The sequence below is a fragment of the Flexivirga caeni genome, from assembly GCF_003724155.1.
GTDB lineage: Bacteria > Actinomycetota > Actinomycetes > Actinomycetales > Dermatophilaceae > Flexivirga > Flexivirga caeni.
The window spans coordinates 227,272-283,405 of the sequence record NZ_RJJQ01000001.1; the positions used below are offsets into that span (position 1 = coordinate 227,272).

General features: G+C 68.6%; 58 protein-coding genes (2 of these 58 running past the window's edge). 21 read left to right on the forward strand and 37 right to left on the reverse strand.

What is annotated here, in order from left to right; translation table 11 throughout:
• From ptsP to EFY87_RS01135, 4 genes are all read right to left on the reverse strand, one after another.
• Positions 1-1,307: the 5' portion of a phosphoenolpyruvate--protein phosphotransferase gene (gene ptsP / locus EFY87_RS01120; protein WP_123269459.1), read on the reverse strand. It extends 1,150 nt beyond the left edge of the window; only the first 1,307 of its 2,457 coding nucleotides appear in the window; it begins with the start codon at positions 1,305-1,307; the stop codon falls past the left edge of the window.
• Between the two features lie 15 nt (positions 1,308-1,322).
• Positions 1,323-1,949 (reverse strand): dihydroxyacetone kinase subunit DhaL, encoded by a 627-nt coding sequence (gene dhaL, locus EFY87_RS01125; protein WP_123269460.1) that lies wholly within the window; start codon positions 1,947-1,949, stop codon positions 1,323-1,325.
• A gap of 2 nt (positions 1,950-1,951) precedes the next feature.
• Positions 1,952-2,956 carry a dihydroxyacetone kinase subunit DhaK gene (gene dhaK / locus EFY87_RS01130; protein WP_123269461.1) on the reverse strand — a complete coding sequence of 335 codons (1,005 nt, stop codon included), beginning with the start codon at positions 2,954-2,956 and terminating at the stop codon, positions 1,952-1,954.
• 66 nt (positions 2,957-3,022) lie between these two features.
• Positions 3,023-3,976 carry a helix-turn-helix domain-containing protein gene (locus EFY87_RS01135; protein WP_148043199.1) on the reverse strand — a complete coding sequence of 318 codons (954 nt, stop codon included), beginning with the start codon at positions 3,974-3,976 and terminating at the stop codon, positions 3,023-3,025.
• A 127-nt stretch (positions 3,977-4,103) separates the two neighbouring features.
• Here EFY87_RS01135 and EFY87_RS01140 point away from each other — a divergent pair, with 127 nt between their 5' ends.
• The 4 genes from EFY87_RS01140 to EFY87_RS01155 all read left to right on the forward strand — a co-directional run bounded on the left by EFY87_RS01140 (position 4,104) and on the right by EFY87_RS01155 (position 8,770).
• Complete coding sequence (locus EFY87_RS01140; RefSeq protein ID WP_123269463.1) at positions 4,104-5,540, forward strand: extracellular solute-binding protein; 1,437 nt, start codon at positions 4,104-4,106, stop codon at positions 5,538-5,540.
• Positions 5,537-6,490, forward strand: coding sequence for a carbohydrate ABC transporter permease (locus tag EFY87_RS01145; protein WP_123269464.1), 954 nt, complete (start codon positions 5,537-5,539; stop codon positions 6,488-6,490). Before EFY87_RS01140 ends, EFY87_RS01145 begins: the two co-directional genes overlap by 4 nt.
• Positions 6,491-6,499: 9 nt before the next feature.
• Complete coding sequence (locus EFY87_RS01150; RefSeq protein WP_123269465.1) at positions 6,500-7,363, forward strand: carbohydrate ABC transporter permease; 864 nt, start codon at positions 6,500-6,502, stop codon at positions 7,361-7,363.
• Positions 7,364-7,483: 120 nt separating this feature from the next.
• On the forward strand, positions 7,484-8,770 hold the full coding sequence (locus tag EFY87_RS01155; protein ID WP_158607452.1) for a glycoside hydrolase family 32 protein: 1,287 nt from the start codon (positions 7,484-7,486) through the stop codon (positions 8,768-8,770).
• 23 nt (positions 8,771-8,793) lie between these two features.
• On the opposite strand, the gene EFY87_RS01160 is transcribed toward EFY87_RS01155, so the two are convergent.
• From EFY87_RS01160 to EFY87_RS01190, 7 genes are all read right to left on the reverse strand, one after another.
• Positions 8,794-9,849, reverse strand: a complete 1,056-nt coding sequence (locus tag EFY87_RS01160) for a LacI family DNA-binding transcriptional regulator (protein ID WP_123269467.1) — start codon at positions 9,847-9,849, stop codon at positions 8,794-8,796.
• A gap of 9 nt (positions 9,850-9,858) precedes the next feature.
• Positions 9,859-10,263: a DUF3151 domain-containing protein gene (locus EFY87_RS01165; RefSeq protein ID WP_123269468.1), complete on the reverse strand. Its 405-nt coding sequence runs from the start codon at positions 10,261-10,263 to the stop codon at positions 9,859-9,861.
• Positions 10,260-11,285, reverse strand: a complete 1,026-nt coding sequence (gene fbaA / locus EFY87_RS01170; protein ID WP_123269469.1) for a class II fructose-bisphosphate aldolase — start codon at positions 11,283-11,285, stop codon at positions 10,260-10,262. The genes EFY87_RS01165 and fbaA overlap by 4 nt, the downstream gene beginning before the upstream one ends.
• 120 nt (positions 11,286-11,405) lie before the next feature.
• Entirely contained in the window at positions 11,406-12,641 is a 1,236-nt protein-coding gene (locus EFY87_RS01175; RefSeq protein WP_123269470.1) for an RNA polymerase sigma factor, read from the reverse strand.
• Positions 12,638-12,991, reverse strand: coding sequence for a YciI family protein (locus tag EFY87_RS01180; protein WP_123269471.1), 354 nt, complete (start codon positions 12,989-12,991; stop codon positions 12,638-12,640). Before EFY87_RS01180 ends, EFY87_RS01175 begins: the two co-directional genes overlap by 4 nt.
• On the reverse strand, positions 12,988-13,350 hold the full coding sequence (locus EFY87_RS01185) for a YciI family protein (RefSeq protein ID WP_123269472.1): 363 nt from the start codon (positions 13,348-13,350) through the stop codon (positions 12,988-12,990). The genes EFY87_RS01180 and EFY87_RS01185 overlap by 4 nt, the downstream gene beginning before the upstream one ends.
• On the reverse strand, positions 13,350-13,700 hold the full coding sequence (locus EFY87_RS01190) for a YciI family protein (RefSeq protein ID WP_158607453.1): 351 nt from the start codon (positions 13,698-13,700) through the stop codon (positions 13,350-13,352). Before EFY87_RS01190 ends, EFY87_RS01185 begins: the two co-directional genes overlap by 1 nt.
• A gap of 119 nt (positions 13,701-13,819) precedes the next feature.
• Here EFY87_RS01190 and EFY87_RS01195 point away from each other — a divergent pair, with 119 nt between their 5' ends.
• On the forward strand, positions 13,820-14,374 hold the full coding sequence (locus tag EFY87_RS01195) for a GNAT family N-acetyltransferase (protein WP_123269474.1): 555 nt from the start codon (positions 13,820-13,822) through the stop codon (positions 14,372-14,374).
• 273 nt (positions 14,375-14,647) lie between these two features.
• Positions 14,648-16,096 carry an HNH endonuclease signature motif containing protein gene (locus EFY87_RS01200; RefSeq protein ID WP_123269475.1) on the forward strand — a complete coding sequence of 483 codons (1,449 nt, stop codon included), beginning with the start codon at positions 14,648-14,650 and terminating at the stop codon, positions 16,094-16,096.
• 32 nt (positions 16,097-16,128) lie between these two features.
• Here EFY87_RS01200 and EFY87_RS01205 read toward each other — a convergent pair whose 3' ends face one another.
• On the reverse strand, positions 16,129-17,193 hold the full coding sequence (locus EFY87_RS01205; RefSeq protein WP_245988287.1) for a DUF4037 domain-containing protein: 1,065 nt from the start codon (positions 17,191-17,193) through the stop codon (positions 16,129-16,131).
• A 93-nt stretch (positions 17,194-17,286) separates the two neighbouring features.
• Between EFY87_RS01205 and EFY87_RS01210 the strand changes: the two genes are divergently transcribed.
• Entirely contained in the window at positions 17,287-17,772 is a 486-nt protein-coding gene (locus EFY87_RS01210) for an NUDIX hydrolase (RefSeq protein WP_158607454.1), read from the forward strand.
• 2 nt (positions 17,773-17,774) lie between these two features.
• Here EFY87_RS01210 and EFY87_RS01215 read toward each other — a convergent pair whose 3' ends face one another.
• From EFY87_RS01215 to EFY87_RS01230, 4 genes are read right to left on the reverse strand one after another with little or no spacing between them, the layout of a single operon-like run.
• Positions 17,775-18,680 carry an SDR family oxidoreductase gene (locus EFY87_RS01215; protein WP_123269477.1) on the reverse strand — a complete coding sequence of 302 codons (906 nt, stop codon included), beginning with the start codon at positions 18,678-18,680 and terminating at the stop codon, positions 17,775-17,777.
• Positions 18,681-18,731: 51 nt separating this feature from the next.
• Positions 18,732-19,358 carry a TrmH family RNA methyltransferase gene (locus EFY87_RS01220; protein ID WP_123269478.1) on the reverse strand — a complete coding sequence of 209 codons (627 nt, stop codon included), beginning with the start codon at positions 19,356-19,358 and terminating at the stop codon, positions 18,732-18,734.
• A 13-nt stretch (positions 19,359-19,371) separates the two neighbouring features.
• A complete protein-coding gene (locus EFY87_RS01225; RefSeq protein ID WP_123269479.1) occupies positions 19,372-19,722 on the reverse strand; it encodes a VOC family protein in 351 nt (116 codons plus the stop codon).
• A complete protein-coding gene (locus tag EFY87_RS01230; RefSeq protein WP_123269480.1) occupies positions 19,712-20,677 on the reverse strand; it encodes a helix-turn-helix transcriptional regulator in 966 nt (321 codons plus the stop codon). Before EFY87_RS01230 ends, EFY87_RS01225 begins: the two co-directional genes overlap by 11 nt.
• Before the next feature lie 94 nt (positions 20,678-20,771).
• Between EFY87_RS01230 and EFY87_RS01235 the strand changes: the two genes are divergently transcribed.
• Positions 20,772-21,395, forward strand: a complete 624-nt coding sequence (locus EFY87_RS01235; RefSeq protein WP_123269839.1) for a mycothiol transferase — start codon at positions 20,772-20,774, stop codon at positions 21,393-21,395.
• 46 nt (positions 21,396-21,441) lie between these two features.
• On the opposite strand, the gene EFY87_RS01240 is transcribed toward EFY87_RS01235, so the two are convergent.
• The 3 genes from EFY87_RS01240 to EFY87_RS01250 are packed head-to-tail and all read right to left on the reverse strand — an operon-like array spanning position 21,442 to position 23,938.
• On the reverse strand, positions 21,442-22,173 hold the full coding sequence (locus EFY87_RS01240) for an amino acid ABC transporter ATP-binding protein (RefSeq protein ID WP_123269481.1): 732 nt from the start codon (positions 22,171-22,173) through the stop codon (positions 21,442-21,444).
• Positions 22,170-23,036: an amino acid ABC transporter permease gene (locus EFY87_RS01245; RefSeq protein ID WP_181445418.1), complete on the reverse strand. Its 867-nt coding sequence runs from the start codon at positions 23,034-23,036 to the stop codon at positions 22,170-22,172. The genes EFY87_RS01240 and EFY87_RS01245 overlap by 4 nt, the downstream gene beginning before the upstream one ends.
• Positions 23,033-23,938, reverse strand: coding sequence for an ABC transporter substrate-binding protein (locus EFY87_RS01250; protein ID WP_123269483.1), 906 nt, complete (start codon positions 23,936-23,938; stop codon positions 23,033-23,035). Before EFY87_RS01250 ends, EFY87_RS01245 begins: the two co-directional genes overlap by 4 nt.
• A 135-nt stretch (positions 23,939-24,073) precedes the next feature.
• Between EFY87_RS01250 and EFY87_RS01255 the strand changes: the two genes are divergently transcribed.
• Positions 24,074-24,718: a DedA family protein gene (locus tag EFY87_RS01255; protein WP_123269484.1), complete on the forward strand. Its 645-nt coding sequence runs from the start codon at positions 24,074-24,076 to the stop codon at positions 24,716-24,718.
• Here the strand turns inward: EFY87_RS01255 and EFY87_RS01260 are convergent.
• From EFY87_RS01260 to macS, 4 genes are all read right to left on the reverse strand, one after another.
• Entirely contained in the window at positions 24,691-25,248 is a 558-nt protein-coding gene (locus tag EFY87_RS01260; RefSeq protein WP_158607456.1) for an MFS transporter, read from the reverse strand. The two genes, EFY87_RS01255 and EFY87_RS01260, sit on opposite strands and share 28 nt — an antisense overlap.
• 366 nt (positions 25,249-25,614) lie before the next feature.
• A complete protein-coding gene (locus tag EFY87_RS01265; protein ID WP_148043201.1) occupies positions 25,615-27,315 on the reverse strand; it encodes a DUF2339 domain-containing protein in 1,701 nt (566 codons plus the stop codon).
• 101 nt (positions 27,316-27,416) lie between these two features.
• Positions 27,417-28,076 carry a response regulator gene (locus EFY87_RS01270; RefSeq protein ID WP_123269842.1) on the reverse strand — a complete coding sequence of 220 codons (660 nt, stop codon included), beginning with the start codon at positions 28,074-28,076 and terminating at the stop codon, positions 27,417-27,419.
• Positions 28,077-28,081: 5 nt separating this feature from the next.
• Positions 28,082-29,260: a MacS family sensor histidine kinase gene (gene macS, locus EFY87_RS01275; protein ID WP_158607457.1), complete on the reverse strand. Its 1,179-nt coding sequence runs from the start codon at positions 29,258-29,260 to the stop codon at positions 28,082-28,084.
• Between the two features lie 48 nt (positions 29,261-29,308).
• Here macS and EFY87_RS01280 point away from each other — a divergent pair, with 48 nt between their 5' ends.
• Positions 29,309-29,845 (forward strand): helix-turn-helix domain-containing protein, encoded by a 537-nt coding sequence (locus EFY87_RS01280; protein WP_158607458.1) that lies wholly within the window; start codon positions 29,309-29,311, stop codon positions 29,843-29,845.
• 25 nt (positions 29,846-29,870) lie between these two features.
• Here EFY87_RS01280 and EFY87_RS01285 read toward each other — a convergent pair whose 3' ends face one another.
• From EFY87_RS01285 to EFY87_RS01305, 5 genes are all read right to left on the reverse strand, one after another.
• On the reverse strand, positions 29,871-30,584 hold the full coding sequence (locus EFY87_RS01285) for a sirohydrochlorin chelatase (RefSeq protein ID WP_123269487.1): 714 nt from the start codon (positions 30,582-30,584) through the stop codon (positions 29,871-29,873).
• Positions 30,581-31,312, reverse strand: a complete 732-nt coding sequence (gene cobA / locus EFY87_RS01290) for a uroporphyrinogen-III C-methyltransferase (protein WP_245988291.1) — start codon at positions 31,310-31,312, stop codon at positions 30,581-30,583. The genes EFY87_RS01285 and cobA overlap by 4 nt, the downstream gene beginning before the upstream one ends.
• 105 nt (positions 31,313-31,417) lie before the next feature.
• On the reverse strand, positions 31,418-31,957 hold the full coding sequence (gene pyrE, locus EFY87_RS01295) for an orotate phosphoribosyltransferase (RefSeq protein ID WP_123269488.1): 540 nt from the start codon (positions 31,955-31,957) through the stop codon (positions 31,418-31,420).
• Between the two features lie 33 nt (positions 31,958-31,990).
• Complete coding sequence (locus EFY87_RS01300; protein WP_123269489.1) at positions 31,991-32,758, reverse strand: SDR family NAD(P)-dependent oxidoreductase; 768 nt, start codon at positions 32,756-32,758, stop codon at positions 31,991-31,993.
• Between the two features lie 23 nt (positions 32,759-32,781).
• Complete coding sequence (locus EFY87_RS01305; protein ID WP_123269490.1) at positions 32,782-33,177, reverse strand: winged helix-turn-helix transcriptional regulator; 396 nt, start codon at positions 33,175-33,177, stop codon at positions 32,782-32,784.
• 92 nt (positions 33,178-33,269) lie between these two features.
• Between EFY87_RS01305 and EFY87_RS01310 the strand changes: the two genes are divergently transcribed.
• From EFY87_RS01310 to EFY87_RS01325, 4 genes are all read left to right on the forward strand, one after another.
• A complete protein-coding gene (locus EFY87_RS01310; protein WP_123269491.1) occupies positions 33,270-33,878 on the forward strand; it encodes an NAD(P)-dependent oxidoreductase in 609 nt (202 codons plus the stop codon).
• 69 nt (positions 33,879-33,947) lie between these two features.
• On the forward strand, positions 33,948-34,739 hold the full coding sequence (locus tag EFY87_RS01315) for an exodeoxyribonuclease III (RefSeq protein WP_123269492.1): 792 nt from the start codon (positions 33,948-33,950) through the stop codon (positions 34,737-34,739).
• Positions 34,740-34,897: 158 nt separating this feature from the next.
• Positions 34,898-35,323: a superinfection immunity protein gene (locus tag EFY87_RS01320; protein WP_245988293.1), complete on the forward strand. Its 426-nt coding sequence runs from the start codon at positions 34,898-34,900 to the stop codon at positions 35,321-35,323.
• Positions 35,324-35,422: 99 nt separating this feature from the next.
• A complete protein-coding gene (locus tag EFY87_RS01325) occupies positions 35,423-36,910 on the forward strand; it encodes a flavin-containing monooxygenase (RefSeq protein WP_123269493.1) in 1,488 nt (495 codons plus the stop codon).
• Here EFY87_RS01325 and EFY87_RS01330 read toward each other — a convergent pair.
• On the reverse strand, positions 36,880-38,595 hold the full coding sequence (locus EFY87_RS01330) for an MFS transporter (RefSeq protein WP_342769089.1): 1,716 nt from the start codon (positions 38,593-38,595) through the stop codon (positions 36,880-36,882). The two genes, EFY87_RS01325 and EFY87_RS01330, sit on opposite strands and share 31 nt — an antisense overlap.
• A 4-nt stretch (positions 38,596-38,599) precedes the next feature.
• Positions 38,600-39,316 (reverse strand): LppX_LprAFG lipoprotein, encoded by a 717-nt coding sequence (locus EFY87_RS01335; protein WP_158607459.1) that lies wholly within the window; start codon positions 39,314-39,316, stop codon positions 38,600-38,602.
• 112 nt (positions 39,317-39,428) lie between these two features.
• Between EFY87_RS01335 and EFY87_RS01340 the strand changes: the two genes are divergently transcribed.
• From EFY87_RS01340 to EFY87_RS01350, 3 genes are all read left to right on the forward strand, one after another.
• Positions 39,429-40,274, forward strand: a complete 846-nt coding sequence (locus EFY87_RS01340; RefSeq protein ID WP_123269496.1) for an alpha/beta fold hydrolase — start codon at positions 39,429-39,431, stop codon at positions 40,272-40,274.
• Entirely contained in the window at positions 40,274-41,539 is a 1,266-nt protein-coding gene (locus EFY87_RS01345) for an AGE family epimerase/isomerase (RefSeq protein ID WP_123269497.1), read from the forward strand. The genes EFY87_RS01340 and EFY87_RS01345 overlap by 1 nt, the downstream gene beginning before the upstream one ends.
• 149 nt (positions 41,540-41,688) lie before the next feature.
• Entirely contained in the window at positions 41,689-42,756 is a 1,068-nt protein-coding gene (locus EFY87_RS01350) for a hypothetical protein (RefSeq protein WP_123269498.1), read from the forward strand.
• A gap of 64 nt (positions 42,757-42,820) precedes the next feature.
• On the opposite strand, the gene clpB is transcribed toward EFY87_RS01350, so the two are convergent.
• On the reverse strand, positions 42,821-45,448 hold the full coding sequence (gene clpB, locus EFY87_RS01355; RefSeq protein WP_123269499.1) for an ATP-dependent chaperone ClpB: 2,628 nt from the start codon (positions 45,446-45,448) through the stop codon (positions 42,821-42,823).
• A 680-nt stretch (positions 45,449-46,128) separates the two neighbouring features.
• Between clpB and EFY87_RS01360 the strand changes: the two genes are divergently transcribed.
• Genes EFY87_RS01360 through EFY87_RS01375 form a run of 4 tightly spaced genes read left to right on the forward strand, consistent with a single transcriptional unit; the run spans position 46,129 to position 51,403 of the window.
• Positions 46,129-46,749, forward strand: a complete 621-nt coding sequence (locus tag EFY87_RS01360; protein ID WP_123269500.1) for an RNA polymerase sigma factor — start codon at positions 46,129-46,131, stop codon at positions 46,747-46,749.
• Complete coding sequence (locus EFY87_RS01365; RefSeq protein ID WP_123269501.1) at positions 46,746-47,234, forward strand: hypothetical protein; 489 nt, start codon at positions 46,746-46,748, stop codon at positions 47,232-47,234. Before EFY87_RS01360 ends, EFY87_RS01365 begins: the two co-directional genes overlap by 4 nt.
• A gap of 17 nt (positions 47,235-47,251) precedes the next feature.
• On the forward strand, positions 47,252-48,922 hold the full coding sequence (locus EFY87_RS01370; RefSeq protein ID WP_123269502.1) for a S8 family peptidase: 1,671 nt from the start codon (positions 47,252-47,254) through the stop codon (positions 48,920-48,922).
• 27 nt (positions 48,923-48,949) lie between these two features.
• The gene (locus EFY87_RS01375; protein ID WP_123269503.1) at positions 48,950-51,403 is read left to right on the forward strand and encodes a CHAT domain-containing protein; all 2,454 of its coding nucleotides are present in this window, start codon (positions 48,950-48,952) and stop codon (positions 51,401-51,403) included.
• Between the two features lie 10 nt (positions 51,404-51,413).
• Here EFY87_RS01375 and EFY87_RS01380 read toward each other — a convergent pair whose 3' ends face one another.
• From EFY87_RS01380 to dnaK, 6 genes are all read right to left on the reverse strand, one after another.
• On the reverse strand, positions 51,414-52,421 hold the full coding sequence (locus tag EFY87_RS01380; RefSeq protein ID WP_123269504.1) for a GNAT family N-acetyltransferase: 1,008 nt from the start codon (positions 52,419-52,421) through the stop codon (positions 51,414-51,416).
• A 40-nt stretch (positions 52,422-52,461) separates the two neighbouring features.
• Positions 52,462-52,737 (reverse strand): hypothetical protein, encoded by a 276-nt coding sequence (locus EFY87_RS01385; protein ID WP_123269505.1) that lies wholly within the window; start codon positions 52,735-52,737, stop codon positions 52,462-52,464.
• Between the two features lie 28 nt (positions 52,738-52,765).
• Entirely contained in the window at positions 52,766-53,218 is a 453-nt protein-coding gene (locus tag EFY87_RS01390; protein ID WP_123269506.1) for a heat shock protein transcriptional repressor HspR, read from the reverse strand.
• Positions 53,218-54,234: a DnaJ C-terminal domain-containing protein gene (locus EFY87_RS01395; RefSeq protein WP_123269507.1), complete on the reverse strand. Its 1,017-nt coding sequence runs from the start codon at positions 54,232-54,234 to the stop codon at positions 53,218-53,220. Before EFY87_RS01395 ends, EFY87_RS01390 begins: the two co-directional genes overlap by 1 nt.
• 86 nt (positions 54,235-54,320) lie before the next feature.
• The gene (locus EFY87_RS01400; RefSeq protein WP_123269508.1) at positions 54,321-54,953 is read right to left on the reverse strand and encodes a nucleotide exchange factor GrpE; all 633 of its coding nucleotides are present in this window, start codon (positions 54,951-54,953) and stop codon (positions 54,321-54,323) included.
• Positions 54,950-56,134: the 3' portion of a molecular chaperone DnaK gene (gene dnaK / locus EFY87_RS01405; protein ID WP_123269509.1), read on the reverse strand. Its footprint extends 702 nt past the window's final position; the window shows 1,185 of its 1,887 coding nt (coding positions 703-1,887); the start codon falls outside the window, past its right edge; the stop codon is at positions 54,950-54,952. The genes EFY87_RS01400 and dnaK overlap by 4 nt, the downstream gene beginning before the upstream one ends.

Consider the following 56,134-nt stretch of genomic DNA (forward strand, 5'->3'; position numbering starts at 1 on the left):
ACGACCCCGGCGACGGCGCCCGCGTCGAGGCCGGCCGCCGTCGCCGGGTCGAGCTCGTCAATGACCACGATCGCGCCTTCGGGGACCGCCTTCGATTGCGGCAGAGGGGCGTTCGGTCCCGCGACGAGGGTCTGCAGCACCTGGCGTAGCACCGCCCGCACGTCCTGCGCGCGCTCCCGCTGGTAATCGTCGGCGAGGGCCGCGAAATCCGTGGCGACGCCGCCGAGCACCTCCTGCCAAGCGGTGGTAGCGGGGTCGCCGGACGCGATCCGGCCCGCGACGCCCGCCCGGATGGCGTCGTCATCCAGGAGCGCCAGGTGCGCGCCCAGGACGTCGCTCGCGAGCGGGTCGTCACCCTCTTGCCGGCGTATGGCGTCGGCCACTCGCGCCGCCGCTTCGTCCGATCGCGTGAGTTCCTCACCCGGCGAACGCGATTGGTAACCCTCAACATTCACCTCATCCCGGACCACGTGCGCAGGCCCGATCGCGACGTCGAGACCGGATCCTCGCGAGAAACCCGTGGCCGTCCCGCGCACTGCGGCCGGCGATGTCGACGCCGCCTGCGCAGGAGCCTCTGGGGCGAAGTCGCGAGCGGCGAGCACCTCCACCGCGGCGAGCACCTCGCGCGCCTGCGGCCCCTCGGCCGACACCCGCAGGCGCGTGCCGCGTCCGGCATCCAGCGTCGCGAGCTTGCTGAGACTGGTCCCGGACACGGGAGCGGTGCCCGCGTCCAGGTTGGCGACCGTGACCTGCGCATCGAAGGAACGCACCAGCGCCACGAGTGCCGCCGCCGGGCGCGCGTGCAGCCCGTGCGGTTCGTCAACGACGACGTCGACGAACCGGGCCGGTCGGTCAGCCGGCGACGAGGGAGCAGGCGCGTCGTCATCTTCGCCGTCGTCGTTGTCCGCGAGATGCGCCTGCTTCGCGGCCAACCCCTCCTCCGCCTCAGCCGCAACCTCAGCCAGGTCCGCCCCGCCCGCAGCCGCCACCACGGCCGGCACGATGCCCTCGACGAGCGGTGCAGGCGAGATCGTGACGCGCTCCGCGAGCTCGGGATCGACCAGCTCACAGGCGAGTTCGGCGCTCAGCACCGAGCTGCCGATGTCGACGAGCACCAGCACACCGTCCGTGTCCGCGGCGACGTGTTCGATCGCGGAGGCGACCTCGGTGGCGTCGGTGCCGAAGGTGGTCTCGTCCAGCCCGGCAGCCACCGCGAGCGGAGGCGGAGTGGCGGCCATCTCGCGGGCGAGCGCCACGACTGCCTCGCCGAGCGCGCGGCTGTGGGAGACGACGACGATGCCGATCATGGCCGGGCGCCCACCTCACCCAAGGGTCTCGGCCGCCGTCTCGAGCAGCAGCACCGTGGAGGTGGCACCGGGGTCCTGGTGACCTGCGCTGCGCTCGCCCAGGTAGCTTGCCCGCCCCCTGTGCGCAACCAGTGGCGTCGCGCTGTCCCGGCCCTGGGCGGCAGCCTCAGCCGCCGCCGTCAGCGCGGCACCGACACCGGATGATGCCGCGGCGTCATACGCCTCGACGGCGGGCACCCAGGCATCGAGCATCGTCTTGTCACCGACCGCGGCCTTGCCGCGCTGGACGATGCCGTCCACGCCCGCGTGCAGCGCGACCCCGAGCCCCTCGGCGTCCACCGGTCCGGCGCCCAGCTTGCCCCCGAACCGCAGGAAGAAGGTGCCGTAGAGCGGGCCGCTCGCACCGCCCACCGAACTGACCAATGTCATCCCGACCTTCTTGAACAGGTCTGCGGGAGAAGTGAATTCGCCAACATCGAGCGCATCGACCACTGCCGTCATACCCCGGTCCATGTTGCTGCCGTGATCGGCGTCGCCGATGGCCGAGTCCAGCTCGGTGAGCAGCGGCGCGTTGTCGTGTATGACGCCGGCGTACCGCCGCATCCAGTCGCTGAACTGGTCAAGGTCAACCGTGTCCCCCATCGCTACGCTCCCCACCGGAGGCCGGGCGTGTTGACCGGGGCATCCCACAGGTCGACGAACTCGTCGTCGGCCTTGACCAGGGTGACGGAACATCCCGCCATCTCCAGCGAGGTGATGTAGTTGCCGACCAGACACCGGGCGATGCCGATGCCTGCCTGCTCCAGCAGGCGGTGCACTTCGCCATACATGAGGTAGAGCTCGATGAGCGGCGTGCCGCCCATTCCGTTGACCATGGCAATCACCGAATCACCTGTGCCATAAGGCAAGTCGGTCAGGATCGGATCGACCAGCAGTTGCGCCGCCTCGCGCGCGGATGCCAGGGGCACCCGCTTGCGCCCGGGCTCGCCGTGGATGCCGATGCCGAGCTCCATCTCGTCCTCGCCCAGCTCGAAGGTCGGCTTGCCGGCCGCGGGCACCGTGCACGAGGTGAGCGCCAGGCCCATGCTGCGACCCGCCGCGTTGACCCGATCCGCCAGCGCGGCGACCTCGTCCAGGGACCTGCCGCTCTCGGCGGCAGCGCCGACCAGCTTCTCCAGGATCACCGTGGTCCCGACTCCGCGCCGACCGGCGGTGTAGAGGCTGTCCTGCACGGCCACGTCGTCGTCGACGACGACTGATCGGACTTCGACAGCGCTCTCCGCGGCCGCGAGCTCGGCTGCCATCTCGAAATTCATTACATCGCCGGTGTAGTTCTTCACGATGTGCAGCACCCCAGCTCCGCCGTCGACCTCGGTCGTCGCGGCGAGCAGCTGGTCCGGCACCGGCGAGGTGAAGACCTCGCCGCAGCACGCGGCATCCAGCATGCCGGGTCCGACATAGCCGCCGTGCAGCGGTTCGTGCCCGGAGCCACCGCCGGAGATGAGCCCGACCTTGCCCTGCCGCGGGGCGTCCTTGCGATAGATCACCTTGTGCTCGTAATCAATTCGCAGGCGGTCGCCATGAGCTGCCTCCATCCCCACGAGTGCTTCAGCTACGACGTCGGCCGGATCGTTGATCAACTTCTTCATGCCTTCATCGGACCACTCTTCACGGCGGCCGACAAGCGAATCGGCTGATACCACCGTTGCCGCTCGTCAGGACTTCTGCCGCCGCTCGGCGATGCGCAGCGCGAGCTGGAAACGCGTGGTGACGCCGTGCTCGGTCATCAGCCCGGCGATCCGGCGGCGGACCGTGCGCAACGAAACCCCCATCGCGCGCGCGATGGCCTCGTCGGTCAACCCCTGCTGCATCCAGTCGACGAGGGCGCCGGACGTGGTGTCCGGACGCGTCTCCGCGGGCGCCGCGGCCGCCCAGAGCCGGTCGAACAGCGCGATGAACGCGGCCACCACCATCGGGTCGCGCAGTACGACGTAGTCGCCACCCTGCTGACCCCACTCGGTCGAGCCGATGGCCACTTCTTCGCCGAAAACATAGAATTCCGAGGGCAGTTCGCCGACGACACGTTGCTGCTCACCGAGACTCGCCCACTCCGCGAGCGCACCGGCATACTGCTGCAGCGCGTCCGGGAGGTAGAGGGTGCGCTGCTCGCGACCAGCACTCAGCTGCTGACGCACGGTGGGGAAATCACCGGCTGCGAGAGGCGCCCCCGGTTTGGCCCGCCGGATGACGCCGACGGTCGACGCCACCAGGTGCTCGTAGACCGAACCGAACACCGCCTGGTCCACGCGCTCCCGCAGCGGCTGGTCCGAAGCCTGTGACTCCTGACCTGCCCGGTGATCCGTCACGAACGCATCGATCGCGTCCCGCACCCGCGCGAGATCCTGCCGCCGGGTCGCCAGCCGTGCTTCCTCCGCGCTCACCACGCGCTCCAGCGCGGCCCGCGGGTGGTCCGCCACCACTTCACCGAGGCCGGTCACCCGCACCAGCCGCCGCGCCCGCAGTTGCTCGATCGCGTGCTCGGCCTCGTAATCGGTCCAGCCGAGCTGCGAGACATGAGTCGCCAGAGTCAGCCCCGGGGCGCGCAGCACGTGTCGGTACAACTCCTCGCCCTGCGGCCCGACACCGAGCACACCCAGCCTTCCCTCCACGCTCCTAGGGTATGGCGAGAGGCGTCTCAGGACGCGCCGGAAAGAAACTCGCGAGTAGCACTTGACGCCGGGATCCGGCATCCAGCATTGTTACCTAACTCGATTTAGGTGATTTGGAGCACACTTCATGACAGACATCACCAGACGCGTCGCCCTCGGCGCCGCAGGTGTCGGCACGCTCGCCGCGCTGACCGCCGGCTTCCCCCGGCTTTCCGGTCTCGACGTCCCGGGCAGGCACGGCAACGCACTGCGGATCGCCCTGTTCGGCACGCAGCAGCAAGCCGCGCAACAGGACGCACTGATCAAGGCGTTCCAAGCCGAAAACCCGGACATCAAAGTGGTGATGATCCCCATCCAGGCGTCTGACTGGGGCGGGTTCTTCGCCAAAGTGCTGACCATGGTCGCGGCAGGAACCCCACCCGACGTCGTCAACGTCGCCACCGAGGGCGCCCAGTTGTTCGCCGCCAAGCTGGCCGAACCGCTGGACGACTACATCCGCCGGCCGGCGGAGCGTGCCGCGATGCAGGATTACTTCTCGGACGTGCATCCCAGCCTGATCGAATCCTTCATGTACAAGGGCTCGCTCTACCAGCTACCGGCCAACTTCAACGCGGCGAACATCTTCCTGAGCAACACCGCGCTGCACAAGGCGGGTTACGACTACCCACCGGACGACTGGACCAAGGACGACTTCGTCACCATGCTCCGGGCGATCAAGAAGACCAACCCTGGAGCAGTCCCGTTCTACTGGGCCAACCGCATGTGGGGCGGCGTCACGCCGTGGCTCTACATCAACAACACCTCGATCCTGCGGGAGACCAAGTCGCCCGCAGGCGCTGCCGCCGACTGGCTCTGGAACGGCTTCTACAAGGGCGTTCCTGCGGCGCAAGGCCGCAGTGGAGGCCCGCTCTGGCTGGAGGCACAGGCCACCATCCCATCCGTGGAAGAGACGTTCGAGCTGCTGCGCGAGATGGTCAAGGACGGACTGTCCAGCAGCCCCGCCTCCGGTGGCGGCGGGGCGCTCGTGCCGCAGTTCGCCAGCGGCCGGGTGGCCACCACCACGGCGGGCGGCTACTGGGTGGACGGGCTCGCTCAGGCCGGCGTGAAGAACGACCAGTATGACGTGCAGTTCATGCCCAAGTGGAAGTCGCAGTCACACCAGTTCGGAGCTTCTGGCTGGTCGATGATGCGGTCTTCTTCCCGGAAGGAACAGGCCTGGGCCTGGCTGAAGTTCATCTCCAGCCGCAAGGGCATGTACCTGTCCGCACCGAAGCCCACCACCACGCCCTGCCGTCGCTCGCTATGTGCGGGGAGTGTGGAGATTGACGGCGTGACTCACCCGTTCTACTCGGCGGAGGGTCCCAAGCACTGGAAGGTCTTCTACGAGACCCTGGACCGCTTCCCAGGCACTGGGCCGTTCACTGCACCTCCCAGCGAGCCGGCTATCGAGCTCGCCCTCGACAAGAACACCATCAATGCCGTCGGCGGCAGCGCGAGTCAGATGCGATCCGCGTTGCGCTCACTGCAAGGTGACCTCACCCGCGCATTGGAGACCAGGGCATGACCGACATCACTGCGACCACACCGGCCCGGGCGGTACCGGACAACACGGCCCCACAGGAAGATGCCGCAACGATCCTGCGGCGCAAGGAAAAGCGGATGGCTGCCGTCTTCCTGGCGCCCACCGTGATCGGCCTCGGCCTGTTCGTGGTCGTCCCGATCATCGCTTCAGTAGTGCTGGCGTTCTTCCGCTGGGATGTGATCACCAGCCCGAAGTGGGCCGGCCTGGACAACTTCCACTCCCTGTTCAGCGACCCGACTCTGCGGTCCGCATTCGCCAACACGATCTTCTTCGTGGTGACCACGGTGATCCTGCAGCTCGCTGTCGCACTCGGCCTGGCCGTGCTCGTGCAGGGGATCATGCCCCGGTGGCTGCAGTCGACGCTGCGGTCGGTCTTCTTCTTCCCGATCATCCTGTCCGCGGCCTCTGTGTCGATCATCATGTCCTACCTGTTCAACCAGCAGTTCGGACTCGTGAACACCTACCTCAACGACCTCGGGCTCGGCAGCATCCCGTGGTTCACGAACGGCTTCAGTGCCCAGGTGATGATCATCCTGATCTACGTCTGGCAGAACTTCGGGTTCACCTTCCTGCTCTTCCTCGGCGGGCTGGCGAGCATCCCGCGGGACGTCTATGAGGCGTCCTCGATCGACGGCGCCACCGGCTGGCGGCAGTTCCGTCACATCACGCTGCCGCTGCTGTCGCCGACCACCCTGGTGGCATCGGTCATGGCGATCATCTCGGCGCTGCAGATCTTCGACCAGCCCTACGTCATCACTCAGGGCGGCCCGGGCAACTCCACCGAGACCGTGGTCATGGTGATCTACCAGGACGCCTTCGGTCAGTTGCAGTTCGGCACGGCCTCAGCGATCGGGGTGCTGCTGACGATCGTGATCATGCTGGTCACCGCGCTGCAGTTCCGTCTCTCCCGTCGCTTCGTCTACTACAGCTAGGAATCCGTCATGGCAACGATCACCGCGGACCAGCCGTCCGCAACCAAGAACCGCAGACCGTTCCGCTGGGCCAACGCGCCGAAGACCGTCGTCATCGTCGTGGCACTGATCCTGTGCCTCGGCCCGATGCTATGGACGCTGCTGACCTCGATGCGCCCGGCCAACCAGGCGCTCGGTGGAGCACCGATCAGCTTCAGCCATCTGTCCTTCGACTCCTTCCAGCAGGCGTTCAAGCAGGTCGACATGTGGCTGCTGATCCTCAACAGCGTGCTGGTCACCGGCCTGGTGACCATCTGCCAGATGCTCACCGCGGGTCTGTCGGGATATGTCTTCGCCCGCATCCCCTTCCGCGGCCGGGGAGTGCTGTTCTCGGTCATCCTGGCCACCATGATGGTGCCGATGCAGGTGACAATCATCCCCATCTTCATGATCATCCGTGGCATGCAGCTTTCGGACACCCTGTGGGCGCTGATCATCCCGGCGATCCCGACCGCCTTCGGCACGTTCATGATGCGGCAGTACTTCATGACGCTGCCGCCGGAGCTGGCCGAGGCTGCCGCCATCGACGGGGCCGGGCCCTGGCGGACCTTCCGGTCCATCTACGCACCGCTCGCGGCACCCGGGCTGGCCATCGTGGGCATCCTGGCCTTCAACGGCACCTGGAACGACTTCTTCCGGCCACTGATCATGGAGATGTCGTCGAAGAACTACACACTGCCGCTCGGCCTGGTTTCCCTCCAGGGCAATATGGGCAGTGGCAGCGTCGCGGTGGTGCTCGCCGGTGTGGTCATCTCGGTGATCCCCGCAATCCTGGTCTTCGTCTTCGGCCAGCGCGCGCTGCGCGAAGGCCTGACGACCGGCAGCTTCCGCTGATCAGATCCACCACCGTCACTGGGCGGGATGCGGTGCTGCGCCTGCGCACACCGCGTCCCGCCCGATGGCGTCCGCGTTCCCGCACGATGTCAGCAACACCCGAATAGACGGATAGGTCATATGTCTGAGAACACCTTGCCCCGCATGCACATTCAGCCGGAGTTCGGCTGGCTGAACGACCCGAACGGGATGGTCCATCACCGTGGCGAATGGCACGTGTTCTACCAGTTCAATCCGAATGCGCCGGTGCACGAAACGATCCACTGGGGTCACGCGAGCAGCCCGGACCTGGTGCGCTGGAAGCAGCACCCCGTCGCCTTCGGTCCGACGCCGGGCGGGCCGGACTCGGCCGGTTGCTGGAGCGGCGTCTTCTTTCCCTGGCTCGAGCGCCCCGCAGTCGCCTACTCCGGAGTGACCGCCCGCACCGCACCCAGCACTATCTGTGTGCGCGAGGCACTGGACGACGACTTGGAGCAGTGGAGCGAGCCGTATGTCGTCGCCGGCACCCCGCCCGAGATCGCCGCGATGCGGGACCCGTTCTGTTTCGACTGGCATGGGCGCCACCTGGCGATCGTCGGTGCCCAGCTGGATGAGGTCACCCCCGCCGTCCTCCTGTATGACGTGGGCGATCCGCGCGCCTGGCACTACCTCGGGGTGTGGCTGCAGCGGGGCGACACCGACCTGGAGCAGCCGTACGCCGACATGTGGGAGTGCCCGCAGCTGATCGTGGACGGCGACCGCGCGGCACTGGTCGTCTCGGGGCTGAGCCAGAGCGGTCCGGGCCCCGTCTTCGCCTTCGTCGGCGACCTGACCGACGACGCGGGCCTACCGTCCTTCCGGCCGGACGCCGTGCAGCTGGTCGACGAGAGCACGAGCTTCTATGCGCCCCAAGTGGCCACGTCGAGCGACGGCGATCTCATGTTCGGGTGGGTCACCCAGTGGGACGCCGCCGCCGCTGCCGCCACCGGTGTCTGCGGCTGCCTGACGCTGCCGCGGCGGGTCAGCGTGCACGGCGACCGGCTCTACTCCGTCGTCGACTCGGGCCTGCAGGCGTACGCCGACTCCGCCCCGCGCACCATCGTCCAGCTGGAGCACGGCGGTTCGACCGGCCTGCCGCGCTGCGCGCGCACCCAGGGAACCGCCGACCGCATCAAGCTCCACGGAGCCGCGTCGGAGGTCGAGATCGATTGTCCGGGAGGCATTTTCGAGGTCTGGACCGATGGAGAGGTCGCTGAGGTCTTTCCCGCTGAGTCGGTTCCGCGCACCCTGCGGCAGACCGGCACGGAAAGTTGGCTGCTGGTTGCGGTCGGGCCTCTCTCCGTGGAGATCGCCGAACTCGCACCTCCCGGAGACGCGACGCCGCTGCAGGAGACGTACGCGGACCACTCCGAGGCATCCTCCGCCTGACCGAACCGGCTACCGGCCCGGCTTCACACGGGAGCCGGGCCGACGGATTCCCGTCGTACCAGGACCGATTCGAGCAGCCGGCGGCGCGGTGCCCGATCGGTGGGGTCCTCGTCCTGCGTCCTGGCTGCGAGCTGGGCGATCAACGTCTCCATGGCACAGATGCCCATCGAGCGGTGCGGCAGCGCGAACGTCGTCAGTGCCGGGACGAGGTTGCCGGCCAGCTCCTCCTGGTCGTCGAAACCGAGAATGGACAGCTCGGCGGGCACCCGCAGCCCGAGCCGGGTTGCGGCGAGCAAGGCACCCGCCGCCACGCGGTCGTTCACACAGAACAATGCCGTCGGGCGAGTCGCGCGGCTGACGTCCAGCACCGGGATCGCGGCGTCATACCCAGCGTCGATCGTCCATTCGCCGGGAAGCACGCGCACCGCGGGGCGTTGCCCGGACGCTGCCAGGCGTTCCACGAACGCCGTCTGCCGCATCCGTCCGGCAATCGCGCGGCCTCCGGAGATCATCGCGATGCGCCGATGGCCCAGCGAGACGAGAAGCTCGGCGGCGGCCGCGCCGGCGGAGTCCTCGTCCGGGATCAACGACGCCAGCCGGTCATCGGCGGTGAAGCAGTTGGCCAGCACTGTCGGCAGGCCGGCGTCCGGCACGTCGCTGACCTCGCGCAAGGTCATCGAGGCATAGATCAGCCCGTCCACCCGGCGCCTGCGGAACTCCCGCGCAGCACGCCGCTCCGCCTCAGGCTGCCCGTTGCTGTCGAACACCGCAGCCAGATAGCCCTGCTGCAGGGCGAGTTCGGTGGCGCCCGAGATCAGCTGCCCCGCAAAGGGACTGGACGCGATCGCGTCGGTGATGACACCGATCAGGTGGGTGCGCTGCGTCCGCAGACTTTGCGCCACCGGGTGTGGCCGGTAATCGAGTTCGGCCGCTGCCTTCAGGATGCGCTCACGGGTCGCCTCCGAGACGTTCCCCTGTGCCTTGTTGTTGAGGACGAAGGACACCGCCGTGCGCGAACTGCCGGCCAGGTCGGCCACGTCCTGCGCGGTCGCCGGCTTCGCCCGGTGTTGCGATGCCATGGCGCGGCCCTACAACCCCAGCTCCCGGGCTGCCGCCGCCGAGGAGTCACGCAGGAAGTCGGCGCAGCGCCGCTGTTCGTCGGTCTCGCCGATCACCCCGGCAGCTTTCGACAGGGCGGCCAGCGCGCGCAGGAAGCCGCGGTTCGGCTCGTGCTCCCACGGCACCGGGCCCTGACCACGCCAGCCGGCGCGACGCAGCGCGTCGAGCCCGCGGTGGTAGCCGGTGCGGGCGAACGCGTAACTCTCGATCACATCGCCGTCCGCGAGCGCGTCCTCGGCGAGCGTCGCCCACGCCAGCGACGAGCCCGGGTAGGAGCGCGCGACGTCACGCGGGTCGACTCCCTGGTCGAGCGGCGAACTCGCGGGATCCACAGGCAGTTTCGTCTCGGGTATGCCGAGGAGGTTGTCGGTCATTCGTGTGTGCCCGCCGAGCCGAGGTTCTGGCACGCCTCGATCACACGGGCCGACATACCGGCTTCGCCCGCCTTGCCCCACGCCCGCGGATCGTACTGCTTCTTGTCGCCGACCTCACCGTCGATCTTCAGCACGCCCTCGTAGTTGCCGAGCATCCAGCCCGCGATCGGGCGAGTGAAGGCGTACTGCGTGTCGGTGTCGACATTCATCTTGACCACGCCGTAGGAGACGGCCTCGGCGATGTCCTTCGGGTCCGAGCCCGAGCCGCCGTGGAAGACCAGGTGGAAGGGCTTCTCGTCGGCGGTGTGGAACTCCTCGTGCACCGCGGCCTGTGCCTTCTGCAGAACTTCGGGACGCAGTTTGACGTTGCCCGGCTTGTAGACGCCGTGCACGTTGCCGAAGGTGAGGGCAGTCATGTAGTAGCCCTGCTCGCCGGTGCCCAAAGCCCGCGCGGTCGCGATCGCGTCCTCGGGCGTGGAGTAGAGCTTGTCGTCCATCTTCCCTTCGACACCGTCCTCCTCACCGCCGACAACACCGACCTCGATCTCCAGGATGATGTGCGCCGCCTTGCACTGAGCGAGCAATTCTTCTGCGATCTGGAGGTTTTCGTGCAGCTCGACCGCCGAGCCGTCCCACATGTGCGACTGGAAGTAGGGCAGGCCGCCTTGCTGCACGCGCTCGGTCGACGCAGCCAGCAGCGGACGCACGAAGGTGTCCAGCTTGTCCTTCGGGCAGTGGTCGGTGTGCAGGGCGATGTTGACGTCATACGCCTTGGCAACCTCGTGCGCGAAGGCGCTCATCGCGAGCGCGCCGGTGACCATGTTCTTGACGCCCTGCCCGGAGAAATACTCCGCGCCACCGGTCGAGACCTGGATGATCCCATCGCTGCCTGCGTCCGCGAAACCCTTGATCGCGGCATTGAGGGTCTGGCTGCTGGACACGTTGATGGCCGGGTACGCGAAGCCCCCCTTCTTGGCGCGGTCGAGCATCTCGGCGTACTTCTCCGGGGTGGCGATCGGCATGGGGCCCTCCTGCAAGCGTCGGCTGCGAACTGTGCGTGCCTACATCCAACCACTGCCCGGCGCTGGTCGAGTGCCCGGAGGAGCGAACGCGGGGAGGGTATATCGAGGCCTCGCTCGTTGTCAGGTGGCGCTGAGCCCGCGCCGCCGGTCGATCAGCTGGAGCCGCTCGGGCTCGTTCGCGCACCGTGCGATGGCCACGTCATACGCCCGCACTGCGTCGGTATGCCGTCCCTCCCGCGCCAGCAGCTCAGCCCGCACCGCCGGCAGCCGGTGCGAGTGCGGCAGCTGCTCGTCGAGCCCGTCCAGCAAAGTGATTGCGTTGGTCACATCACCGGCTTCGGCGACCGCGACCGCCCGGTTGAGCCGCACCACGGGCGAGCCGGTGAGCCGCTCCAGTTGCCGGTAGTAGTCGGCGATGGTGACCCAGTCGGTGTCCGCCGCGATGCCGGCGCGTGCGTGCTCGGCGGCGATCAGCGCCTGCAGCAGGTATTCGGCGGCGAGCGCGCTGTCCACCGCGACACCTCGCTGCCCGGTCAGGTCGGCCAGGAGCGATCGCCCCTCGGCGATCTCCTCGCCGTGCCACGCGGTGCGATCCTGCTGAGGCAACAGCACCAGCCTGCCGTCGGCGCCGACACGCGCGTCCCGGCGTGCGTGCTGCAAGAGCATGAGTGCGAGCAAGGCGGTGAGTGCCGGGGTTGCGGCTGCGGCCGGGCCGGTCCCCCGCACGATCCGGACCAGCCGGATCGCCTCACCCGCGAGCTCCGCCCGCACCACGTCGACGCCGCTGCCCGGCGCATAGCCAGCTGTGAACGCCAGATAGGCAACGCGCGCAACGGTTTCCAGCCGTTCGGGTAGTACCGAATCATCGGGTATGGCGAGCGGCACGCCAGCGGCCACGACCTTCTTCCGGGCCCGGGTGAGCCGTGCCGCCATCGTCGCCTCCGGCACCAGGAAGAGACGCGCGATGTCCGCGGTGGCGACGCCGAGGACCAGCCGGAGGGTGAGGGCGGCGCCCGCCTCTTCGCTCAATGCCGGGTGCGCGGCCAGCAGCACGAGACGCAGCAGGTCGTCATCGCCACCCGGCCCAGTCGCTGCCGTCCGCACCTCGGCGACCAGCTGCGGCTGCTTGCGCGCGGCCACCGCCTCGGCTCGGAGCCGGTCCAGCACCCGGCGGCGTGCCGCGGTCAGCAGCCAGGCCGGCGGGTTTTCCGGCATACCGGCCGCCGGCCAGGTCCGGGCCGCACGTTCGAACGCATCGGCGAGCGCGTCCTCGGCCAGGTCGAGTCGCCTGGTCTGCGCGACGAGCAGGGCCAGCAGCCGGCCCCACTCGTCGCGCCATACGTTCTCCAGGCTCACGCCTCCGGGCCTTCTAGCTGGATGCACGGTCGGATCTCGATCGAGTAGATCTCCGGCAGCAGCGCACACCAGGTGACGACCTGGTCCAGGTCGGTGGCTTCGATCAGGTAGAAGCCGCCGATCTGCTCGGCGGTCTCGGCGAACGGCCCGTCGGTCAGCTGCACGGTGCCGGTCCGCCGGCGCAGTGTCGTCGCGGTGTCGACGCCGGCCAGTGCCTCACCGCCCAGGATGGCGTCGCCGACGACACGCCCGAAGGTCAGGTGTTCCTGATGCCAGCGCGCCCGGTCCGCCGGGTCGGCGTCGCTCCACTCGTTCTCGGCTCCGGCGAGGAGGACCAGGTATGTGGTCACGACACCCGTTCCTCCGGTTGCACGGTGCGGCGCACTTCGACGCCTTCACCGATCGCGGTGAGGATCCGGCAGCAGTCCAGCACGTCGTCCACGTCGTCGGTCTGGACCAGGAAGAATCCACCGATCTGCTCGACCGCCTCGGCATACGGGCCGTCGGTGACCGTGGAGGATCCGGGCGCGATCCGCTTGGTCTCACTCGATGCGTGCAGTTCGGCACCGCCGGTGATCTTGTGCCCTCGTGCGACCAGTTCCTGTGAGAACCGGCCGTATTCGGCATACCCGTGCTTGCGCTCGTCCTCGGACATGGTGGTCCACCAGCGGTCTTCGTCTCCCACGATCACGATCATGTATTCGGTCATCAGTTGCCCTCCAGTTCGCGCAGTTCGATGAGATCCCCGGTGCTGGACAGTTGCCGGCAGCAGGCGCGCACGCCCTCGCGATCGTCGCTCTCGATGAGATAGAAACCGACGATCTGCTCGACGGACTCGGTGAACGGACCGTCGGTCACCGTCGTGCCGCCGTTGCCGTCCGGCCGCATCGACAGCGCCTCAGCCGACGGACGCAACGGCGATGCCACAACGACCCGGTGACCACCCTCGGCAAGTTCGCGATTGAAGCGGGCATGCGCCCGCATTCCCTTCTCGTGCTCCTCCGGCGGCAGCTTCGCCCACTCGGCCTCGGGCGCGGGCAGCAAAACCAGGAATCTCATGGTGACCCTTTCGGTATGCGGTGTGTACATCCTCTGACAGCACCATGACGGGTATGTCGAGCCGATATCGACAGGCCGTCTCATATTTTCGCGGATGATCCCCTGTCACTCTGATAGGTATGGCGCTCGCGTATCCGCAACCTCCGCTGACCGACGGCCGAGTACTGCTTCGCCGGTGGGCGGAACGCGATCTCGACTGCGTGCGCGCGGCGAGCACCGACCCCAGGATCCCCCGCGGCACCACTGTCCCGGAGGTATTCACTCCGACGGAGGGGCTCGCGTTCATCCGACGCCAGTGGAGCCGGGCCGAGACCGGAGCCGGTGTGTCACAGGCAATCACCGAAGCGGACACCGACCGCGCTGTCGGCCTGATCATCGTCAGCCCTCGACCGCAGGCCGGCGTCGCAGGAGTTGGTTACTGGGTGGTGCCGGGCGCCCGCGGTCGCGGACTCGCATCCGCCGCACTCCGTCTCGTCATACCGTGGGCATTCGCGTCACTTCGCCTGCAGCGACTCGAGGCCTGGACCGAGCCCGGCAACCTCACGTCCCAGCGCGTGCTGCTGAGCGCCGGGCTGCAGCACGAAGGGCTGCTGCGCAACTTCCTCACGATCGAGGACCGGCCCGTCGATGCGCACGTCTTCGCCGCCATCCTTGACGCAAACCTCGACCGTTGAAGGTTGCGTACGCCGCAGGCTGCCCGCCGTCCCCAAAGCGCGACCGTCGCGCCTTCGGGACACCCCAAGCCCCATCTCACGTCCCCAACCCTCGACCGTCGCGCCTTCGGGACGCTTCCAGCCCGGTTTCCCGTCCCGTTCTCGCGACCGTCGCGCCTTCGGGACACCATCCCATCGCGTCGAACCGATTCAGAAATTTGTTTGACCAAACCCTTTACAAAATCCTCTACTGTAGATATCCTGAGAACACGCTGAATCACCCGGAGGGCAGCCATGGCGATCGAGTCCAGGATCGAGCTTCCAGACCCTCCTGCCCGCGCGGAAGCCACCGAGACACTGCCGCGCGCCGAACCCGGCCGCGGCTACGAGGTGCTGGAGCTACTCCCCCAGCTGACCGCAGCCGCCGACGAACTCCCTGACCTGTTGCACCAATTCGGCACCGAGCAGTTGTCTCAGGTGATGCGCACGGCACTGTTCCTGGTCGGCCGCATGCAACAGGTGGCCACTCTCATCACTGCCGAAGCACTGATCCGCGGCGATGTGTCCAGATCGGACTCCGCGAATGCCACCCGATGGGTGACCGGACATGTCCCCGCGTTCGACGAGCCGGCCGAAGAGACCGGCCTGGGCGGGGATGCCGAGGCGAACAGTGCTCGGGCACAACGGGTTCCGGTCGAGCCAGCCACCTTGCGCCGGATTGCGGCTGTCGCGCAAGAATGCCAGCATCGCAAGAACGACACCGTCACAGCGGCACTGCGCGCCGGCAACTGCACCGTCGAGTCTGCGCGCACGACGCTGGCCCACGCCGACAAGGTCATGCCCGTGCTGCCCGGCACCGAGCACGATCAGGTGCTTGCCTGGTACCTCTCCCTCGATCCGTCCCTCGGCGCCCGCGGGCTGACCCAACTGACCAGGGCGGCGATCCTCGCCAAGTTTGCCCCCGACCAACTCGACCAGGAGGACGCTCACCTGGAGGACGTCGAGACGCTGACCTGGTCCACCACCCCGACCGGTATGACGCGGCTCGTCGCCGAACTCGCGCCTGCCACAGCCGCCATGATCAAGGACGCGATCATGGCCGGTTCCGCGCCGCGACCGGTCACCACGACCGACGGCAGCGACGGCGAATGCGCCACCGGCACGGCACGTCGGATCCTCGACGAGCGCACCCCCGCCAAGCGCCGCGCAGACGCACTGCTGGAGCTCGTCCAGGCCGGCGCACGCACCACGACCGGCAAGGGACAACTCGGCTCCGCGGCCACCGCGCTCATCACCCTCAGCCTGGACACGCTGACCACCGGCGTCGGCACCGCAACAACCACGACCGGCGACCTGCTTGACGCCACCGCGGCCCGGCGGCTCGCCTGCGACGCCGACCTCATCCCCATCGTGCTCGGCAGCCGGGGCGAGCCCTTGGACGTCGGGCGCCGCGAGCGACTGGTCACCAAGGGCTTGCGTGCCGCAGTTCTCTTCCGGGACAAGGGATGTTCCTTCCCCGGCTGCGATCGGCCACCAAGCTTCTGCGAAGTCCATCACGTACGCCCCTGGTGGGCCGGCGGCGTGACCAGCTTGATCAACTCGGCGATGCTCTGCTGCCACCATCATCGGATCGTGCACCGACGCGGCTACACCGCGACCGTCACCGAGTTCGGTGTCGTGTGGGACCTCACTCCTGGCCGGATTGCGTCCACTTACCCGCCAGCAGCGTACGAAAGCGCTTGAGCTTGCTGCTGTTTCGATAGGTCGAACTACGATCAGCGGCGCGACGGCTTGATCGCCGCACGCACCACCCGGGCACGACGCGCCCCGTCGACGAGCAGCTTCGTCGTCCCACTGATCTGCTCGGCGCTCCCAACCCCGGAGGGCAGCGCGCGGACTTCAGCATCAGTGACCGCAGAGAGCAGAGCCTGCGAAATGTCGGCCAACCCCTGAAACGGCCGATCGAAGAACGGGACCGTCACCGGCTCGACCGCCGGCAAACCGATCTCGCCCTGCAGCCGCCCGAGCACAGCCAAACCTTCAGCTAATCCCATCTCCCGCTCGTGCCAATCATCGGCAGCCAGCGCCACCCGGAATGCCGGCGCGGCAGCCGAGGCGCGCGGCAGCCGGGCAAACGCAATGCCGAACCACTTGCTGTATGGCGGCCAGCAGCGCTCCAGCAGAAACCCGAGATGCATGCCGACCTGCACCAACCGCCCGGCAAGCACGCGCGACCCGAGGTCGTCGCCGCGAGACCCGGACCGGCCGATGAACGGCAACTCCTCCCCGAGCTGTGCCCAATCGCAGGCCAGCAGATGCAGCCACACGTCGTGCGGATACCAGCCAAGACGTGTCCTGGCCGCGGTGAGATCACCTGCCGTGTCTGCAAATACCGGTCCTGCAGTGACCTCCAGCACCGCCTGACCCGTCAGCGCCAGCCAGTCCGCGACCGACAGGTCCGCGGTGGCGTCCACTCCGAGCCGGAACTGCAGAAAGTCGGCCACCGAACTCACCTCGACCCGTACCGCACCTTCCGGCGACCATGTCGTCGGAAAGCGCGTCGGCCATCCGCGATAGTCCTTCGGCAAGTCGGTTTCCAGGACGGCCGCAACCTCACCGCCCTGGTCGTCCGGTGTGAGCAGGGTGAGCCGCAGCCCGAAGTCGTGGTCCTGGCTGGTCTCGTCATCAAGTCCGAGCACGTCGGATCCGCTACCCAGGCGCGCAGCGGCATACCGCAGTCCCGGCAATCGGCGCGCGACCGTCGGAGCCACGACGTCCTCATAGTACGCCCGCGACAACGCCTGCCCGAAGGATTCCGGCTCGTGCTGGGCGGCAGTCACGCTGTGCAGTCTATGCACGCACACCGCCACCCTGCCCGTCCACCGAAGGGCAGCGCGAGGTCCCACCCTTCCGGGATCAGGCAGTATGGCGGGATGCCGCTGCACCTCCGGGAAAGTGTTCGTGCCCTCGTCCTCGACCCGGACGACAGCGTGCTGCTCGTGCACTTCGACTGGCCGGGGCTCGGCATCAGCGGCGGCTTCTGGGCAACTCCCGGCGGAGGCGTCGAGCCGGGCGAAACCCGCCTCGAGGCACTGCAACGCGAACTGCGCGAAGAGATCGGGCTGGAAATCGGCACCCTCGGCCCGGAGGTCTGGACCTTGAACGGCGTGTTCGAAATGGGCGAATGGGACGGTCAGATCGACCACGTGCATCTGTGCCGAACCGACCACTTCGAGCCCAGCCCGTCATTCTCAGCTGCCCAGCTCAAGGCCGAGAACGTTCACGAAATCCGTTGGTGGTCAACCGAAGAGATCGAATCGGGCGCGGCGACCTTCGGTCCGGCGCGCCTGCCCGGCATACTCCGCGAACTGCGCGAAGGCGGCACACCGGAAACGCCGGTCATCCTCGACGGCTTCTGAGGCTACCCGGCACGCTGCGGCAGAAAGTGCCGCCGGATCTCGTGGGCGTATGCCGTGCCCAGCGTGTCTCGGTGCTCGGTGATCCAGTCGGTGAGGCGGATCGTGCCCGTCGCCGGCGCATCGGAGTCGGCCAGACCGGCCGCCATTGCCCGGTATTCCTCGCGGGTCAGCAACGTGTCCCGCACCAGGCGGCCCAGCAGCCAGGTGACCGCAGGGAAGACACTCCCGGGCACGGGCAGGAGGCGCGTGTGGCTGCCAATGCTCGCGCGGATGTGCTCCAGCAGGTCGGCGAAGGTCAGCGACTCCGGGCCGACTGCGTCCACCGTGACCGAGTCGTCCCGTTCGCCGAGGTCGGCCATCAGCGTGGCCAGGTCGTCGATGTGGATCCCACGGACCCGATAGCGGCCACCGCCGCCGATCAGCGTCACCGGCGACCGGCGCATCAGCCAGGCGATGTTGTTGATGAGCACCCCGTCCCCGCCGAAAAGTATTGCAGGGCGCACGATCCCATACGGCACGCCGCTCTCCTTCAGGTGCGCCTCCACCCGGCCCTTGCCGCGGAAATAGGCGTATGGCGAGTTCACATCGGCAGCCGTGATCGACACATGCACGATGCGCCGCACCCCGGCTTCCGCGGCAGCCCGGAACAGGGTGGCGCTGCCCTCCACCGCGGTCTCGAACGTCACGTCACCGTGCGGAAAGCGCACCCAATAGGTGTTGTAGAGGCACTCCACACCCTCCAGCGACTTCCGCAGACCCGCCGGATCGCCCAGGTCGAGTGGCCGTATGTCGTAACCGCTCCCAGCCCGCGGATGGTTCGTCAGGGTCCGCACCGACCGGCCACGAACCGTGAGCCCCGCCGCGATCGCCGCGCCCGAGTAGCTGAACGCTCCTGTCACCGCATCCATGTCGACACCTCTCGCCGGCCCCAGTCGTTTGAGCAATCGCTCAATTTGAGCTTAGACCACGCGCGCGTGCCGCAACACCCACACGTGCATCGCGATGGCGGCGGCCGCACCCGCATTGATCGAGCGCGTCGACCCGAACTGCTCGATGTGCAGTATGTCGACGCACGCCTCCTGCATCTCGGGCGTCAACCCCGGACCTTCCTGCCCAAAGACGAGCACGCACCGCCTCGGCAGCGCGTAGGTCTCGATCGGCTTGCTGCCCGGGAGATTGTCGATGCCGATCAGCGGCAGCCCTTCCGCGCCCGCCCAGTCCACCAGCGACGCGACATCTGGGTGGTGGAACTCGTGCTGATAGCGGTCGGTCACCATCGCCCCGCGCCGATTCCAGCGGCGCTTTCCGACAATGTGAAACGCCTTGGCGCCCATCGCATTTGCCGTGCGGATCACCGAGCCGATGTTGAAGTCGTGTCCCCAGTTCTCCACCGCCACGTGGAAGTCGTGCCGGTGCGCATCCAGCTCGGCCACGATCGCCTCGTGCGTCCAATACCGGTAGCGGTCGACGACGTTGCGCCGGTCGCCATGCGCCAGCAGTTCCGGGTCGAAGCGCGGATCGGGCGAGCCGTCCGGCAGCGCCGGCCATGCCCCGTCATACGGCCCGACACCCACGTCCTCGCTCACGAGGACGAGGATCTCATCCCCGCCCGATGTCGAAGAGGTTCCCCTCCGGGTCGGCGAACGTCACCCATGCCGTGCCGAACTCCTCGAACTGCGCGACCCGCTGCGCCCCCAGCGATTCGGCACGCGCGACCTCCGCATCCCAGTCCGCGCCGACGAGATCCAGGTGGATCGGGTTCTTCCCCTTCGGACGCGCATCGGCCTTCATGAAGAACCACGTCCGCCCCGGCGGGTCCTCCCGGCCGATCGAGGCGAAGAACTCGTCCGCCCCGTCGTCGAGCTGCCTGCCCAGCAACTCGCTCCAGAACCGCGCGGTCCGCAGCACATCCGTGCAGTCGAACGCAATCGCACCGACCTCAACCGGCATCCGCCTCACCTCCACCGTCTGCGATGCGCCCGGCGCGCACCGCCAGTCTCCTGTATGCCGCAACCAGCTCCTCGTTGTCCAGCACCTCGAAGTCGGCCGGCAACCGCAAGAGCCACCACGCCAGCATGTCCAGGTCATGCGCACCGACCCGCAACTCACAGTGCGCGTCGTCGACAGCGGTCAGGGTTCCCCAGCCACCGACACGGTCTCGCACCTCGTCGATCGCGCACCGCACCCGCACCGTCGCCTCATACTCCCAGCCCGAACTCACCGACCGGCGGATGAACGTCTCCGCGTCGGGCGCCGGCCTCGGCGTGAAGCCGAAAGTGGACGCACGCACCTCGCTCATCCGGTCCAGCCGGAACGACCGCCAGTCATCCCGGTCGAGGTCGAAAGCCATGAGATACCAACGTCTTCCGGTCGCGATGAGCCGGTAGGGCTCGACTCGCCGGGACGTCGCGGCACCGTCCTTGGCCGTGTAGTCGAAACGCCCCTGATGACGCTCGCGGATCGCCCGCGCCAGCACCAGCAGCGCGTCGGAATCCACTGTCGCTGCTTGGTATTCGACGGTCACCGTCGCCTCTTGCACGGCGGCCACATGCGCCCGTATGGCGGCCGGCATCACCTGGTCCAGCTTCGCCAGAGTACGCAACGCTGCCTCGCCGACCCCGGCCACCGTCCCACCGGCTGCGAGCCGCAGGCACACCGCGACCGCGACCGCCTCGTCCTGGTCGAGCAGCAACGGCGGCAACGCGCGACCGGCACCCAGTTGGTAGCCGCCGCCGAGACCGCGGCTGGACTGCACCGGATAGCCGAGCTCACGCAGCCGGTCAACGTCGCGGCGGACCGACCGTGGAGTCACACCGAGCCGATCGGCCAGTTCGTCCCCGGACCAGACCGCTTGCGCCTGGAGCAGTCCGAGCAGTTGCAGCAGTCGTGCGGTCGTCGTTGCCATGACCCCATCGTCGCGAATCTCAGGACCGAAAGTGTCCGCTATGCACGGCACGGTGATCTCGTCAACGATCCCCAGCTCTGGAAAGGCCGATCTCATGCCTGCTCACGCACCACAAACGGACCACGAAGGTGAGCTGCTCGCCGGCTACGTCACCCAGCAGCTGCTCGGCCTCAAGGCCGCTGCACACGGCCTCACCGACGCCGAATTGCGCGCCACCCCAACGGCTTCCAGTCTCAGCATCGGCTCGTTGGTGAAACACGGCACCCGCTGCGCGATCTCCTGGCTGGACCGGGCAGCAGCGGCTCCGGCCATGTGGCCGCCCGCCGACGACCCGACTCCGCAGCAAGACCGGATCAGCGCACACTTCGGCGAGTTCCGGTTGACCCCGGAGGACACCGGGGACCGGCTGCGGGACGGCCTGGACGCCGTGATCGCCCGCGTGGGGCGCGACGTCCCGTCATACGACCTGGACGAGCGCGTGCCGGTGCCGACCGACGCGCCCTGGTGGCCGCGCGACGTACAGTCATGGACCGTCCGCTGGACCGTGCTGCACCTGATCGAGGAGCTCGCCCGGCACGCCGGTCACGCCGACATCATTCGCGAATCGATCGATGGCGCAACGATGTACGAGTTGCTCGGTGCGGTCGAGGGGTGGCCGAAGTCGGACTGGTTCACCCCGTGGTCGCGCGACGCCATCCGCACCACCGAGCCGGTGTGACGCGCGGCAGCCCGGACTGGGTCCGGGCCGCAGGACGGCCAGCGACTCAGTGCAGCAGCCGCGACAGGAACCGCTGGGTGCGCTCCTCCTGCGGTGCGCCGAGCACCTGCTGCGCCGGTCCGCGCTCCAGGATCACCCCATCGGACAGGAAGCACACTTCGTCCGCGACTGACCGGGCAAAGCCCATCTCGTGGGTGTTGAGGATCATCGTCATGCCGTCCTCGCGCAGGCCCTGGAGCAGGTCGAGCACCTCCCCCACGAGTTCCGGGTCGAGCGCAGAGGTGACCTCATCGAGCAGCAGCAGCCGTGGCGAGTTGACCATCGCGCGGGCGATCGCGACCCGCTGCTGCTGGCCGCCGGACAGGTCGTCCGGGCGAGCATTCGCCTTGTCCGCCAAGCCGACTCGTTCCAGCGCCGCCCGTGCCCACTCCGTCGCTTCGGCGCGCGCGACCTTGTGCACCCGGACCGGAGCGAGCGTGATGTTCTGCAGCACCGACAGGTGCGGGAAGAGGTTGTAGGACTGGAAGACCATGCCCATCCGGGAGCGCACTTCGTCGGCGTTCACCCGCGGATCGGTGATGTCCTGGCCGTCGAGTTCGACCACGCCGTCATCGACGACCTCGAGCAGGTTGACGCAGCGCAGCAGCGTGGACTTGCCCGACCCGGAAGCGCCGATGAGGACCACGCACTCACCCTCGGCAACCTCCAGCGAAACGTCCCGGAGCACGACGTGCGCCCCGAACGACTTGCGAATCCCTCGCAACGACAACACATTCACAGCTGACCACCGACTCCCTGGAAACCACGCCGCCGGGCATACCAGTCGGTGAACCGCGCCATCGGGATGGTCAGGCAGATGAACAGCACCCCGGCGACGACGTATGCCGTGAAGTTGAACGACAGGGACTGCCGGATCTGTGCCTGCCGCAGCGCGTCGACCACGCCGATCGCGGCCAGCAGGGCCGAGTCCTTCTCCAGCGAGATCAGGTCGTTCATCAGGGCGGGCATCACCCGCCGAACCGCCTGCGGCAGCACCACGAAGCGCAGCGTCGCGGCATACGACAATCCGAGCGAGCGAGCCGCCGCCCGCTGCGAGGGGTGGACCGACTCGATGCCCGCCCGCAGCACCTCGGCGACGTTCGCCGAATATGACAGGGTGAGCGCGAGCCCGCCCCAGAAGAGCGGGTCGGTCGGCAGCCCGCTCAACTGCAACGCCGGCACCCCGAGGCCGAGCAGGAAGACCACCAGCAGCAGCGGCAGCCCGCGGAACAGGTCGACATACACGACCGCGAACGCGCGCAACGGGAAGAACACCGGCCCGCGCAGGGTGCGCAGCACGGCCAGCACCAGCGACCACACCGCGATCGCGACGCCGCACACCAGCATCACCTCGATGTTGGTCCACAGCCCACGCAGCACCATCGGAAACGCGACACCGGCCTCGTGCGGTGAGAAGAAGGTGCTCTGGAAGCGGTCCCAGCCCGGGCTGGTGACCAGCACGATCACGACCACCGCGAGGACGACGATCGTGCTGACCGTCGCCACGACGAACGACCGGCGCCGCTGGCGCAAGCGGTATGCCGCGCGTTGCTGCTCGATTGGGGAGGGCTGCCACACCTCCGGCTTGTCGGCCGCGGTCACGACAGTTTCGGCGCTCCCTCGCCGGTCAGCCACTTGTCCTCGAGCTTGGCAAGGGTGCCGTTGCTTCGCAGGGCGTTGACCGCCTTCGTGACGCACGGCGTCAGCGTCGACCCCTTGGTCAGCACCGCGCCGAACTGCTCGGGCTTGCCCGTCACCGGCAGCTGGCCGACGATGACGCCGGAGCTGAGCTGTGCGGATGTGATGTAGAACGCCGTCGGTAGGTCCACCACGAGCCCGTCGATCTGGTGGTTCTTCAGCGCTTGCACCGCGACCGGGTTGGTGTCGTAGACGGCCGGCTGCTGCGAGGGCTTGATCTGGTCGACGATCGCGCTGTATGACGTCGTCCCCACTTGCGCACCCAGCTTGGCCTTCTTCAGCGCGGCAATGGATTTCGCACCGGCGATCTTGCTGCCCTTGTAGGTGACGATGGCCTGGGTGACGTCGTAGTAGCCGCTGGAGAAGTCCACCGCCTTCGCCCGGGCGGGGGTGATCGACACCTCGTCGAGGTCGAAGTCGAAGGAGTGGGTGGCTCCGGCGACCACAGAGTCGAACGGCACCCGCTTCCAGGCGACCTTCGCCGTGGAGTAGCCCAGCTGCTGCGCGATCGCGTAGGCGACCGACGACTCGAAGCCCTTGCCGTTGGCGGGGTCGTTGTTCGAGAACCAGGGCTCGTAGACCGGGTTGTCGGCGCCGATGGTGATGACACCGGGCTTGGTGGTCTTCATGGTTGCGGGCGTGCAGCTCGCGGCGGCGGCCTTCGAGCCGCTCGCGGTGCCGGTGCCTGCACCAGAGTCGGCCGCACCGGTGGACTTCGGGGAACTGCAGCCGGCCAGGACCAGCGTGGTGGCAGCGGCAACAACCAGCAGAGTATGACGGGAGCGGCTCCCGGGAATGCGCGTCATGGTGCCGGAGAATATCGGCGAACCGGGCACGGCGCAGCTATGCCCATCACCTGGGCACAGACCGGCGACGCCCAGCCTGCACCGGCCCCGCTCCAAGGCACCCCTCAGCGGCGCTCACGTACGCTTGCGCGCGTGATGCACTCCCTCGGCCCGAGCTTCATGGACCCGACCTACCTGCTCGACCAGTTCGGGGGAGCCTTCTTCGGGATCTCGCTGCTGATCGTCTTCATCGAGTGCGGCGTCCTCTTCCCGATCCTGCCGGGAGACTCACTGCTCTTCGCGATCGGGCTGTTCAGTTCCAGCGCCAAGTACAACTTCCACGTCTCGCTGTGGATTTCGGTGCCGTCGCTGATGATCGCGGCGTTCGCGGGCAACGTCGTCGGCTACGAGATCGGCCGAGCTGTCGGCAAGCCGATCTACGAGCGGGACGGCCGGATCCTGAAGAAGGAGTATTTCGAGAAGACCAACGCGTTCTTCGACCGGCACGGCAACAAGGCCCTCGTCATCGGCCGTTTCGTGCCGATCGTGCGGACCTTCATCACCCTGGTTGCGGGCGCGGGCCGGATGGACCGCAGGCGCTTCTTCACCTGGAGCGCCGTCGGCGCCGTGTTGTGGGTGGCCATCGTGGTGCTGGCCGGCGTGGTGCTCGGCCGGGCGTTCCCGGGTCTGGGCGACAAGATCGACGTCGCCATCCTGGTCATCGTCGTCATCTCGGTCATCCCGATGCTCTACGAATACCTCAAGCACCGCCGTCAGGCGCGGGCCGCTTCCGCCGACTGACCGATCCCGGAAGGGACCTCACGCCGCAGCGCCCGTTGCACCTGCACGGCGAACCCCGCGACGACCACCACCGAGAGCACATAGCTGGCCCGCACCCCCAACGACGCGCCGAGCGCACCGAAGAGCACGAAGGAGATCACGCTCGCCGCCTGCATCAGTCCGTTGACGGTCGAGCTGACCCGGCCGCGCATCGCGTCCGGCGTGCGCACGGTGAACAGCGGTCCGAAACACGCCGTCATCACCCCTAGGGCGACGCCCAGGAACGCGGTGAGGACCAGCAGCACCCGGTATGCCGGGGACACCCCAATGCCCAGCACTCCCAGCGCAATTACCCCCAAGCCCACTTGTATCGCCTGCACCCGGGAGCGATCGGACTTAAAGCGACCGGATGTCACCGAGCCGACCACGGCACCGACGGTGAAGACCACCTCGACGAGGCCGTACCAGCCGGCAGGCATGCCGAAGATGTGGCGGATCAGGAAGACGTCGAGCACGCTGGTGCCGTTCGCGGCGAGGACCAGAACCAGCACACCGACCAGCACCGGCTAGACGAGCCTGTCCGCCCGCAGCGCGCGCAATCCGCTGGTCTTCGAGACGGTTTCAGCTGCGTCGACCTGCGCGTCAGCAGCCCTGTCACGCCCGACGGTCCGGCCTCAGAGTCGTCGACACGCAGCAGCACGACCGACAGCAGCGCGTCGCCGAAGACCGACAGTGCTCGCGCCGGGACGACCAAGCGCACGTCGCGGTGCCGCCATGCCGAATCCTGAAGTGACTCTTTCACATATCTGAAAGTAATTCTTCGCACCCTGAGGCGCCACACGGCCGGAACGACCGAGCGGTCCGGCCTTCCCCCTGGAAGACCGGACCGCTCGATCCCGTCGTATGCCGCGAGTGCCTCAGTGCGCGACGCGTGCCGCCGGGCCTCGGCCGGTGCTGCGCTTCCGGGCGAACGCCTGGGCGTAGCGGGAACCCGCGAGGAGAAGCACCAGACCGACCGCGAGGAACGTCATCGCCCGAGTGGCGCCGGACATCTCCTGCAGGTCGAAGAGGAAGAGTTTGGCGACCGCACCACCAGCGAGCAGCAAACCGCCGCCGAGCGAAACCGCCGCGAAACGGGGCTGGTGCAGGCTGAACGCCATCGACGCCATGGCCACGATCACCCAGACGACCGTCACGCCCAGATGCGCACTGTGGAAACCAGGCGTCCCGCCGACGGTGCTGCCGAAGGAGATCATGGCCGCTGTCGCGCCATACAGGCCGGCGCACACGGCGACCGGCGCGACGACCGTCTGGCGGACGCCGGTGCCCGGTCGCAGCATCGCCGTACCGGACAGGGCGGCCCAGGCGACGAGCAGCAGTCCGCCGGTCATCGTCACGTAGGACAGCTGGGCGTCCGCGAGTCCCGGGCGGGACAGGGCTGCCGGGTTGGCAAAGACGAGGTAGGCAACTGCGCCACAGCCGCCGAGCGCGGCACCGACCAGGGTCACGGCGGTCGATTTCCGGGCGACCGACACCGCCGCAACCGCAACTCCCGGGACCAGCACGAGCACCGGCATCCAGGAGTCGTCACCGAGCAGGAGGCAGGTCTCCACCCCGAGCAGCAGCGCCGCGGCCGCCAGCACGGTGCGGCGCACCGTTCCCAGCGAGGAGCAGCAGAAGGCAGCACCCGCGATCAGCGCGGTGAGTGCGGCGCCGACGACGAGGGCGACGTGCTGGTCGAGCAGCGGCAGTTGCACCACGGCGGGCATCACGGTGAATCCGAAGGCAGCGGAGTGCAGTTCGTCGTCCTTGCCCGTTGAACTGAAGAACCCTGCCGCCCCGAGTGACAGCACGGCGAGCACAGCCGGCAGGGAGGCGATCGAGCGCGTGTCGACCGCGTACGCGGCGACGACGGTCACGGCAGGCAGCGGGCTCACCAGCGAGTGGAAGCACCAGCCGCGCAGCCGCTCCGGCACGATCGCTGCGGCTTGCAGGATGACCATGAACCACACGAGCGAGACGGTGACGCCACTGGTGAGCACCGGCGCGAGCGCGGCGACCGCGATGGTGACGCCTATCGCGAGCAGCTCCGAGCGCCAGTGCACCGCGAGAGCGGCTGCCGCCGCGGCGATGGCGCCGGCGATGACGAGGCCACCGATCGCCGGCAGCCACTCGTAGAACGAGGTTACCGCGACCGTGTCCACGAAGAGCCCCGCGATGCCGGTGCCGGCAAGAGCGACTCCCCCGATGGTGCCGCCCGGCCGGCCGTGGACACGCAGTCCGGCACCGATCAGCGCCGCAGACAGCACCGCGCCGCCCGCGACCCGCACCTGCGGGCTGAGCAGGCCGGCATGCGCGGCAATGACAAGCAGCATGACGACGCCGATCAGGGTGATCGCGCCGCCGGTCAGCACAAGCAGCTTGCTGACGATGCCCTCGCGCTGCCACCACGGTGCCCGGCGGGGCATCATCGCGTATGGCGCGACGGGCGCGCCATACGGGCCCGGGTGCTGCCCGGGGTAGGTGCCGCGAGCGGCATACGGGTGCTGGCCCGCGGCATACGGATTGGCCGGGGGCTGACCCGGCACAGGACCTGGCTGGTTCGCAGTCGTGTTCATGCCCACCAGCCTCGGCGACGCGGCGGCCGCCGGCCTGAGTACGACTACTCAGCGGCGGTGGGGATTGTCGGCAAGAAGCTACCGCGGGGTATCCCCTGGTCTTACCCGAGTTCGTTCTCGATCGCGTAGCGCGTCAGCTCGATCCGGTTGGAGAGCTGCAACTTGCGCAAGGTCGCCTGCACGTGGTTCTCGACGGTGCGGTGACTGACGTCGAGCCGGCGCCCGATCTGCTTGGCGCTCAAGCCCTTTGCCACCAGCCGGAGCACCTCGAGTTCGCGCGGGGTGAGAGTCGGCGCCGGCTCCGCACCGGCCGGCGTGGGCTCGGTCGCCATCCGGCGGTATTCACCGAGCACGAGCCCGGCCAGACCCGGTGTGAAGACCGCCTGCCCGGCGGCGGTCGCGTTGACGGCCTCGATCAGCTCGGCCGCGGACGCGCTCTTCACCAGGTAGCCGCAGGCTCCCGCCTTGACCGCCTGCAGCACGTCGTCACGCTCCGAGGACGCCGAGAGGATCAGCACGTTGGCACCCGGTGCGGCTTCCAGCACCCGGGCGGTCGCCTCGGCGCCGTTGCCGTCCGGAAGGTGCATGTCCATCAGCACGACTTGCGGGGTCGTCGCCTTCGCCCTCGTGGTCGCTGCGGCGACACTGTCCGCGGTCGCGACCACGGTGAAGCCGGCCGCCTCAAGGTCCCGGCTCACCCCGTCGCGCCACATCGGGTGGTCGTCGACGACCATGACCGTGGTCGACTCGGCTGCACTCATGCCGCTCATCCTGCCTTGCCGGCGCGCGGGACGCGCAACTCCCACTCCGTGCCGAGGTCCGGCCCGGTCTCCAGGACGGCCTCGCCGCCGAGGTCCGCCATCCGGCCGCGGATCGACTTGCTCACTCCCATGCGTCCCTGCGCCTCGGCTTCCGCAAGGCGTCCGTCGGGTATGCCGACACCGTCGTCGCGAACGGTGAGCACGACCTCGCCGCCGAGGTCCTCCAGCAGCACGAACGCCTGCGCGTCCGGCCCGGCGTGCCGCGCGACGTTGTCCAGGATCGTGCGGACGACAGCCGCCAGCTCGGTGACGACGGAGCCGGGTAGGTGTACGGCGCCGGCCGGTCCCGAGAAGTTCACGCCGGCGGGGATCACCGCCTGCAGCTGGGTGCGCAGGTCGGTCGAATCGTCCACCCCGGGCACCGTCGCCTGCTCGCTGATCAGCGTCCGCAGCGCCTGCTCCTGCTCGCCGGCGAGCCGGCCGAGTTCACCCGCCGCACCGCCCAGGTCGGCACCGCGGCGACGCATCAGGGCAAGCACCTGCAGGGTTCCGTCGTGCACCTCGCGGGCCAGCCGCTCGCGTTCCTTGGTCGCCGCCTGCATCCGGACGGCCGTGGACAGTTCCTGCTGGGCACGCGACACGATGCGGGCGCCGACGCCCATCGTGACGCCGACGGTGAGCAGGATCGGGGTGGTCGCGTCCGTGACCAGGTTGTGGAACTGCTCCTCGATGCCCAGGCTGAGCAGCGAGAAGCCGACTCCTGCGGCCCCGCCCGCGGCCGGCCCCCACAGCAACGCGACCGAAACGACCGCGTTGGTGATCCAGAACGTCGAGGGCAGACTCTGATGGTGGTGGTAGTACTCCGGCCGGACCACCCAGACGGTGGAGACGGTCAGCAGGACGGTGATGACGAGCTCGATCACGACCGTCGGTGGCCGCGGCGCCAGTTCGAAGGCGTAGACCAGCCCGCTCACACCCGACCAGATCACCAGCAGCGCAATGAGCGCCCAGCTGATCACCGGATGGCTGTATGCCGGGATGCCCGACCCGGGCGGCGCCTGCGCCCGGACCGAGACGATCTGGGCGCCGATCGCATAGGCAACGGACGCGAAGCGGAAAACCTGCGCACCCCGCCAGAAGGGCAGCGTGGCATCCGGATCGATGTGCACGACCACGCGTTCCACGCTCCGACCGTAAAGCACGGGACGTCCGGGTGCGGCACGATGGACCGCATGACCGAGCGGCGGACCCTCACGCTGACCGACCCCCGGGCGATCCGGGTGCTCGCCCATGCAGCGCGCCAGCAGCTGCTGGACGAGTTCAGCCGCGCGGACACCCTGACCGCGACAGAAGCAGCGGCACTCTGCGGCATCAGTCCGTCGGCGATGAGCTACCACCTGCGCGCAATGGAGCGCTGGGGTCTTGTCGAGCGTGCCGAGAGCACCGACGGTCGCGAGCGTCCCTGGCGGCGAGCCGCCGACAGCATCCAGATCGCCAACGGCTCGAAAATAACCGCGGACGTGGCGAATTCGATGATGAGCACCTTCATCGACCGCATCCAGCGAACACTGCAGGCGGCAATCGATCGGGACGATCATGCGACCATCGCCCAGGTCGGTTCGGTGTACCTCACCGACGCGGAAGCGAAGGAACTGGACGAGCTCGTGCATGACGCGATGAACCGGTTCGACGACCGGCACGTCGAGCGCACCGCTCCCGCCGGCGCCCGCCGGCGGGATCTCTACTGGCTCAACCTGCCGCGACCGTGAGGGGATTCGCTACGTGCACCTCCCGTCAGGCGACGAATGCTGGAACTGGCCTCGTGGAGAAACTCCGCGCGGCAGTGCGATAGCGCTCGATCGCCAGCTCGGCGATGCGCCGATCGGCACCGATCGGCGCGGTGACCCGGGCGTCGAGGCGCCGGAGTCGCTCGTGGAAGAACCCGTGCCCGAGCAGGTATGACGCGACATACACCCGCCTGCCTTCGGTGGTCGCGTCGGCAATCGCCTGCTCCACGGAAGGTGTTGTCGCAGAAGCGAACCCGGCAGTCACTCGTCCCGGCCGGAGCAGGGCAAGCCGCTCCGCGACGACCTGCACGGCCAGCGCCGCGCCAGGCCGGGAGGACCCTGCGGCGGCCAGCACGACCGGATCCGACGTGGTCGCACCGGCTTCGGCCAGTCGGTCGCGGAGGATCTGTGCGAGCACCGGGTGCGGGCCGAGCGGCGGAGCGGCCGTCACCAGAGGTGCTGCCGCCGCGCGCGCGACGTCTACCTCGACGTGGTAGCCGGTGGACAGCAGCAACGGCACGATGACCGTCGGGATCTCTTCTCGGACAAGTGAGTCCACGACATCGCGCAATCGCGGGAGTTGCACGTCGACATACGCGTCGACCACCCGCACGCCGGGTAGCCTGCGTTGGACCTGAGCCCGCACCTGAAGCACGGTGCGCTGCCCAGTCGCATTCGCGGTGCCGTGGGCGACGAGCACCAGTGCCGGCACGTTTCTCATCGCAAGACCTCCGTAACGGCGCCAATGATCACCGCTGCGGGATTACCGACCCCGGCCGCGTCAACGCGGTCGGCGATCGTGTCGAGCGTCCCGGTGACTTCACGCTGCTGCGGCGTCCAGGCCGACTGCACCACAGCCACCGGCGTGTCGGACGCCCGGCCGGCATGTGTCAGGTTGGCCGCGAGCTCCCGCAGCCGGCCCATCCCCATCAGCACGACCACGGTGTGCGGCCACTGGGCGAGCACGTCGACGTCCAGGTCGTCGTGGCCCGAGATGATCAGCACTCCGTGAGAGACGCCGCGGTGGGTCACCGGGATGCCGGCAGCCGCGGGCGCGGACAGCGCGGACGTGACGCCTGGCACCAGTTCAACCGGCACACCGGCCGCGTGACAGGCGAGCACTTCCTCCCCGCCGCGGCCCAGCAGGAACGGGTCCCCGCCCTTGAGGCGCACGACATACTTTCCGGACCGCGCCCGGTCGACGAGCAATGCGTTGATCTCGTCCTGCGGCACCGGGTGGTGATGCGGTGTCTTGCCGACGTCGATGATCTCGGTGCCGGGACCGAGGTCGCGCAGCAGGCCGCGCGGCGCGAGCCGGTCGGCAACCACCACGTCCGCCCGCTCGATCGCGCGCATCCCGCGCACCGTGATCAGGTCGTCGGCGCCGGGTCCGCCGCCGACGAGCACGACGCGGCCGACCGGCTGGTCCGCCTGCACGTTCTGCGTCACCGCTCCGACCCTCGACACCCTCGACTCGCCGTGCGCGAGTTCGCGCACGGCGAATCAGTCTCGCATAACCAAATGTGTCGCTTTAAATAAGATCAAGTAATGAGATCAGGCGAGTCCCAGGTCGCTGAGGCCGTATGCCGTGAGGTAGGGGATGCCCGCAGCTTCGATGCGCTCCCGGGCTCCCGTGGACCGGTCGGCGATGACCGCGACGGCGACGACCTCGGCTCCTGCTTCGCGCACCGCCTCCACTGCTTCGAGAGCCGACGCCCCCGTCGTCGAGGTGTCCTCCACCACGACGACCCGGCGCCCGGCGATCGACGGCCCCTCGATGCGCTGCTGCAGGCCGTGTGCCTTGCCCGCCTTGCGCACGACGAAGGCATCGAGCGACTGGCCGGATGCGGCGGCCGCGTGCAGCATCGCCGTGGCCACGGGGTCCGCGCCCATGGTGAGACCACCGACTGCGTCATACGACAGCTCGGCCGTGAGGTCGAGCATCACGCGACCGACGAGTGGCCCCGCGACTCCGCTCAGGGTGATCCGGCGCAGGTCGACGTAATAGTCGGCCTCCTTGCCGGACGACAGGGTGACCTTGCCGTGCACGATCGCCTCGGCCAAAATGTGTTCCAGCAGTTCCTGCGCGGCCAATGCCGGCTCCTCACTCGTGGCTATTTCGGGACTTCACTGCGGACGGTGGCTGCGAGACAGCTTGCCAGCCCGCACGATCGGGCGCGGCAGCAGCCGCAACGCGGCCGACACCACCTTGTACTGCGGGCTCGGGATCGAGATCACCTTGCCCCGGTCGACGTCGGCCAGGCACTGCTCGACCAGCGAATCTGCCTGCAACCACATGAAATCCGGGAATCCGTTGTGCCTGATGCCGGACCTGCTGTGAAACTCCGTGCGCGTGAAGCCGGGGCACAACGCGGTGACGGTCACGCCGCTGCCGCGCAACTCGCTCGACAGGCTCTCGGAGAAGACGGTGACCCACGATTTCGCCGCCGAGTAGGTGCCCGACGCGAGGTAACCGGCGACCGACGACACGTTGACGATCGCGCCGTGCCCGCGGTCGCGCATCGACAGCGCCGCGGCGTGCGAGAGCACCATCACCGCCCGGACCAGCACGGTCAGCATCTCCTCCTCGTCACGAATGTCATTGCGCAGGAAGGGAAGCTTCAGGCCGAACCCGGCATTGTTGACCAGTAGGTCCACCGGCCGCGACGCGTCAGCCAGCCGGTCGGCGACAGCTCCGATGTCGAGTCGCTCCGACAGGTCAGCGGGCAGCACTTCGACCGACACCGAATAACGTTTCTCGAGCTCGGCTTTCAGCTCCTCCAGCCTGCTCTGCGTGCGCGCGACGAGGACCAGGTCCTGGCCGCGCTGGGCGAGCTGCGTCGCGAAAGTCTTGCCGATGCCGGCACTCGCGCCGGTGACGAGTGCGGTGGCCATGGGCGCCGAGTCTAGAGCCTGCGTCAGAACTGCAGCCGGATGCCTGCGGCACGGTCGAACTCCGCACGATGCGCGACGACCTGCGCAATGTGCTGCTCCGACCAGCCGCGCAGCACGGCCAGCGGCTCCTGCAGCGACCGGCCGAGGTCGGTCAGCGCGTATTCGACCCGCGGCGGGATCTGCGGGTATGCGGTCCGGTTCACCAGCCCATCGCGTTCCAGGGCGCGCAGGGTTGCCGTGAGGACCTTGCCGGAGACCCCTCCGACGCTGTCCCGCAGCGTGGTGAAACGCATCGGGCCGTCCGACAACAGCCCGATGACCAGCACCGTCCATTTGTCGCCGACCCGGTCGAGCAGCACCCGGGTCGGGCACTGCGGGTCGTAGCCGTTGCCGACCCAGCCGGCCGCCTCCGTCGTCATGTCCCTCACATCGTCCATTGGTTACCTTGAGGTACCAGGATACCGATGGATACTGTCTGAGTCATCAGCACATCGAACTACGAGGAGCAGACATGAAGATCGCAGTGGTCGGGGCCAGCGGGATGATCGGATCGCGCATCACCCACGAGCTGGCAGGCCGCGGACACGAGGTCACCGCCGTGACGCGCAGCGGCAGCGAGGTGGCCGACGCATCGACCAGCATCGCGGGCGACCTGGCCGACGCCGAGTTCGTGCGTTCCCTCGCGACCGGCCACGACGTCGTGGTGTCGGCGACCGGCCCGAGCCGCACCGGCGCGGACCACCAGATCTGGCTGGACGCGATGTCGACCGCCGAGCAGAACCTCGGCAGCACACGCTTCTTCGTCGTCGGTGGCGCCGGCTCGTTGCTCGTCGACGGAACGCGACTGGTCGATCTGCCCGACTTCCCGCAGGCCTACCGCGCCGAGGCGACCACCGCCGCCAAGGTGCTGGACTCGCTGCGCGCGGCACCCGAGTCGCTCGACTGGGCCTACCTCTCTCCCGCACCCGAGATCGCTCCCGGCGAACGGACCGGTGCGTACAAGGTGTCCGACGACACCCCGGCCGGCGAGCACATCTCGGCCGAGGACTTCGCCGTCGCCGTCTCCGACGAGATCGAGCAGCCGAAGCACCGTCGCGCCCGGTTCACCGTCGCCAACTGACCAGCGACCCGCCCGCGCCATGTGGGACGGGGCGACCGCGAGGTCGGTGCACTGTCGTAGGTTGGCCGGGTGCGCATCGCCACCTGGAACGTGAACTCCATCCGCTCCCGCATCGACCGGGTCGTGGCCGTCCTCGAACGCCACGACCTGGACGTGCTGTTGCTGCAGGAGACCAAGTGCCGCGACGACCAGTTCCCCGAAATGCCACTGACTGCAGCGGGTTACGAGGTCGCAATGCACGGCCTGAATCAGTGGAACGGCGTCGCGGTGGTCTCCCGTGTCGGCATCGAGGACGTGTCGGTCGGCTTCCCGGCCATGCCGCCATACGGCGACCCGCCGGTGGCGGAAGCGCGAGCACTCGGCGCAACCTGCGGAGGGGTCCGGGTCTGGTCGCTCTACGTGCCCAACGGCCGCGAGGTCGGGCACGAGCACTACGCCTACAAACTCGACTGGCTGAGCCGGCTGCGCGACGCCGCCACCGGATGGCTGGCGGAGGACCCGGAGGCGCAGGTGCTGCTCGCGGGCGACTGGAACATCGCGCCGCTGGACGAGGACGTCTGGGACGTGGGCTTCTTCGAGGGCAAGACCCACGTCACCGACCCCGAGCGGGCGGCGTTCCGCGCCGTCGTCGACGCGGGGTATGCCGATCTGGTGCGTCCCTTCACCCCCGGCCCGGGCACTTACACCTACTGGGACTACACGCAACTGCGCTTCCCCAAGCGGCAGGGCATGCGCATCGACTTCGCGCTCGGCTCACCGACCGTGGCCGCACGCGTCACCGATGCGTCGATCGACCGCGAGGAACGCAAGGGCAAGGGCGCTTCCGACCATGCTCCGGTGATCGTGACCCTGGACGCCTGAGCACGTTCGTCCGCTGGGCTGGCCTAGACTTCGAGGACTGCAGGGGCTCGATCGAGGGGGCGCACATGACCAACCACGGCGACTCGTCCGACGACGTCACACAGGGACTGCCCCGCTGGCGACGGGAACCCGTCGCCGCCACCACGCGTCATCTCAGGGTGTCAGCACACACGCGGCAGTTCGAGCAGCACGGGCAGGAGCCTGCCGGAGCAGGCGTCTACCGGACACCGCCCGGGCAGTACGGCCCGGCCCTGCCCGCACACCCCGTGCAGCCTCCCGTCCCGATGGCGCCGCCCGCTCCGGCGTACAGCTCGTTCGTGGCCGTAAGCCGTCCGGCCGCCTCGGGCACGGTCATCGTGATCGCCTGGATCCTCGCACTGTGCTCGATGCTCTACCTGCTGCCCTGGGCGGTCGCCGCGACCCGCAACAAGTCGGGCGAGATCGCGATCTTCCTGATCAATTTCTTCCTCGGCTGGACAGTCATCGGGTGGTTCGTTGCGCTGATCATGGCGTGTTGTCCCGAACCACAGACTCCCGTCGTGGTCATCAACCACGTCCCGCCGCCGCAGCCCTACTACCGCTGACGCTGAGTGACGCACTCCGTGCCGACTGACGCAGGTGCACCTGCACCACTCGGCGTTTCGTGCGTCAGTCGGTGCAGGCGCCCGAAGTAGCCTCGGACCATGAGTGCGCGCGTCGATCACGAATTGGTCATCGTCGGGTCGGGGTTCTCCGGCATCGGCATGGCCATCGCGGCGAAGAATCGCGGGCGCGACTTCGTGGTGCTGGAGAAGGGCGACGAGATCGGCGGCACGTGGCGCGACAACCGTTACCCGGGGTGCGAGTGCGACGTGCCGAGTCACCTCTACTCGTTCTCGTTCGAACTGAACCCCTATTGGTCCAAGGCCTACGCGACCGCGGACGAGATCCAGGACTACCTGCTCTACTGCGTCGAGAAGTACGACCTGCGCCCGCACCTGCGCTTCGGCAGCACCGTCGCCCGGATGACGTATGACGAGGGCCTCGCCGCCTGGCACCTGACCGTGACCGACCGGGACGGTGTCGCACACCGGCTCGTCGCCGGAGCCGTCGCACTGGGCGTCGGGGCGCTGCACGAACCGAGGCTGCCCGAGATCGGCGGGATCGAGCAGTTCCGCGGCGAGTTGATGCACACCGCACGCTGGGACGAGGGCGCCACCATGGTCGGCAAACGCGTCGGCATCGTCGGCACCGGCTGCAGCGCCGTGCAGGCGATCCCGCACCTGGCGCAGGACGCCGGCCGGCTGACCGTGTTCCAGCGGACACCGGCATGGGTGCTGCCGAAGATCGACCCGGCATACCCCGATTGGCTGATCGACCGATACGAGAAGCATCCCTGGCTGATGAAGGCGCACCGCGCCAAGCTGCGCGCAGCGGGCGACGTGCGCGTCGGCGGCTTCACCCGGGCCCCGTCCGCGCTCAAGGCGGCCTCGAAAGCCGCTCTGGCGAATATGCATTCGGCCGTGAAGGATCCGCAGCTGCGCGCCAAGCTGACGCCCCGCTACACGATGGGCTGCAAGCGCGCGACCATGTCCAACACCTACTACCCCGCGCTCGCCCGCGACAACGTGACGGTCGAGACGTCGCCGATCGAGTGCGCGAGCGCCGGCGGCGTGACCACCGCCGACGGCACGACATACGACCTCGACGTGCTGGTCTTCGCGACCGGGTTCGACGTCACCGGGTCCTACCGGCACCTGCACATCACCGGCCTCGGCGGACACACCCTGGAGTCGGACTGGTCGACCGACATCGACACCTACTTCGGCGTCACCGCGCCGGGCTACCCGAACCTCTTCTTCCTGCTCGGGCCCAACACGGGACTCGGGCACACGTCCGTAGTGCTGATGATCGAGGCGCAGATCGGCCTGATCAGCCGGCTGCTGGACGAACGCGACCGGCGCGGGGCGACCGCGGTGCAGGTGCGTCCGGAGATCGTCCCGGCCCACATGCGACAACTCGATGAGCGCAGTGCCCGGTCGGTCTGGGAGGAGGGCGGTTGCACCAGCTGGTATCTCGACGCGCGCGGCCGCAACCGGTTGCTGTGGCCGGGCAGCGTCGGCGACTACGAACGCAAACTGGCCCGGCCCGAGCTGGTCGACTACGAGTTCACCGGCTCGGCGACCGGCTGACTGGTGTCGCGTGCCCGGTGCACGTGCCGGCCCAGGAGCATCGCGAGCGCGGCCGCGACGAGGGCGACGACGGCCGCACCGAGGAACACCGTCTGGACCTGCAGCACGCCGGCGTCGGTCACCTGGGCCTTCGTCGGGTTGTGCAGTGACTGCACCCGGCCGTAGAACCGGTGCAGCCCGATCGCGGTGAGCAGCGCGAGACCGACGACCATCCCGATCATCCGCGCGACGACCAGCAGGGACGACGCCACGCCGTGCGCGGTCTGCGGTGCGTCGTGCAGTGCGGCGTCGTTGACCGGTGCGATCGCGAGCCCGACGCCGAACCCGGCAAGCACGAGCATCGCGGTGGGCAGCAGCCACGAGTCCAGCGTGTGCGCGCCCCAGGTCGACATCTGCAGCAAGGCGAGGCCGGTGATGAGCAGCCCGGGCGCCGCGATGAACGCCGGCCCATGGCGTCGCAGCAGCCAGCCGCCCAGGAGCGCGCCGACCGGCACCGCCACCAGGAAGCGCAGCAGCACGAGCGCCGCCGTGGTCTGCGAGTCGGTCATGGTGAGTCGTGCGAGGACGGGTATGTCGACGACGATCGCCACGATCGCCGTGCCGACACACACCGAGACCACGAGAGCCGGACGCACGCGACCGGTCACAACTCCGCTGGGAATCAACGGGTTCCGGATGCGCCGCTGGCGCCATACACACAGCGCGGCGGCGATCACGGCGAGCGGAAGCAACCACCAGCCGAGCGGGCCGACGACCTGTTTCTCGGGGTTGGAGGCGGCGAAGGTCAGCACCAATGCGCCCAGCGCGACCGCGATCAGCAACGCGCCGATCACGTCCACCCGGCGGGCGACCGGCCACCAGTAACGGACCGACAGCACGCACAGCACCGCGAGCGCGATCAGACCCCCCACGCCGATCGGCGTGAGCAGCCGGGAGGTGTGGTCGCCATACGGCACGAACGGCCCGCCCCACCGGATGGAGGTCGTCAGCGAGTCCGGGGCCCATAGCGCGAGGCCGAGGACCACGACCGTCGCGGCCCCGGCGAGCGCGGTGAGCAGGTGCCACCATCGGGGTATGGCGGGGCCGAGACGCTGCCGCGTGCGACCACGGCCGGTGACCACGATGCCAATCGCGAGCAGTATGCCGAGCAAACCGTTGAGCCAGAAGATCATTCGCCAGTCGGAGACCGCGAGGACGAGCGCACCGAGCAATGGCCCCACGACGCTGCCGATCTCCTGCACCGCCCCGACGACGCCAAAAGCCGCGCCGCGCCGGCCGGGTGCCCAGATCTCGGTGACGAGGGCCAGGGTTGCCGGGACAAGCCCACCACCGCCGACTCCCTGGAGGAACCGGCCGGTGACCATGACGGGGAGCTCCGCCGAAATCGCGGTGACCGCCGAGCCGACCACGAAGAGCGCGAGGCAGACACCGAGAATGCGCCGGCGGTCGACCAGATCGGTCAGCCGGCCGATCAGCGGGAGCACCGCGACATAACCCAGCAGGAATCCGGAGATGATCGGCGTCGCCTTCTGCAACGCGTCGACACCGAGACCGACGCCGTTCATCATGTCCTGCAGCGCCAGCACCACCACATAGGTGTCGGCAGCGGCCAGCGCGACGGCGATCGACGCGGTGCCGAGCAGCGCCTTGTCGCGAGTGGATGCCGCGGCGTCGGTGCTGGTCACTGCGCTACGGCGCGGAGATGGCAACCTTCTCGCCATACTCGCTGAAATCGACGGTGTAGGAGGTGTTCGTGGCGCCCGGGTAGAACTGGCCGGTGATCTCGGCCGACCGCAATTCACCGGTGGAGGTGATCAGGTAGACGGCCCGGTAGGTCTGACTCGAGTCGCCGAAGCTGAGCGTCTTCTTGATCGCGGCACCCGGCAGCGTGCCGGTGACGGTCTGCACGATGTCCTTGCCGTCGCGCTTCTTCGCGCCGAACTTCGGGGACTGCGTCGCGACGAGCAGGCTGGAGAAACCGCCGTCGGTCGCGAAGATCTGTGCAGGGTCCGGCGCGCCGAACTGCTTGGGGTCGATCTTGGACATCGTCGGGCTGAGCGGGGTTTTCGCCCAGACCGATCCGTTGACGGCGATGATCGGCACCGAGACGGTGCCGGCTGCCGGGATGCGCACCCCGATGGTGCCTTTGAAGGCCGGAGCGTGCGAGCCGTCACCCTCACCGTTGATCAGGCCGTTCTGGTCGGACGGGAGGTTGGCCGAACTCAGCTTCAGGTGAACCCCGGAGGTGTCGTCCAGGGTCTGCTTCGCCTTGGCGAGCGTCGCCGCGGGAGTCACCGTGCTGCCGCTGGCGGTCGATGCGGACTTCTTGCTTCCGCTGCTGCAGCCGGTGAGGGCGATGGTCGCCGCGAGCGCGAGGGAGCTCGTGACGGTCAGGGTGCGTCGCATGCAGTGCAACCTATCTTTACCGGATTTCGATGGGGCGGTGGCATCAGGTTGACGCACGGGAGCGGCATCCGGTTCCACACCATCCGGCGGCCGACTTCGCGACAATGCCGTCATGACTGGTTTGCACGTGCACCACGTGACCGCCGACGACGGAGCAGCGCTGACGGCATACGTTCGCGAGCCGTCCGGCGGGACCGGCTCGACGCTGGTGCTGGCGCACGGGTGGGTCCTCGACCACCGCTGTTTTCTGCCGGTGCTCGCGCATCTCGACCCGTCGCTGCGGGTCGTGCTGTGGGATCAGCGCGGGCACGGCCGGTCGACCCTTGCGAGCGGGTCGCGGCGGGTCGGCCGGCAGTCGATCTGCCGGCTGGGCGCCGACTTGCGCACGGTGCTGGACGAGCTCGCCCCGGGCGAACGGGTCGGACTCGCCGGGCATTCGATGGGCGGGATGACGATCATGGCGTATGCCGGTCTCGACCCGGACCATTTCGCCCGGAGGGTGCACGGCGTCGCGCTCGTATCGACCGCGGCAGGCGGGTTGCGGGGTAGCGGACGTCCCGGCGAGCGTGCCGTTCTCACCGTGCTCCGCCGGATCGGTACGCCGGTCGGCCGATGTATGACGGAAGCGAGGCTGCATGAGGCAGCCTTCGGCCGCGATGCCGACCCGGCCGACGTGCATGACGCGACGGTGATTGTGCGCGGCACGCGCATCAGCGTGATGTCGGGTTTCTACGATGCGCTCATGCGACATGACGAAGTCACCTCCCTGGCTGCGCTGCAGAACCTGCCGTGCCGGATCCTCGTCGGCAGTGGGGACCGGCTGACCCCGCCGCGGCTCGCGCAGCGGATCGCCCGCGCGGTGCCGACGGCGGAGCTGCGCACGCTCGATGGCCCCGGGCACATGCTCATTTGGGAGGCACCCGGTGAGGTCGCCGCTGCAGCCGAGGCGGTGCTGTGATGGAGATCGGTGGCGGCGCGGCCGGTGAGGCCGACGCGGGCGGCGTGCCGGCCGACGTGCAGCGCTCGATGCGCGCGGAGGCCGACCGGCTGCTCGACTTCGCGCGACTGTCCCGCACGGCGCGGGGCTTCGGCTGGCTCGGTGACCGTGGCGAGTTGCTCGACCGACCATTGGAGTTGTGGATCACCTGCCGGATGACACACTCCGCCGTCCTCGGATTGCTTACGGGGAGAAGCGAATTCGCCGCGCTGGTGGATCACGGTGTCACCGCCTTGCGCACCGTGTTCCGCGACGAGCGGCACGGCGGCTGGTTCGCCACCGTCGACGGCGCCACAGCGGCGCCCGTGGACGCGAGCAAGCAGGCCTATGCGCATGCGTTCGTGCTGCTCGCCGCGAGCAGCACCGTCGTCGCCGGCCGGCCGGGCGCGCGGGAGCTGCTCGACGAGGCGCGCGCCGTGCACGAGGAGCATTTCTGGAATGAGTCGAAAACCCGTGTGTGGGAATCCTTCTCGGCTGACTGGAGCACGACGGAGCCCTATCTGGGGATCAACCCGGTGATGCACACGGTTGAGGCTTTTCTCGCCGTGCACGATGTGACCGGCGAGCAGGTCTACCTGGAACGGGCGGAGGAGATGAGCCGCCAGGTGGCTCGGTGGGCCGGCGAGAGGGAGTGGCGCATCCCCGAGCACTTCGACCTCGACGGAGCGCCGCTGCCGGACTACAACAGGGAGCGGCCTGCCGATCCGTTCCGGCCGTATGGCGCGACCGTGGGTCACGCACTGGAGTGGTCGCGGCTGCTGCTGTCGGTAGGCGCCACACGTGCGGCGGCGGGGGCGGCATACGACACGGGGCTGGTGCAGGCTGCGGTATCGCTCGCTGATCGGGCCGTGTCCGACGGGTGGGCGACCGACGGCGCGGACGGATTCGTCTACACCACCGACTGGGACGGCCGGCCCGTCGTGCGCGCCCGAATGCACTGGGTGCTGTGCGAAGCGATCGCCGCGGCATACGCCGTGGGGCTGGTGACCCGCGAAAACCGTTGGGACGACTTGGCCGTCGACTGGTGGCGCTATGCGCGGCGCTATCTGATCGACGCCGAGCACGGATCCTGGCGGCACGAGCTCGATGACGCGAACCGCCCCGCGCACGAGACCTGGGTCGGCAAACCGGACGTCTACCACGCTCTGCAGATGTGCCTGCTGGTCGGTGACGGACTCCCCCTTGCCCCCTCCTTCGCGACCGCCCTCTCTCGCCGACCGGGGTAGATCGCCACCGAGCGGGGTACATCACCGGCCCGTCGACCAGGCCCGTTGTACCCCGCTCGATGCGGAAGTACCCCGCTCGGCGAGAAGGGTGCCGATCACTGTGGATAACTTCTGCGGTGAGCCGCCGTAGCGTGCCAGCCTCGTGGCCCATGCAGCGCTCACCTGGCCAACCCACCGTCCTGCCTGAGGATGCCGTTCGCCCGTACGCGAAGCAGCGCGACGCGCACGTCGAAAGTCTGCGCGCCGGACTTCATCTCGTCACGAAGGACCGGCTGCCGCGCAACGAGGTCCGACCATTCACCAAGTTGCGCCGAGGCGCCTACGCGTATGACGGACAGCAACTTGAAGAGGCGGACGCACTGATCCTGCTCGCCTGCGCGGTCGAGGCGAAGGCCCAAACGCCGCCGGTGTTCGCGCAGGGCACCGCGGCCGCGATCTGGGGATTTCCGGTAGTCGGCAGGATTCCGCATCGCGTCGAAGATGTGGTCCCACCAGACAGTCACGGCCGGGCTCCACAGGCACGACGGCGCCGCACCTCAATCGACGCCGACTACGTGATCATCGGTGGATTGCGTGTCACAACGTGTGAGCGGACCGTGATCGACCATGCACGCTACGCTCCTCTCGAATCGGCAATTGCCATGATTGACAGCGCAATTCGTTGCGGCGTGACCGCGAGGCGCGCACTGCTCGCCGAACTGGAATCGCTGCCGAAGGGCACCCGCGGCTGTCGAATGGCCACTCTCGCGGTCTACCTGGCGGACCCGAAGGCCGAGTCCGTGCTGGAGTCACTCAGCCGCGCACGGATGTTCCAGCTCGGACTGCCGCGGCCACAATTGCAGGTCGAATTCACCGACAGGCGGGGGCTGGTCGGTCGGGTCGATTTCTACTGGCCTCAGCTCGAGATCGTGGGGGAATCCGACGGAATGTCGAAATATGTTGCCGCTGAGGGCGTTTCCGCGCGCGAAGCCGTCGACGTGGTGTTGCGTGAGAAGGAGCGTGAGCTCCGGTTGCGGCGCAGCAACGGGGTGCGTGACGTGCTGCGGTGGGGATGGAATGACGCGCTCCGGCCTGGGCTGCTCTTCGAGGTGCTGGCTGCGGGCGGAGTGCGACCAGTGCTCGACGGGGGTTGGTCGTTACCCGACGGTCCGCTGCCACGCACCGCCTTCGCCGAGCGGGGTACATATCCGCCGAGCGGGGTAGAACGGCGGCCGTGATTGGGCCATCGTTCTACCCCGCTCGGTGCGGAAGTACCCCGGTCGGCGAGAGGGGTGGGGTCTGTCAGGCGGCGTCCGGGGAGCCGTCGGCCGGACCGGAGGCGCCGTCGGCCGGACCGGCAGCCGGCCGGACGGTCAGGCCGTCGCCGTCGGGGGCGGTGTCGATCGTGACGGTCTGCCCGTCACGGATCTCCCCACCGAGCAAAGCCCGGGCGAGCCGGTCGCCGATCTGCTTCTGCACCAGGCGCCGCAGCGGACGGGCGCCATACGCCGGGTCGTATCCCTCGTCGGCCAGCCACTGCTTCGCGGCGGAGGTGACGTCGAGGGTGATCCGCCGGTCGGCGAGCCGCATCGCGATCGCGTCCACCTGCAGATCGACGATCCGGGTCAGCTCCTCCTTGGTCAGCGCCTCGAAGATGATGACCTCGTCGAGCCGGTTGATGAACTCCGGTTTGAACGACTGCCGCACGGTCTGCATGACCGAGTCCTGCTTCTGCTTCAGGTCCAGCGTCGGGTCGACGAGGAACTGCGAGCCCAGGTTGGAGGTCATGATCAGAATGACGTTGCGGAAGTCGACGGTGCGGCCCTGCCCGTCGGTCAGCCGACCGTCGTCCAGCACCTGCAGCAGGATGTCGAACGTCTCCGGGTGCGCCTTCTCGACTTCGTCGAGCAGCACCACCGAGTAGGGGCGCCGCCGGACCGCTTCGGTCAGCTGACCGCCCTCTTCGTAGCCCACGTATCCGGGAGGCGAACCGATCAGCCGCGCAACCGCGTGCCGCTCGGAATATTCGGACATGTCGATGCGTATGACGGCCCGCGGGTCGTCGAAGAGGAAGTCCGCGACGGCCTTGGCCAGCTCGGTCTTGCCGACCCCGGTCGGCCCGAGGAAGAGGAATGAACCCGAGGGGCGGTCGGGGTCGGAGACTCCGGCCCGGCTGCGGCGTACGGCGTCGGACACCGCACGCACCGCGTCCCGCTGGCCGATGACGTGCTCGCCGATCCAGTCCTCCATACGCAGCAGCTTCTCGGTCTCGCCTTCGAGCAGCCGTCCGGCAGGTATGCCGGTCCACGACGAGATCACGTCGGCGATGTCGTCGGGCCCGACGTCTTCCTTGACCATCGGGGCATCCCCGCCGGCCGTCGACGTGGTCGACTCCGCCGCCTGGGCGCTGTCGAGTTGCTTTTCCAGGGCGGGCAGGTCACCGAAGCGGATCTTCGAGGCACCACCGAGGTCGCCCTCTCGCTCCAATTTGTCTGCCTGCGTGCGCAGTTCGTCGATCTGCTGCTTGAGTTCGCCGACCTGGTTGAGGCCGGCCTTCTCCTGCTCCCACCGGGCGGTGAGTGCGTTGAGCTCGTCCTGCTTGTCGGCCATGTCGGCCCGCAATTTGGCCAGCCGCTCCTTGGAGGCATCGTCGGTCTCGTTCTCCAGGTGCAACTCCTCCATCTTCAGCCGGTCGACGGCGCGACGCAGCTCGTCGATCTCGACCGGCGAGGAGTCGATCTCCATCCGCAGCCGGGACGCGGCCTCGTCGATGAGGTCGATGGCCTTGTCCGGCAGCTGCCGGGCGGTGATGTAGCGGTCGGACAGCGTGGCAGCGGCGACCAGTGCGGCGTCGCTGATGGCGACCTTGTGGTGCGCTTCGTAGCGCTCTTTCAGCCCGCGGAGTATGGCGATGGTGTCCTCGACAGAGGGCTCCCCGACATACACCTGCTGGAAGCGGCGTTCGAGTGCCGGGTCCTTCTCGATGTTCTCACGGTATTCGTCGAGCGTCGTCGCACCGACCAGCCGCAACTCGCCACGGGCCAGCATGGGCTTGAGCATGTTGCCCGCGTCCATCGAGGAGTCGCCACTGGCGCCCGCGCCGACGACGGTGTGCAGTTCGTCGATGAAGGTGATGACTTCGCCGTCGGAGCCTTTGATCTCCTCCAGCACGGCCTTCAGCCGCTCCTCGAACTCGCCGCGATATTTCGCGCCGGCGACCATCGCACCGAGATCGAGGGAGATCAATCGCTTGTCCCGCAACGATTCCGGGACGTCGCCGGCGACGATGCGCTGCGCCAACCCCTCGACGACGGCGGTCTTGCCGACGCCAGGCTCACCGATCAGCACGGGGTTGTTCTTGGTGCGCCGGGACAGCACCTGGACGACGCGGCGGATCTCGGAGTCGCGGCCGATCACCGGGTCGAGCTTGCCTTCCCGGGCGACTGCGGTCAGGTCGGTGCCGTACTTCTCCAGGGCGTCGAAGCTGCCTTCCGGCTCGGGGCTGCTCACCTTGCGCCCGCCACGGGTCTGCGGGATCGCCGCGACCAGCGCGTCGGCGTTCAGGCCGAACGCACCGGTCTGCGCGAGCGCGACCAGCAGGTGGTCGGTCGAGACGTAGCTGTCGCCCATCGACTCCATCGTCTGGCGGGCCTGCTCCAGCACGTTGGCGAACGTCCGCGACATGGCCGGCTGGGCGACCGAGGCGCCTTGTGCAGCGGGGAGCGTCCGGGCAGCCTGCTCGGCGGTGGCTCGCACGGCCTGGGCGGATGTGCCGATCGCCTCCAGCAACGGCCCGGTCGTGGTGTCGGTCTGCTCGGTCAATGCGAGCAGTAGGTGGGCGGGCTCCACTTGTGGGTTGCCCGCGCGGGTCGCCAGTTGTACGGCGTTCGAAACGGCCTCTTGCGCCTTGGTCGTCAGCTGCAGATCCACGTCTGTCGGTCTCCTTCGTCGGATGGTCATTCAGGGTGCGTGCCGACCCGACTGCCCCCCACCACCCTCGCGCGAGAAGCGCCCGGGCGGCAAGGACTGTCCGCGACACGCGGCTATCGATTCCAACAACATCAAAGTTGAGTCTATTCCGCTCAACTTTGGGTATGACGGCCGGGTGTCCGGCATACCCAACCGGGACATCGTGACCGAGGTGGGCACGACACCGGGATCAGCCCGGTCCTCGCCTGACACCGGGTGCGCTACCGGATCGTGAAAAATCTTTCGCCGGGTGTATCACCGCGGGGTCACGCCGCTCTTGACCGTCACCAAGGCATTCGACGCGACGGTTTGAGGTCGCCGTCAGCGCCGACGAATCGTCGGTGTCGAGGCTTGGTGCACGGACCGCCGGTTGTCGTTCGACCGGGGACTCGCGGTCTGTTGTCCGGGTTTGGGGGATTCCGGACAACAGACCGTGCGAGCGCCCCGCGTCCTGCGAACGAGAGCCGGTCGGGGGGCCTGTGCCCCGGGGCGATTGGGGGCCCCGGGCACGGGTGGTCCGATGAAATCTTTCAATCAGCTTCCGCACAGGCGGGATTCCGGTGGAAAATTGCGCTACGCGGTGTATCACCGGTGCCCGCCGGCGCCTCTTCGACGGCGTGACCAGACCACCGCCCGAGGTTATGACCGACTACACAGGCGAACCGACGACCGACGACCCGACGCCGGGCAGAGCGTCCGACGGCGTGCTGTGGCAGCAGGCAGCCGATCACTTCCTCCGCTACCGCGCGGGTGAGTCACGCGGACTTGACGACCTGGTGCGCCTGCTCACTCCGGTGCTGTGGCATGTCGTGCGCGCTTACGGACTGGATCGCCATCACGCCGAGGACGTTATCCAGACCACCTGGCTGACGCTCGTGCGGCGGCACGAATCCATCCGGCAGCCGCAGGCGGTGTCGTCGTGGATCATCATCACCGCCCGGCGCGAGGCCTGGCGGGCTTCGCGCGATGCCACGGCCGCCACCCCGATGCAGGACGAGGTGCTCGCCACTCGGGTGCCCGACGTCGAGTCCGCCGAGTCGCGGGCCGTCGCCAACGACGCGCATGTGCGCCTCTGGCGCGCGGTCGACAGCCTCGGCGACCGGTGCCGACGGCTGCTGCGGGTGATCGCCTTCGACGACCGGCCCGACTATGCCGGCCTCGCCGAGGAACTCGCGATGCCGATCGGCAGCATCGGCCCGACCCGCGGCCGCTGCTTGAACAAGCTGCGTGACGCACTGCGCGAACAAGGAGAGAGCCGATGACTGACGCGCCCACACCCCCGCCGGAGACCGACCCGCTCTGGGCCCAGCTGCGGGAGTTCTGGGAGGCGACCGACCCGGTGCCGGCCGGTTTGTCACACCGCGTGCTTGCGGCGATCGCGGTCGAGGACCTGGACACCGAGTTCGAGCTGATGCGGCTGCTCGACAGCACCGCCGATCTGGCCGGCGCTCGCTCCGTCGGCGATGCGACCGGCACGAGCCTGCGCACGTCGACGATCCAGTTCACCCACGACCGGATCGAGCTGCTGCTGCGCGTGAGTGTCCTCGACGAGGCCCACCGCCGCGTCGACGGCTGGATCGCCCCGCCACTCGCCCGGACCGTGACGCTGCGTCGCGAGACCCAGTCGTGGGAGGTCGCGAGCGACGCATCCGGGCGCTTCGAGTTCCCGTCCGTGCCGGTCGGCCCGGTCCGCCTGTGGCTCCACGGCACGGATGACTCTTTCACCACGACCATGTTCGAACTCTGACGAGGAGACCGAAGGCAATGACCCACGCAGGAGATCAGTTCACTGTGCACCTGGACGCCGGCCAGGTCGACCACGACCCGCCGACGCTGGCGGCGGAAGCACTCGAGCCAGTGGAGGGCCGCACCCTCGACCCGCGAAACTCATTGTCCGTCAACGGAATCCAGCCACGGCCAACGGTGTATGTCGGCTCGCGGCTCCTCGTGTCGTCGTTGCTCGACCAGGAGAAGACCCTCAAGCTGCTGCAGAAGTCCGCGAAGAAGCTGGGCTGGCAGGTCCAGGCGGATGAGCGCGGCCCGCAGGCGCGAGTGTGCGAGGACGAGGACATTCGCGCGGCACGGTGCACGCGACTGCCGTGGGCGACCGGCGAACTGGGTGTCAGCCGGTTCGTGGTGTCGGTGCGGGACGGCGCCGCGGCCGAAGCACCCGACGCGTGGGAGTTGCTGCAGCGGGCTCGCGCCGAACACGGCGTCGAAGCGCTCGCCGGCGTGGGGCTGGATCACCTGATGACGCCTGCGCCATACCCGCAGGGGTCGGAGCCTTCCCTCTCCTCGGACCCGTTCACCGCGTCCAACCCGTTCACGGCTTCGAACCCCTTCACCGCATCAAACCCCTTCACGGCATCCAATCCGTTCACCGCATCAAACCCGTTCACCGCGTCCGACCCGGCGGGCACGTATGCCGTGCCCGGCAGCGGCGGACGTCAGCCGGTCGCCTACACCGGGCCTGCGCCATACCGGCGGCCTGACGAGCAGTTGACCACCCGTCGCCCGGTCGTCGCGTTGCTGGACACCGGGTGCGGCGCGCACCCCTGGCTGGACGGCATTGTGCGCACGGATGTCGAACTCGACGGTCACCCGATCGGTTACACGGATCCGGCCACGCTGCCCGAGACGCACCCGGATCAGGTGGGCGCGCTCGACGGCACCCTCGACCTGCTGTCGGGGCACGGCACGTTCATCGCCGGACTGGTCCTGCAGAACTGCCCCGACGCCGACATCATCTCCTGGCGGGTGGTGGGCTCCGAGGGTCCGATCGCCGAGTCGGACTGGCTCAACGCGCTCACCCAGATCGGCGAGCTGGCACGGCGCGCCAGCGCTGGGGAACCAGGTGGCCAGGTCATCGACGTGCTGAGCCTGTCGATGGGTTATTACCACGAGACACCCGCGGACGTGCTGTTCGACCCGACCATCCTCGAGGTGCTGAACAGCATCGCCGCCTCGGGCACGACCATCGTGTGTTCTGCGGGCAACGACTCCACCGCGCGCCCGTCGTTCCCGGCGGCGTTCTCCGCCGAGTCGTTCGCCGAGGGCGCCTCGCGCGATGTCGCGCCGATCATCTCGGTCGGGGCACGCAACCCGAACGGGACGGTGGCGCTCTTCTCCAACTCCGGTGATTGGGTGCGCACCTATGTGACCGGCGCCGCGTTGCTGAGCACGATGCCGGCCTTCCAGGGTGGCCTGCAGCCGGTGGCTCGCACGGTCGCCTTCGGCCTGGTCCGCGAGTCGATCGACCCGGACGATTTCCACGGTCATTTCGCGATCTGGAGCGGCAGTTCCTTCGCCGCACCCGTCCTCGCGGGTCAGCTGGCAACGGCGCTCCAGGAGCGTCTGCCCGCTGTCGGCATCGACGAGGATCGGGAGGCAGCGGTGAACCGCTCGTGGGAAGTTGCCACCGCGACGCTCGCGTAACGGGGTGCGCACCGTCATGATGGCGGTGTGCTCAGTGCCGAAGAACTGCACGATCGCGGTCTGGCTGCGTCGAATTCGGGACGCCGGGCCCTGGCGGTCCGGCTGCTGGATCGCGCTGCGACACGTACCGGCGATCGGCTTCTGCTTGCCCGGATCGAGCTGAGCCGTGCCTACGTCTCCTACGAGCAGGGCGACCTGGCGACCGGCCTGACGCTCTGCGAGCAAGCGCTGACCCGCACCGACGACGCGACGGTGCTGGCACTCGCGCACAGCCAGCTGGGCGTGCTGCACGTACGCGCGGGCAACGGCGACCGGGCGCTGGAGCACCTGCACAACGCCCTGGCCGGTGATCGCCTGCGCGGCGTGGAACGCGGCCGGGTGCTGCTCAATCGTGGCGTGGTCTGGCTGCAGCGGGGACATCTTGCCGCGGCCGCGGCCGACTTCGATGCGGCGGCGCGTGATTTCGACGCTGCCGGTATGCCGGTCGACGCCGCGAAGGCGTTGCACAACAGCGGATACACCCGGCTGCTGGCCGGTGACCTGGTGGAGGCGCTGCAGCAGATGGACCAGGCGCGCGCGGTGCTCGCGCCACTGTCGGCGACCTTCCGGGCGGTCTGCGACCAGGATCGCGCCGAGGTGCTCGTGGCGGCCGGGCTCCACCGGGAGGCGCGCGCGACGGTCGGCGCGGTGGCTGCGGCATATGGCCGATCCCGCCTTTCGCAGTTGCAGGGCGAGGCCGAGCTGGTGCTCGCGAGGCTGCAGTTGCTGGAGGAGCCAGCAGCCGCGCGCGTCGTGGCGCGCCGGGCGGCTCGACGCTTCCGGAGGCGCGGCAGCGATGTGTGGGCGGACCGCGCCGACGCGCTGGAGCTGGCGGCCGACGTGGGGTGCGGGAGCCACTCCGGCTCCGTGGTGCGGCGCGCCGACACGATCGCCGGGCGGTTGCGCGCCGACGGTTTGCGGCACGACGCCCGCACCGTGGAACTGCAGGCCGCGCGAGCGGAGATCCTGCAAGGAGACGTCGCCGCAGCGGAGCGCCGGCTTGCCAGGATCCGGCTGACTGACCAGGCGCCGATCACTCAGCGGCTGCTCGGCCGGGAGGTGCGCGCCGAACTCGCCGCCGCGCGTGGGCGTCGGGGTGCGGCGACTCGGCAGGTGCGGCTCGGCCTGGCCGACCTGCACGCGTGGCAGTCGTCATTCGGCAGCTTCGACCTGCAGACTTCACTCGTCGGACACGGACAACGGCTGGGGTTGCAAGGGATTCGGCTGGCACTGGCCGACGGCCGCCCTCAGGCGGTCTTCGAGTGGTCCGAACGTGCAAGGGCGCTCAGCAGCCGCGTGTCCCCGATCCGCCGCCCGGCCTCGGCCGAAGCCGCTGATGGGCTGGCCGAGCTGCGGCAGTTGCGGACCGAGCACAGCGGATCGCCCGACCAGCTCAGCCCGCGGGAGCGGGAGTTGCAGGCGCGCATCCGGCGGCTGGCCTGGAACGGGCCGGGTTCCGGGGTCGTGACCGAGCCGGTCAGTTGGGGTGAGATGCGCGCTGCGCTCGACGACGACTCCGTGCTCCTCGCGCATCTGTCCGTCGACGACCGGCTGCATCTGCTCGTCGTCAGCGGTTGTCATGCAGATGTGATCGCACTCGGTCCCGTCGCGGAGGCGAAGCGGCTGCTGGCCGGGCTCCGGGCCGACCTGGACATGGCGGCCAGCCGGTTGCCTGAGAGCTTGCACAGGTCAGTGCAGGCGTCGTTGCATGCCCGGCTCGCTGCTCTGGACGAACAACTCCTCGCGCCGGCGCGTGGGCTGCTGGCAGGTATGCCGGACGCACGGGTGGTGCTGACCTCGACCGGAGCCCTGGCCGGTCTGCCGTGGAGCATGCTGCCCAGCTTGTCGGGCCGGTCCATCAGCCAGCCGCAGACGGCCACCCGCTGGGTCGCCAGCCGGACGCCGAAACCGTTGCGGTCCGCGGGATTTGCTGCCGGGCCCAACGTGCCGCGCGCGGCCGAGGAGGTCACCCGGTCGGCAGCAGGGTGGCGGCGGGCGCGATCGCTGATCGCACCGGACAGCACCAGCCAAGCGGTTTCCGCCCTGGCCCAGTCCGTCGACGTGCTGCACGTGTCCGCACACGGGCGACACGCCGCGGACAACCCGCTCTTCTCGGGTCTGCAGCTGAGCGACGGCGACTGGTTCGGCTACGACATCGACCAGCTCGAGCGCATCCCGTCCCTGGTCGTGCTCTCCGCGTGCGAACTCGGCCGGTCGACGGTGCGGTGGGGTGAGGAGGCAGTGGGTATGACGACCGCCTGGCTGCACGCCGGCGCACGCTCCGTGATTGCCGCCCCGGCCGCGGTCAACGACGACCAGGCGTGCGAGCTGCTGACCGAGGTGCACCGCCTGCTTGCGGCCGGGGTCTCGCCGTCGGAGGCGCTGGCTGCAGCAGCAGGTAGCGGCGGATCACCGTTCCAGTGCTACGGATCAGGCTCGTGAGCGAGCCGCGCTAGCTCTTGCCGATGTCGATCGTCCACTCGGTGAGAGTTTCGACAGCCTCGAAACCGAGCTCGATGTTGATCGAGACCATGTGCTCGTTGTTTTCCTCGTTCGCGGTGTGCACGAACGGGTGGCCGGGGTGATCCCGTTGCAGCAATTGCAGATTCGCGACCTTGACCGCCATACCGAGCCGGTGGCCACGGTGCTCGCGGTGAACGTAGGTGCCGAGTTGGGCTACCGATGCGGTGGAGTCGAAGGCCAGGTCCGTATGTGCGGCGACGACACCTGTCGCCTCGTGAATTGCCAATGCCGAGAGGCGGATGCGCTGTTGCTTCGCCTCTCGTGCGTAGGTATGTGCCAGCCGTTCGGGCGTGATGACCTCGGCCTCGAACTCCACGTCACCCGACGGGGCGTCGACGGCGAGCAGACTCATCAGGTCGGCGAGTCCGGGCAGCAACTCCTCAGGGACGCCACCGGCATACGTCAGGATGCGGTATCCGGCGTGACGCCCAGCCGCGTCGGCCGCGAGCCGCGCCAGCCGATCGTCCGGCACCGGGAGCGGCAGGTGCCGCACGACCTCGCGCCAGGCGGGCGCGAACCCGAGCGACCGGGCGAAGCGCGCGTAACCGTGATCTTTGCCGTCCGCCGCAGGAGTCGAGGATTCGATGAACAACGTTGTCCGGCCAAGCTGCTCCATCCGCGCGACGGCGTGCCGGACGAGCTGGGTGCCGAAACCGCGCCGCCGATCCGCCGGCTGCACGTCGACGTCGGCATACACCTTGTCGCGGTTGTCCTGTGCCGGCACAAACAGCAGGCTGGTGCCGGTCATCCGCCCGGCAGCGTCGAAGCAGCCGTAGAGTTCACGCGGTTCCTCCGGGTCGGGGTCGCGCATGCCCACCGCCCAGGAGTTGTATGGCGAAGGCGAAAACCACGGCCGGGCAAAGCCTTTGGCAGCAACACCGATGTCATAGACCTGGCGCATGTCGCGCTCGTCGAAAGGGTCAATCAGCCGGATCACTCGTCCAGGCTGGCAGGTGGCCGCAACCCCGGCAATCGAATTAGCCCGCTGTCGAACGGTGTTCGTCGAGCCAGCCGTCGTGTTCGGCCGCGAGGGCGCCGAAGCGCTCCGCGAGCGCGCGGGCCACGGCACCAGCCGGGTCGTCGATGGTGTCGAGCAGCACCTGGACGGTCCAGTCCGCGGCTTCGGCGTCGTCCTCACCGGCGAGCGCCTCCCGCACCACCCGGACCTCGGTGAAGTTACCCTCCTCGAGGAGTCCGTCGGCGACGAACTGTGCGGTGTCTCGCTCCGGGAAGACCATGAGGTACTCGATCATGGGAGCCACTGTGCCAGGTCGGGACAGCTCAGGTTCGGCTGCGCCATACGACCAGGGCACGTTCGGAGCGGGTAGGGGCGACCCGCTGACCGGGCCGCAGCGCGGTTATCTGTCCGTCCGGACCGGCAGCGAACACCCGGCCGGCGCCCAGGTTGCGCTGGCCCGCGAGTTCGTCGGAGAGCTCGCGAACGCGCGCTTGCAGGGCCTCGACCTGGTCCTCCAACTGCAGGATGCGGCGGATGCCGGAGAGGGACACGCCTTCGTCCTGGGAGAGCTGCTGCACCTTGGCGAGAACCCGCAGGTCATGGACGGAGTAACGACGTCCGCCGCCGCGCGTGCGGGACGGCGAGACCAGACCCAATCTGTCGTACTGGCGCAGGGTTTGGGCGTGTATGCCGGCCAGCTGCGCCGCCGCCGAGATGGCATAGATGGGTGCGTCGTCCGGTGGCGGCGTGTCACCACGCCAGGATGAACGCACCATCACTGTGCCGCCTTGGCCGCGAGTTCGGCGCGCGGATCGACACCGCCTTCACGGTCTTGCCGGGCCAGGGTCTCGACGGCCTTCTTGGCTTCGCCGTCGAGCTTCTCCGGGACGACGACCTGCACGGTGGCGATCAGGTCACCCGTGGCGGACTTGGTCGTGATGCCCTCGCCTTTGACCCGCAGCTTGCGGCCGGAGGGCGTGCCCGCCTTGATCTTGACCTTGACCTGCTTGCCGCTGAGTGTCGGCACGGAAACCGTTGCGCCCAGGGTGGCTTCGGCGAAGGTGACGGGCAGGTCGACGGTCAGGTTGTTGCCGTCGCGGTGGAAGACCGGGTGCGGCTGGACGGTGACGTGCAGCAGCAGGTCGCCGGTGGGACCACCGTTCGGACTCGGCTGGCCCTTGCCACGCAGCCGGATCGTCTGACCGTCCTTGACGCCGGCGGGGATCCGGGTTTTGATGGTCTGCCCGTTCGCGGCCTGCAGCGAGAGGGTCTCGCCGTTCGCGGCGTCCCGGAAGCTGACAGTGGTGCGGGCCTCGACGTCGGCGCCCTTGCGGGGGCCGGCCTGGTAGCCGCCGTATGGCGAGCCGAAACCGCCACCACCACCGCCGAAGTGGCCGAGTATGTCGTCGAGGTTGATCTGCTCGCCGCCGCCCCCGGTGGAGAAGCGGACGTTCTGGCCGCCGCCACCGCCGCCGAACATCGACCCGAAGAGGTCCTCGAAGCCACCCGCGCCGCCGGCGCCGCCCGGGCCGCCCGCGGTGAAGCGTGCGCCGCCGCCGACCATCTGTCGCAGCTGGTCGTATTCCTGGCGTTTCGCCGGGTCGGACAGCACCGAGTGCGCCTCGCCGATGTCCTTGAATTTCTGCTCCGCTGCCTGGTCACCCGGGTTCTGGTCCGGGTGCCACTTGCGGGCAAGTTTGCGGTAGGCCTTCTTGATGTCGGCCTCGGACGCGTCCTGCGGGACGTCGAGGATCTTGTAGAAGTCCTTCTCGAGCCAGTCCTGGCTAGCCATGCATCACTCCTTGAAGTTGAAAATCGTTGATCGAGTGGGGGTTTCGCGTGCTGCTCGCCCCCACTCGATCAACGACTCGGGCTGCATCAGGACGGGTCCGCGACCGCGACTCGTGCGGGACGGACGATGCGGTCGCCCAGCCGGTAGCCCGGCTGCATGACCTGCACGATGGTGGTGCCTTCCGAACCTTCCGGCACCTCGGCCTCGATGTGCATCAGGGCCTCGTGGTGGATCGGGTCGAACGGCTCACCGACGGCGCCGAACTCGGTCAGCCCCTGCTTCGCGAGCGTGCTCTGCAGCTTGTCGGCGATCTTCTCGAAGGGGGTTCCTTCCAGATCGCCGTGCTCGCGCGCCAGGTAGATGTCGTCGAGCACCGGCAGGAGCGACTCGAGAACGCGCGCGGTGGTGGCGTCCTTCTGTGCCGCCCGATCGCGCTCGACGCGCTTCTTGTAGTTGACGTATTCGGCCTGCACCCGTTGCAGATCGGCGAGCCGCTCCGCGGCGAGCACCGTGTCGGGGTGCTCCCCCGCTTCGGTCTCGGCCACGGGCTCGGCGGGTGCCGGGGCCGCGTCGGCCGGCTTGTCGGACGCCGCGCGGACTTCACCGTTCTCGTCGATGCGGCGCTTGTCGCGGATGATCGGGCCGGTGGTCTCTTCGTCCTCCGGCCGCCGGCCGGGCTCCGAGGAGCCCGGCTGCGTACCTTCGTGGGAAGACGTCACTTGCTGTCACCCTCGTCGTCGACGACCTCGGCGTCGACCACGTCGTCATCGCTGGAGGACGACTCCGACGCACCCGCGTCGGCGGGCTGCTCGGCGCCGGCGGAAGCGCTCGCACCGGCCTGCTGCTCTGCGGCATACAGGGCGGCGCCCATCTTCTGCGAGGCGTCGTTGACCTTGGTGGTCTTGGCCGAAATGTCCTCGGCAGAGGTGTTTTCGTCCTTCAGCGCGTCCTTGAGCTCGCTGACGGCCGCTTCGACCTCGGACTTGTCGGAAGCCGGCACCTTGTCGCCGTTGTCGGCGAGGAACTTCTCGGTCGAGTAGACGAGCTGCTCCGCGGTGTTGCGGGCCTCGGTCTCCTCGCGCCGCTTCTTGTCCTCGGCCGCGTGCTCCTCGGCGTCCTTGACCATGCGGTCGATGTCTTCCTTCGGCAGCGCCGAGCCGCCGGAGATGGTCATCGACTGCTCCTTGTTGGTGCCGCGGTCCTTAGCGGACACGTGCACGATGCCATTGGCGTCGATGTCGAAGGTGACCTCGATCTGCGGCACGCCACGCGGAGCGGGTGCGATGCCGGACAGCTCGAAGTTGCCGAGCGGCTTGTTGTCCTTGGCGAGCTCACGCTCACCCTGGAAGACCTGGATCTCCACCGACGGCTGGTTGTCCTCGGCGGTCGAGAAAACCTCGGACCGCTTGGTCGGGATCGCAGTGTTGCGCTCGATCAGCTTGGTGAACAGACCACCCTTGGTCTCGATGCCGAGACTGAGCGGGGTGACGTCGATGAGCAGCACGTCCTTGCGCTCACCCTTCAGCACCCCGGCCTGCAGCGCAGCACCCACCGCGACGACCTCGTCCGGGTTGACGCCCTTGTTGGGCTCCTTGCCGGTGAGGTCGTGCACGACCTGGGTCACTGCCGGCATACGGGTCGAACCGCCAACCAGGACAACGTGATCGATGTCCTTGACGGTGACGCCTGCGTCCTTCATGACCTGCTCGAACGGGCCCTTGGTGCGTGCCAGGAGGTCCTTGGTGAGGTCCTCGAACATGGCGCGGGTGATGGTCTCGTCCAGGTGGATCGGGCCGTTCTCGCCCATCGAGAGGTACTGCAGGCTGACGTTGGTCGACGTCGCGCCGGAGAGTTCCTTCTTGGCCTGCTCGGCGGCGTCCTGCAGACGCTGCATGGCGAT

Excerpts from the sequence above, each read along its gene's own strand:
- EFY87_RS01310 (WP_123269491.1), top strand. The coding sequence starts at position 33,270 with ATGAAGATCGCAGTGGTCGGGGCCAGCGGGATGATCGGATCGCGCATC.
- EFY87_RS01255 (WP_123269484.1), top strand. The coding sequence starts at position 24,074 with ATGCACTCCCTCGGCCCGAGCTTCATGGACCCGACCTACCTGCTCGAC.
- EFY87_RS01150 (WP_123269465.1), top strand. The coding sequence starts at position 6,500 with ATGGCAACGATCACCGCGGACCAGCCGTCCGCAACCAAGAACCGCAGA.
- EFY87_RS01305 (WP_123269490.1), bottom strand. The coding sequence starts at position 33,177 with ATGACGACGGAGGCGGCCGGCTGGGTCGGCAACGGCTACGACCCGCAG.
- EFY87_RS01200 (WP_123269475.1), top strand. The coding sequence starts at position 14,648 with ATGGCGATCGAGTCCAGGATCGAGCTTCCAGACCCTCCTGCCCGCGCG.
- EFY87_RS01225 (WP_123269479.1), bottom strand. The coding sequence starts at position 19,722 with ATGCCGGTTGAGGTCGGTGCGATTGCGTTCGACTGCACGGATGTGCTG.
- EFY87_RS01250 (WP_123269483.1), bottom strand. The coding sequence starts at position 23,938 with ATGACGCGCATTCCCGGGAGCCGCTCCCGTCATACTCTGCTGGTTGTT.
- EFY87_RS01395 (WP_123269507.1), bottom strand. The coding sequence starts at position 54,234 with ATGGCTAGCCAGGACTGGCTCGAGAAGGACTTCTACAAGATCCTCGAC.
- EFY87_RS01350 (WP_123269498.1), top strand. The coding sequence starts at position 41,689 with ATGCAGCGCTCACCTGGCCAACCCACCGTCCTGCCTGAGGATGCCGTT.
- EFY87_RS01145 (WP_123269464.1), top strand. The coding sequence starts at position 5,537 with ATGACCGACATCACTGCGACCACACCGGCCCGGGCGGTACCGGACAAC.
- EFY87_RS01210 (WP_158607454.1), top strand. The coding sequence starts at position 17,287 with ATGCCGCTGCACCTCCGGGAAAGTGTTCGTGCCCTCGTCCTCGACCCG.
- EFY87_RS01160 (WP_123269467.1), bottom strand. The coding sequence starts at position 9,849 with ATGGCATCGCAACACCGGGCGAAGCCGGCGACCGCGCAGGACGTGGCC.
- EFY87_RS01235 (WP_123269839.1), top strand. The coding sequence starts at position 20,772 with ATGCCTGCTCACGCACCACAAACGGACCACGAAGGTGAGCTGCTCGCC.
- EFY87_RS01345 (WP_123269497.1), top strand. The coding sequence starts at position 40,274 with ATGGAGATCGGTGGCGGCGCGGCCGGTGAGGCCGACGCGGGCGGCGTG.
- EFY87_RS01365 (WP_123269501.1), top strand. The coding sequence starts at position 46,746 with ATGACTGACGCGCCCACACCCCCGCCGGAGACCGACCCGCTCTGGGCC.
- EFY87_RS01335 (WP_158607459.1), bottom strand. The coding sequence starts at position 39,316 with ATGCGACGCACCCTGACCGTCACGAGCTCCCTCGCGCTCGCGGCGACC.
- EFY87_RS01195 (WP_123269474.1), top strand. The coding sequence starts at position 13,820 with ATGGCGCTCGCGTATCCGCAACCTCCGCTGACCGACGGCCGAGTACTG.
- EFY87_RS01185 (WP_123269472.1), bottom strand. The coding sequence starts at position 13,350 with ATGACCGAATACATGATCGTGATCGTGGGAGACGAAGACCGCTGGTGG.
- EFY87_RS01300 (WP_123269489.1), bottom strand. The coding sequence starts at position 32,758 with ATGGCCACCGCACTCGTCACCGGCGCGAGTGCCGGCATCGGCAAGACT.
- dhaL (WP_123269460.1), bottom strand. The coding sequence starts at position 1,949 with ATGGGGGACACGGTTGACCTTGACCAGTTCAGCGACTGGATGCGGCGG.
- EFY87_RS01190 (WP_158607453.1), bottom strand. The coding sequence starts at position 13,700 with ATGAGATTCCTGGTTTTGCTGCCCGCGCCCGAGGCCGAGTGGGCGAAG.
- EFY87_RS01390 (WP_123269506.1), bottom strand. The coding sequence starts at position 53,218 with ATGGTGCGTTCATCCTGGCGTGGTGACACGCCGCCACCGGACGACGCA.
- dhaK (WP_123269461.1), bottom strand. The coding sequence starts at position 2,956 with ATGAAGAAGTTGATCAACGATCCGGCCGACGTCGTAGCTGAAGCACTC.
- EFY87_RS01325 (WP_123269493.1), top strand. The coding sequence starts at position 35,423 with ATGAGTGCGCGCGTCGATCACGAATTGGTCATCGTCGGGTCGGGGTTC.
- EFY87_RS01285 (WP_123269487.1), bottom strand. The coding sequence starts at position 30,584 with ATGAGAAACGTGCCGGCACTGGTGCTCGTCGCCCACGGCACCGCGAAT.
- EFY87_RS01270 (WP_123269842.1), bottom strand. The coding sequence starts at position 28,076 with ATGAGTGCAGCCGAGTCGACCACGGTCATGGTCGTCGACGACCACCCG.
- EFY87_RS01280 (WP_158607458.1), top strand. The coding sequence starts at position 29,309 with ATGACCGAGCGGCGGACCCTCACGCTGACCGACCCCCGGGCGATCCGG.
- EFY87_RS01370 (WP_123269502.1), top strand. The coding sequence starts at position 47,252 with ATGACCCACGCAGGAGATCAGTTCACTGTGCACCTGGACGCCGGCCAG.
- EFY87_RS01385 (WP_123269505.1), bottom strand. The coding sequence starts at position 52,737 with ATGATCGAGTACCTCATGGTCTTCCCGGAGCGAGACACCGCACAGTTC.
- EFY87_RS01155 (WP_158607452.1), top strand. The coding sequence starts at position 7,484 with ATGTCTGAGAACACCTTGCCCCGCATGCACATTCAGCCGGAGTTCGGC.
- EFY87_RS01360 (WP_123269500.1), top strand. The coding sequence starts at position 46,129 with ATGACCGACTACACAGGCGAACCGACGACCGACGACCCGACGCCGGGC.
- EFY87_RS01165 (WP_123269468.1), bottom strand. The coding sequence starts at position 10,263 with ATGACCGACAACCTCCTCGGCATACCCGAGACGAAACTGCCTGTGGAT.
- EFY87_RS01140 (WP_123269463.1), top strand. The coding sequence starts at position 4,104 with ATGACAGACATCACCAGACGCGTCGCCCTCGGCGCCGCAGGTGTCGGC.
- EFY87_RS01340 (WP_123269496.1), top strand. The coding sequence starts at position 39,429 with ATGACTGGTTTGCACGTGCACCACGTGACCGCCGACGACGGAGCAGCG.
- fbaA (WP_123269469.1), bottom strand. The coding sequence starts at position 11,285 with ATGCCGATCGCCACCCCGGAGAAGTACGCCGAGATGCTCGACCGCGCC.
- EFY87_RS01230 (WP_123269480.1), bottom strand. The coding sequence starts at position 20,677 with ATGGCAACGACGACCGCACGACTGCTGCAACTGCTCGGACTGCTCCAG.
- EFY87_RS01265 (WP_148043201.1), bottom strand. The coding sequence starts at position 27,315 with ATGAACACGACTGCGAACCAGCCAGGTCCTGTGCCGGGTCAGCCCCCG.
- EFY87_RS01215 (WP_123269477.1), bottom strand. The coding sequence starts at position 18,680 with ATGGATGCGGTGACAGGAGCGTTCAGCTACTCGGGCGCGGCGATCGCG.